General features: G+C 71.4%; 59 protein-coding genes and 1 tRNA gene (1 of these 60 running past the window's edge). 32 read left to right on the top strand and 28 right to left on the bottom strand.

The window, feature by feature from the left end; translation table 11 throughout:
* Positions 1-519 carry the 3' portion of a hypothetical protein gene (locus tag ACLF3M_RS24400; protein WP_430659592.1) on the top strand. It extends 57 nt beyond the left edge of the window, so 519 of the gene's 576 nt are visible here — the last part of the coding sequence; the start codon falls outside the window, past its left edge; the stop codon is at positions 517-519.
* 118 nt (positions 520-637) lie between these two features.
* Entirely contained in the window at positions 638-1,603 is a 966-nt protein-coding gene (locus tag ACLF3M_RS24395) for an acetamidase/formamidase family protein (RefSeq protein ID WP_430659591.1), read from the top strand.
* A gap of 53 nt (positions 1,604-1,656) precedes the next feature.
* Here the strand turns inward: ACLF3M_RS24395 and ACLF3M_RS24390 are convergent, their stop codons facing one another.
* Both ACLF3M_RS24390 and ACLF3M_RS24385 read right to left on the bottom strand, forming a co-directional pair.
* Positions 1,657-2,331: an IS1595 family transposase gene (locus tag ACLF3M_RS24390; RefSeq protein WP_430659590.1), complete on the bottom strand. Its 675-nt coding sequence runs from the start codon at positions 2,329-2,331 to the stop codon at positions 1,657-1,659.
* Between the two features lie 317 nt (positions 2,332-2,648).
* Positions 2,649-3,701, bottom strand: coding sequence for a helix-turn-helix transcriptional regulator (locus ACLF3M_RS24385; RefSeq protein ID WP_430659589.1), 1,053 nt, complete (start codon positions 3,699-3,701; stop codon positions 2,649-2,651).
* Positions 3,702-4,116: 415 nt separating this feature from the next.
* On the opposite strand from ACLF3M_RS24385, the gene ACLF3M_RS24380 reads away from it, so the two are divergent.
* The gene (locus tag ACLF3M_RS24380; RefSeq protein WP_430659588.1) at positions 4,117-4,728 is read left to right on the top strand and encodes a hypothetical protein; all 612 of its coding nucleotides are present in this window, start codon (positions 4,117-4,119) and stop codon (positions 4,726-4,728) included.
* Positions 4,729-5,440: 712 nt separating this feature from the next.
* On the opposite strand, the gene ACLF3M_RS24375 is transcribed toward ACLF3M_RS24380, so the two are convergent.
* Entirely contained in the window at positions 5,441-5,950 is a 510-nt protein-coding gene (locus ACLF3M_RS24375; protein WP_430659587.1) for a c-type cytochrome, read from the bottom strand.
* 38 nt (positions 5,951-5,988) lie between these two features.
* A complete protein-coding gene (locus ACLF3M_RS24370; RefSeq protein ID WP_430659586.1) occupies positions 5,989-6,417 on the bottom strand; it encodes a nuclear transport factor 2 family protein in 429 nt (142 codons plus the stop codon).
* Positions 6,418-6,456: 39 nt separating this feature from the next.
* Here ACLF3M_RS24370 and ACLF3M_RS24365 point away from each other — a divergent pair, with 39 nt between their 5' ends.
* The 5 genes from ACLF3M_RS24365 to ACLF3M_RS24345 all read left to right on the top strand — a co-directional run bounded on the left by ACLF3M_RS24365 (position 6,457) and on the right by ACLF3M_RS24345 (position 13,777).
* On the top strand, positions 6,457-7,176 hold the full coding sequence (locus ACLF3M_RS24365) for a TetR/AcrR family transcriptional regulator (protein WP_430659585.1): 720 nt from the start codon (positions 6,457-6,459) through the stop codon (positions 7,174-7,176).
* 348 nt (positions 7,177-7,524) lie between these two features.
* Positions 7,525-9,780: a polyribonucleotide nucleotidyltransferase gene (gene pnp, locus ACLF3M_RS24360; RefSeq protein ID WP_430659584.1), complete on the top strand. Its 2,256-nt coding sequence runs from the start codon at positions 7,525-7,527 to the stop codon at positions 9,778-9,780.
* Between the two features lie 159 nt (positions 9,781-9,939).
* On the top strand, positions 9,940-11,340 hold the full coding sequence (locus ACLF3M_RS24355) for an NAD(P)H-dependent flavin oxidoreductase (RefSeq protein WP_430659583.1): 1,401 nt from the start codon (positions 9,940-9,942) through the stop codon (positions 11,338-11,340).
* 171 nt (positions 11,341-11,511) lie between these two features.
* A complete protein-coding gene (locus tag ACLF3M_RS24350; protein ID WP_430659582.1) occupies positions 11,512-12,231 on the top strand; it encodes a winged helix-turn-helix domain-containing protein in 720 nt (239 codons plus the stop codon).
* 1 nt (position 12,232) lies between these two features.
* Entirely contained in the window at positions 12,233-13,777 is a 1,545-nt protein-coding gene (locus tag ACLF3M_RS24345; RefSeq protein WP_430659581.1) for an ATP-binding protein, read from the top strand.
* Here the strand turns inward: ACLF3M_RS24345 and ACLF3M_RS24340 are convergent.
* From ACLF3M_RS24340 to mutM, 8 genes are all read right to left on the bottom strand, one after another.
* Positions 13,722-14,675 (bottom strand): YeeE/YedE thiosulfate transporter family protein, encoded by a 954-nt coding sequence (locus ACLF3M_RS24340; protein WP_430659580.1) that lies wholly within the window; start codon positions 14,673-14,675, stop codon positions 13,722-13,724. The two genes, ACLF3M_RS24345 and ACLF3M_RS24340, sit on opposite strands and share 56 nt — an antisense overlap.
* A 10-nt stretch (positions 14,676-14,685) precedes the next feature.
* The gene (locus tag ACLF3M_RS24335) at positions 14,686-15,831 is read right to left on the bottom strand and encodes a patatin-like phospholipase family protein (protein WP_430659579.1); all 1,146 of its coding nucleotides are present in this window, start codon (positions 15,829-15,831) and stop codon (positions 14,686-14,688) included.
* Positions 15,832-15,859: 28 nt separating this feature from the next.
* Positions 15,860-16,306 (bottom strand): SDR family oxidoreductase, encoded by a 447-nt coding sequence (locus tag ACLF3M_RS24330; protein ID WP_430659578.1) that lies wholly within the window; start codon positions 16,304-16,306, stop codon positions 15,860-15,862.
* A 147-nt stretch (positions 16,307-16,453) separates the two neighbouring features.
* Complete coding sequence (locus ACLF3M_RS24325; protein WP_430659577.1) at positions 16,454-17,488, bottom strand: MBL fold metallo-hydrolase; 1,035 nt, start codon at positions 17,486-17,488, stop codon at positions 16,454-16,456.
* A gap of 70 nt (positions 17,489-17,558) precedes the next feature.
* Positions 17,559-19,043, bottom strand: coding sequence for a chromosomal replication initiator protein DnaA (gene dnaA, locus ACLF3M_RS24320; protein WP_430659576.1), 1,485 nt, complete (start codon positions 19,041-19,043; stop codon positions 17,559-17,561).
* A gap of 366 nt (positions 19,044-19,409) precedes the next feature.
* The gene (gene rpsT, locus ACLF3M_RS24315) at positions 19,410-19,685 is read right to left on the bottom strand and encodes a 30S ribosomal protein S20 (protein WP_430659575.1); all 276 of its coding nucleotides are present in this window, start codon (positions 19,683-19,685) and stop codon (positions 19,410-19,412) included.
* Between the two features lie 124 nt (positions 19,686-19,809).
* Positions 19,810-20,586: an enoyl-CoA hydratase gene (locus tag ACLF3M_RS24310; protein ID WP_430659574.1), complete on the bottom strand. Its 777-nt coding sequence runs from the start codon at positions 20,584-20,586 to the stop codon at positions 19,810-19,812.
* A gap of 66 nt (positions 20,587-20,652) precedes the next feature.
* Positions 20,653-21,546 carry a bifunctional DNA-formamidopyrimidine glycosylase/DNA-(apurinic or apyrimidinic site) lyase gene (gene mutM / locus ACLF3M_RS24305; protein ID WP_430659573.1) on the bottom strand — a complete coding sequence of 298 codons (894 nt, stop codon included), beginning with the start codon at positions 21,544-21,546 and terminating at the stop codon, positions 20,653-20,655.
* 56 nt (positions 21,547-21,602) lie between these two features.
* Here mutM and ACLF3M_RS24300 point away from each other — a divergent pair, with 56 nt between their 5' ends.
* From ACLF3M_RS24300 to dut, 4 genes are read left to right on the top strand one after another with little or no spacing between them, the layout of a single operon-like run.
* Positions 21,603-22,340: a class I SAM-dependent methyltransferase gene (locus ACLF3M_RS24300; RefSeq protein WP_430659572.1), complete on the top strand. Its 738-nt coding sequence runs from the start codon at positions 21,603-21,605 to the stop codon at positions 22,338-22,340.
* The gene (locus ACLF3M_RS24295; protein ID WP_430659571.1) at positions 22,340-22,768 is read left to right on the top strand and encodes a DUF805 domain-containing protein; all 429 of its coding nucleotides are present in this window, start codon (positions 22,340-22,342) and stop codon (positions 22,766-22,768) included. Before ACLF3M_RS24300 ends, ACLF3M_RS24295 begins: the two co-directional genes overlap by 1 nt.
* The gene (gene coaBC, locus ACLF3M_RS24290; protein ID WP_430659570.1) at positions 22,765-23,952 is read left to right on the top strand and encodes a bifunctional phosphopantothenoylcysteine decarboxylase/phosphopantothenate--cysteine ligase CoaBC; all 1,188 of its coding nucleotides are present in this window, start codon (positions 22,765-22,767) and stop codon (positions 23,950-23,952) included. Before ACLF3M_RS24295 ends, coaBC begins: the two co-directional genes overlap by 4 nt.
* Entirely contained in the window at positions 23,949-24,398 is a 450-nt protein-coding gene (gene dut, locus ACLF3M_RS24285; protein WP_430659569.1) for a dUTP diphosphatase, read from the top strand. Before coaBC ends, dut begins: the two co-directional genes overlap by 4 nt.
* Positions 24,399-24,600: 202 nt before the next feature.
* Here the strand turns inward: dut and ACLF3M_RS24280 are convergent, their stop codons facing one another.
* The 3 genes from ACLF3M_RS24280 to ACLF3M_RS24270 form a co-directional block, all read right to left on the bottom strand.
* Positions 24,601-24,957: a response regulator transcription factor gene (locus tag ACLF3M_RS24280; protein ID WP_430659568.1), complete on the bottom strand. Its 357-nt coding sequence runs from the start codon at positions 24,955-24,957 to the stop codon at positions 24,601-24,603.
* A complete protein-coding gene (locus tag ACLF3M_RS24275) occupies positions 24,954-25,817 on the bottom strand; it encodes a S1C family serine protease (protein ID WP_430659567.1) in 864 nt (287 codons plus the stop codon). The genes ACLF3M_RS24280 and ACLF3M_RS24275 overlap by 4 nt, the downstream gene beginning before the upstream one ends.
* Before the next feature lie 88 nt (positions 25,818-25,905).
* The gene (locus ACLF3M_RS24270; protein WP_430659566.1) at positions 25,906-26,529 is read right to left on the bottom strand and encodes a LolA family protein; all 624 of its coding nucleotides are present in this window, start codon (positions 26,527-26,529) and stop codon (positions 25,906-25,908) included.
* Between the two features lie 155 nt (positions 26,530-26,684).
* Between ACLF3M_RS24270 and ACLF3M_RS24265 the strand changes: the two genes are divergently transcribed.
* Complete coding sequence (locus tag ACLF3M_RS24265) at positions 26,685-26,969, top strand: hypothetical protein (RefSeq protein ID WP_430659565.1); 285 nt, start codon at positions 26,685-26,687, stop codon at positions 26,967-26,969.
* 96 nt (positions 26,970-27,065) lie between these two features.
* On the opposite strand, the gene ACLF3M_RS24260 is transcribed toward ACLF3M_RS24265, so the two are convergent.
* The 5 genes from ACLF3M_RS24260 to hemC form a co-directional block, all read right to left on the bottom strand.
* Positions 27,066-27,746 (bottom strand): hypothetical protein, encoded by a 681-nt coding sequence (locus tag ACLF3M_RS24260; protein ID WP_430659564.1) that lies wholly within the window; start codon positions 27,744-27,746, stop codon positions 27,066-27,068.
* Between the two features lie 77 nt (positions 27,747-27,823).
* The gene (locus ACLF3M_RS24255) at positions 27,824-29,095 is read right to left on the bottom strand and encodes a heme biosynthesis HemY N-terminal domain-containing protein (protein ID WP_430659563.1); all 1,272 of its coding nucleotides are present in this window, start codon (positions 29,093-29,095) and stop codon (positions 27,824-27,826) included.
* 10 nt (positions 29,096-29,105) lie between these two features.
* The gene (locus tag ACLF3M_RS24250) at positions 29,106-30,449 is read right to left on the bottom strand and encodes a hypothetical protein (protein ID WP_430659562.1); all 1,344 of its coding nucleotides are present in this window, start codon (positions 30,447-30,449) and stop codon (positions 29,106-29,108) included.
* A complete protein-coding gene (locus tag ACLF3M_RS24245; protein ID WP_430659645.1) occupies positions 30,446-31,252 on the bottom strand; it encodes a uroporphyrinogen-III synthase in 807 nt (268 codons plus the stop codon). Before ACLF3M_RS24245 ends, ACLF3M_RS24250 begins: the two co-directional genes overlap by 4 nt.
* Before the next feature lie 122 nt (positions 31,253-31,374).
* On the bottom strand, positions 31,375-32,460 hold the full coding sequence (hemC, locus tag ACLF3M_RS24240) for a hydroxymethylbilane synthase (RefSeq protein ID WP_430659561.1): 1,086 nt from the start codon (positions 32,458-32,460) through the stop codon (positions 31,375-31,377).
* 76 nt (positions 32,461-32,536) lie between these two features.
* Here hemC and tsaD point away from each other — a divergent pair, with 76 nt between their 5' ends.
* From tsaD to ACLF3M_RS24205, 7 genes are all read left to right on the top strand, one after another.
* Positions 32,537-33,619 (top strand): tRNA (adenosine(37)-N6)-threonylcarbamoyltransferase complex transferase subunit TsaD, encoded by a 1,083-nt coding sequence (gene tsaD / locus ACLF3M_RS24235; protein WP_430659560.1) that lies wholly within the window; start codon positions 32,537-32,539, stop codon positions 33,617-33,619.
* A 108-nt stretch (positions 33,620-33,727) separates the two neighbouring features.
* Positions 33,728-34,021 carry a hypothetical protein gene (locus ACLF3M_RS24230; protein ID WP_430659559.1) on the top strand — a complete coding sequence of 98 codons (294 nt, stop codon included), beginning with the start codon at positions 33,728-33,730 and terminating at the stop codon, positions 34,019-34,021.
* Positions 34,022-34,085: 64 nt separating this feature from the next.
* Positions 34,086-34,295, top strand: a complete 210-nt coding sequence (locus ACLF3M_RS24225; RefSeq protein WP_430659558.1) for a YMGG-like glycine zipper-containing protein — start codon at positions 34,086-34,088, stop codon at positions 34,293-34,295.
* A gap of 178 nt (positions 34,296-34,473) precedes the next feature.
* Positions 34,474-35,322 carry a 23S rRNA (adenine(2030)-N(6))-methyltransferase RlmJ gene (locus ACLF3M_RS24220; protein WP_430659557.1) on the top strand — a complete coding sequence of 283 codons (849 nt, stop codon included), beginning with the start codon at positions 34,474-34,476 and terminating at the stop codon, positions 35,320-35,322.
* A gap of 3 nt (positions 35,323-35,325) precedes the next feature.
* Entirely contained in the window at positions 35,326-36,318 is a 993-nt protein-coding gene (locus tag ACLF3M_RS24215) for an NAD(P)H-dependent glycerol-3-phosphate dehydrogenase (protein WP_430659556.1), read from the top strand.
* A gap of 129 nt (positions 36,319-36,447) precedes the next feature.
* Positions 36,448-36,990: a GNAT family N-acetyltransferase gene (locus ACLF3M_RS24210; protein WP_430659555.1), complete on the top strand. Its 543-nt coding sequence runs from the start codon at positions 36,448-36,450 to the stop codon at positions 36,988-36,990.
* Between the two features lie 160 nt (positions 36,991-37,150).
* Positions 37,151-37,408 carry a DUF1127 domain-containing protein gene (locus ACLF3M_RS24205; RefSeq protein ID WP_430659554.1) on the top strand — a complete coding sequence of 86 codons (258 nt, stop codon included), beginning with the start codon at positions 37,151-37,153 and terminating at the stop codon, positions 37,406-37,408.
* Positions 37,409-37,483: 75 nt separating this feature from the next.
* Here the strand turns inward: ACLF3M_RS24205 and ACLF3M_RS24200 are convergent, their stop codons facing one another.
* On the bottom strand, positions 37,484-37,732 hold the full coding sequence (locus ACLF3M_RS24200) for a hypothetical protein (protein WP_430659553.1): 249 nt from the start codon (positions 37,730-37,732) through the stop codon (positions 37,484-37,486).
* A 194-nt stretch (positions 37,733-37,926) separates the two neighbouring features.
* On the opposite strand from ACLF3M_RS24200, the gene ACLF3M_RS24195 reads away from it, so the two are divergent.
* Complete coding sequence (locus ACLF3M_RS24195) at positions 37,927-38,373, top strand: hypothetical protein (protein ID WP_430659552.1); 447 nt, start codon at positions 37,927-37,929, stop codon at positions 38,371-38,373.
* A 169-nt stretch (positions 38,374-38,542) separates the two neighbouring features.
* Here the strand turns inward: ACLF3M_RS24195 and ACLF3M_RS24190 are convergent, their stop codons facing one another.
* The 4 genes from ACLF3M_RS24190 to ACLF3M_RS24175 all read right to left on the bottom strand — a co-directional run bounded on the left by ACLF3M_RS24190 (position 38,543) and on the right by ACLF3M_RS24175 (position 40,839).
* Complete coding sequence (locus ACLF3M_RS24190; RefSeq protein WP_430659551.1) at positions 38,543-38,908, bottom strand: gamma-butyrobetaine hydroxylase-like domain-containing protein; 366 nt, start codon at positions 38,906-38,908, stop codon at positions 38,543-38,545.
* A 67-nt stretch (positions 38,909-38,975) separates the two neighbouring features.
* A complete protein-coding gene (locus ACLF3M_RS24185; RefSeq protein ID WP_430659550.1) occupies positions 38,976-39,164 on the bottom strand; it encodes a Trm112 family protein in 189 nt (62 codons plus the stop codon).
* 31 nt (positions 39,165-39,195) lie between these two features.
* Positions 39,196-39,855, bottom strand: a complete 660-nt coding sequence (locus tag ACLF3M_RS24180; protein WP_430659549.1) for an LON peptidase substrate-binding domain-containing protein — start codon at positions 39,853-39,855, stop codon at positions 39,196-39,198.
* A 33-nt stretch (positions 39,856-39,888) separates the two neighbouring features.
* Positions 39,889-40,839 carry a tetratricopeptide repeat protein gene (locus tag ACLF3M_RS24175; RefSeq protein ID WP_430659548.1) on the bottom strand — a complete coding sequence of 317 codons (951 nt, stop codon included), beginning with the start codon at positions 40,837-40,839 and terminating at the stop codon, positions 39,889-39,891.
* Positions 40,840-40,990: 151 nt separating this feature from the next.
* On the opposite strand from ACLF3M_RS24175, the gene ACLF3M_RS24170 reads away from it, so the two are divergent.
* The gene (locus tag ACLF3M_RS24170; protein WP_430659547.1) at positions 40,991-41,464 is read left to right on the top strand and encodes a DUF3597 domain-containing protein; all 474 of its coding nucleotides are present in this window, start codon (positions 40,991-40,993) and stop codon (positions 41,462-41,464) included.
* Positions 41,465-41,560: 96 nt separating this feature from the next.
* On the opposite strand, the gene ACLF3M_RS24165 is transcribed toward ACLF3M_RS24170, so the two are convergent.
* Positions 41,561-42,079, bottom strand: a complete 519-nt coding sequence (locus ACLF3M_RS24165; RefSeq protein ID WP_430659546.1) for a prolyl-tRNA synthetase associated domain-containing protein — start codon at positions 42,077-42,079, stop codon at positions 41,561-41,563.
* Between the two features lie 75 nt (positions 42,080-42,154).
* Here ACLF3M_RS24165 and ACLF3M_RS24160 point away from each other — a divergent pair.
* The 10 genes from ACLF3M_RS24160 (at position 42,155) to ACLF3M_RS24115 (ending at position 52,032) form a co-directional block, all read left to right on the top strand.
* Positions 42,155-42,229, top strand: a tRNA-Gly gene (locus ACLF3M_RS24160).
* A 329-nt stretch (positions 42,230-42,558) separates the two neighbouring features.
* Positions 42,559-43,116, top strand: coding sequence for a hypothetical protein (locus ACLF3M_RS24155; RefSeq protein ID WP_430659545.1), 558 nt, complete (start codon positions 42,559-42,561; stop codon positions 43,114-43,116).
* A 169-nt stretch (positions 43,117-43,285) separates the two neighbouring features.
* Entirely contained in the window at positions 43,286-44,041 is a 756-nt protein-coding gene (locus ACLF3M_RS24150; RefSeq protein ID WP_430659544.1) for a DUF5131 family protein, read from the top strand.
* Positions 44,038-44,940: a three-Cys-motif partner protein TcmP gene (gene tcmP / locus ACLF3M_RS24145; RefSeq protein WP_430659543.1), complete on the top strand. Its 903-nt coding sequence runs from the start codon at positions 44,038-44,040 to the stop codon at positions 44,938-44,940. The genes ACLF3M_RS24150 and tcmP overlap by 4 nt, the downstream gene beginning before the upstream one ends.
* A gap of 257 nt (positions 44,941-45,197) precedes the next feature.
* Positions 45,198-46,178: a LysR substrate-binding domain-containing protein gene (locus tag ACLF3M_RS24140; protein WP_430659542.1), complete on the top strand. Its 981-nt coding sequence runs from the start codon at positions 45,198-45,200 to the stop codon at positions 46,176-46,178.
* A gap of 94 nt (positions 46,179-46,272) precedes the next feature.
* Positions 46,273-47,022 carry an SDR family NAD(P)-dependent oxidoreductase gene (locus tag ACLF3M_RS24135; protein ID WP_430659541.1) on the top strand — a complete coding sequence of 250 codons (750 nt, stop codon included), beginning with the start codon at positions 46,273-46,275 and terminating at the stop codon, positions 47,020-47,022.
* Positions 47,023-47,086: 64 nt separating this feature from the next.
* Positions 47,087-47,938 carry a transketolase gene (locus ACLF3M_RS24130; RefSeq protein ID WP_430659540.1) on the top strand — a complete coding sequence of 284 codons (852 nt, stop codon included), beginning with the start codon at positions 47,087-47,089 and terminating at the stop codon, positions 47,936-47,938.
* A complete protein-coding gene (locus ACLF3M_RS24125; protein ID WP_430659539.1) occupies positions 47,935-48,975 on the top strand; it encodes a transketolase family protein in 1,041 nt (346 codons plus the stop codon). Before ACLF3M_RS24130 ends, ACLF3M_RS24125 begins: the two co-directional genes overlap by 4 nt.
* Before the next feature lie 142 nt (positions 48,976-49,117).
* Positions 49,118-50,146, top strand: a complete 1,029-nt coding sequence (locus ACLF3M_RS24120) for a TRAP transporter substrate-binding protein (RefSeq protein WP_430659538.1) — start codon at positions 49,118-49,120, stop codon at positions 50,144-50,146.
* Positions 50,147-50,244: 98 nt separating this feature from the next.
* Positions 50,245-52,032 carry a TRAP transporter large permease subunit gene (locus tag ACLF3M_RS24115; protein WP_430659537.1) on the top strand — a complete coding sequence of 596 codons (1,788 nt, stop codon included), beginning with the start codon at positions 50,245-50,247 and terminating at the stop codon, positions 52,030-52,032.
* 140 nt (positions 52,033-52,172) lie between these two features.
* Here ACLF3M_RS24115 and ACLF3M_RS24110 read toward each other — a convergent pair whose 3' ends face one another.
* Together ACLF3M_RS24110 and ACLF3M_RS24105 are read right to left on the bottom strand one after the other, a co-directional pair.
* The gene (locus ACLF3M_RS24110; protein ID WP_430659536.1) at positions 52,173-52,580 is read right to left on the bottom strand and encodes a hypothetical protein; all 408 of its coding nucleotides are present in this window, start codon (positions 52,578-52,580) and stop codon (positions 52,173-52,175) included.
* Positions 52,577-53,258: recombinase family protein (locus ACLF3M_RS24105; RefSeq protein WP_430659535.1), on the bottom strand; the 682-nt coding region annotated here is incomplete at its 5' end. The genes ACLF3M_RS24110 and ACLF3M_RS24105, both read right to left, overlap by 4 nt.

Genomic DNA, 53,258 nt, shown 5'->3' with positions numbered 1-53,258 from the left:
GCCGGCGGCGTGCCGGACGGCGCCTTCCCGCATCACCTCGGCCTCACCGTCAGCCGCGTCGAATCCCGCAGCGAGATCACGGTGCGCACCCAGGGGCCGGAAGGCGGGCCGGTCTGCGCCTTGCCGGCCGAGGTCAGGCTCTGGCTGACCCATGCCGAGCATTCGATCCGCCTGGCGCGCGAGCTGCCCGCCAATGGCTGCCTCGCCCAGGCGGTGCTGGCGCATGAGAAGCGGCATGCGGAGGTGAACCGCCGCACCCTGCGCGACGCCGCGCGGGAGCTCAGGGTCGTCGCGCGCGGCTGGGCCCTCCGGGCCGAGGCACGGGCCGACAGCGCGGGCGCGGCGGCGCTGGCGCTGCAGGACGAGCTCGGCCGGGCGATCGAGCCGGTGCTCGACCGGCTGCGCCAGGCCCGGGAGGACGGGCATGCCGCGATCGACACCTCGGGCGAGTACCGCCGGCTGAGCCAGCTCTGTCCCGGCGACCAGGCGAAGCTGCGCACGGCCCTCCGTCGGGGCTGACTGCACAAGGCGCGGGCAGTCGCGGCGCCGCGCGCCGCCGGAAGCCGGTCGCGCCCGGATTGACCCGACGATCCGCCCGCGCTTTCTCGGGCCCGCCACCCCGCCGAGAGGACGTCCCATGCCCGCCACGCACCGCATCGCCGCCACGCCGCAGACCGTGCGCTTCGGCGCCTTCGACGCGGCCTTCCCGCCCGTCGCCTCGGTCGCGTCCGGCGACCTCGTGGTGCTGGAATGCGTCTCCGGCGCGCCGGAGATCATGCCGAAGCCGGAGACCGGCATGAAGGTGCCGGCGGCACTCGCGGCGATCCACGCCGCCGACCCGCCGCGCATGGGCCCTCACATCATCACCGGCCCCGTCGAGGTGACGGGCGCCGAGCCCGGCGATGTGCTGCGCGTGGATGTCGAGAGGATCGAGCTCGGCAACGACTGGGGCTTCTGCGGCTTCCGCCCGCTCTTCGGCACGCTGCCCGAGGACTTCCCCTATGCCCGCATGCTGCACATCCCCGTGGACAAGGTGGCGATGACCTGCACGGTGCCGGTCGGTCCCGGCGTGACCATCCCGCTCTCTCCCTTCTTCGGCGTGATGGGCGTGGCGCCGCCGGCCGCCTGGGGCCGCATCTCGACCAAGGAGCCGCGGGCGCATGGCGGCAACCTCGACAACAAGGAGATCGGCGAGGGCGCGACGCTCTGGCTGCCGGTGCATGTCGCGGGCGCGATGTTCTCGGCCGGCGACGGGCATGGCGTGCAGGGCGATGGCGAGGTCTGCATCAATGCGCTCGAAATGTGCCTCAACGGCCATTTCCGCCTGAGCGTCGAGAAGGGCGGCGGCGCCAGCGACCCCGCGCTGAAGTTCCCCCGCGCCGAGACGAAGACCCACTACATCTCGATGGGCATGCACGAGGACCTGGATCTCGCGATGAAGCAGGCGCTGCGCGAGATGATCGGCTTCATCGTGGCGCGGATGAATGTGAGCGCGGCGGATGCCTACCAGCTCTGCTCGCTGGCGGTGGATTTCCACGTCACGCAGACCGTGAACGGCGAGAAGGGCGTGCACGGGATGCTGCGCAAGGGGCTGCTGTTCTGAGGCTGCCGCTCCCGGGTGGGCCACTTTTGGCTTTGGGGCTGACCGAGCTAAGGCTAGGACCGGGGGTCCGAAGCTTGTCCTAGGCCAGTCCAGTTGGCCAGGGTTTTGAGCAGACGGCGAGGCGGCGCGTAGTTGAAGCGCCACTCGCACTCCGCCAGGAACAGCGGGAAGCTTTGGCGGGGGATGCCGTTGTAGCGTCTCAAGTGGCGCTTGGCCTGGCTCCAGAAGTTCTCGATGCCGTTGATGTGGGCGCGGCCTTGCGCGTAGCTCCGCTTCTTGTCGACCCGGACGTGGCGGAATTCCGAGACGTCGAGCGCCGCGTAGCTGTGGTAGCCGTCGCTGTAGACGAGGGAGTCCGGCTGCACGCGCTGGCGGATGATCGGCATCAGCGTGCTGTGACGCAGGTCGGCGATCATCACCGCGTGCACCTGGCCGCGCCGCTTCAGCAGCCCGAACACCGGCACCTTGCCGGCCGCGCCGCGGCCGCGCACGCCCTTGCGGTGGCCGCCGAAGTAGCTCTCGTCGACCTCCACCTCGCCACCAAACGGGTGCCCCTCGCGGGTGCGCGCCCAGATCACCTCCCGGAGCTTGTGATAGAAGAGGATGGCGCTGTTGCGGTGGATGCCGAGCAGCTCGGCCGCTGTGCGCGCCGGCGTGCCGGCCACGAAGTATTCCAGCAGCCTTTCCTGTACCGAACGCGATAGCCGGCTCCGACGCCGCCTAACCATCTCGCCAACCTAGCCTTCTCAGCCTTAGCTAGGTCAGCCCCTTAGCGTTTTGGTCTTTTAGCGTTGAGGCGTCGCGCGCGCTTCGGACAAAGTCCCCACCCATCCCGGAAGGAGCGCCGGATCGTCGGATGCACTGTTCCAAAGAGCCGCGGCGAAGGGGGTCGCCGCGACGCCATCCTGCGCCGGCCCCCGGCCGTGCATCAATGCTTATTTTCCTAGATCAGGCAGCATTGGGGGTCTGCCGGTTGTCGGCCGATCCGCCCGCCCCCCGATCGCACTGACCCCGCCGTCACGCCGCGACAAGCGCCCCAAAGCCACTACGCGCGCAACGCGCGCCGCGCGACAGCCAGCGGTGTCTCGCCGAAACGGCGACGGTAGGCGACGACGAAGCGGGACCAGTTTGTAAAGCCGTAGAGGCGCGCGATCTCTCGGATCGCGGCGGCATCGCCGTCGGTCGCGCCGAAACTGAGCTCGGCATGCACCCGGTCCAGCCGCGTCGCGTGCAGCGCCGCCAGCGGCGTCCTGTCGCGAAAGCGGCGGAATACGTCGCCAAGGGTGCGCACGCTGCACCCCGCCGCGGCAGCGACATCGGCGATGCGAAGGGCGTCCGCGCAATGCGCGACCATGAACTCCTCGGCACGGCGGACATAGAAGGGCACCGCGGCGGACGAGCCCTTCCCGATCTCGCCGGAGTAGTTGTGCGGCGCCGCGCGCAACGCGAGCGCCACGATAAAATCGGTCATCGAGGCGAGCGCCACGGCATTGCTGGCCACGCCGTCCGGCCGCTCGAATTCGTTCATCAGGAAGGCAAGCTGCCATTTCAGGCTGGCCGCGAGCCCGAGCGTCCAGTCGAAATCCGACCCGAAGTCCAGCGGGCTGCGCAGCCGGGCGTCGAGCATGTGCTCCAGCGCGCCTTCCAACTCCGAGACGCGGATGAAGACATTCGTACGCACGCTCTCGTCGCTCGTCAGGATGCGGGTCTGGTCGCGGGGTCGGAACGCAAGGCCCCGTTCGGCCGTGGCAGTCGTGCGGACACCGCGCTCGACGAGGGTCATCTCGCCCTGCAGCACGGTCGTGAACCCGACGAAATTGCTGTCGTCGCCCGCGTGGAGGACTTCCGTCGCGAACCGGCTGCCGCCGTGACACGCCAGGATCGCGCCCGTGCTGCGGATTGCCAGGCTGAGGATCGGGTTGGCGAACCGCGTGCGCCAGAGACGGGAATCCAGCAGCCGATACTTGTAGGACCGGCTCGCATCCGGGAAGCGCTCGCTGACGCGCAGCCGATCCTCGAATCCCGCCGGATCGCTCGCGCTGACGACGTTGAACGCCATCAGCCGGGCCGGATCGGGTCCGAGTACATCGGATGACATGCGATCGACGGTGGTACCACGCCGGGCACACGAACGCGACCGCGGTGCCGGTCAACACGGCGGCAGACGCAGAATCGGCGGCGTGATGGACAGATCCGGCGGCTAAGCGCGGAGCCGCCGGCAGTATCGCCGCCCAACGGCCGCGCCGTGTGGAAGGTTGGCTGCACCTGCGGAGCGCGAGACCCGTGCGAGCGAACGTCCGGAGTCCGCGCCTGCAATCCGCGACAAGCGTGCCCGGCCCCGGCGTCACGCCCGCAGCACGCGGACCGGCGATGGTCGAAGCCGCGGGGCAATGGATCGATTGCGCGACCAGCCGTCACCGGCTCCGGGCTGACCCGGCAGGCGCCGGGCAGGACACCGCAACGGAAGTCGTTGAACCATTTCAGCGGAAATAAGGCGCACCACGATGCATGGCATGCGATTCGAGCATGACGACCCCAGGCCCGGCCTCGACACAGGGGCCGACCGGGAGGCAATCCGGATTGCCGTCCGAATGACACTGGCCATGACGGCCATGCTGGTCGTGTCGGTGCTTGCCTGGACTGGCGCGTTCCCGTCGCCAGCCAGTCGGGACGAGGTCGCGCCGGCGCCAGCGTTCCAGTTCATCGCGCACGGGCCGGCTGACCCTGGCCTCGGCGGCTCTTTGGCAGGCGGCGTCGCCGATGCGCGCGCAGGCCGACCGGAGCGTGACGTCGGTGAAGGGACGGCGTTCGCGCTCGCGGCCAGCACGGGCTCAGCAGCGGGCGCAGCCGAGGAGCACGAGCTGATCGCCTTCTGCCGTCCCCAGCCCTGGGCCGCCAAGCCATGCCTCTGCTCCATCGAGAGCGTGGAGGTGGCCGTCACGCCCGGCCAGTTCGTCCGCTACATGCAAGACCGTCGCGCGGCCGGGGCGACGAGCGCGGCCGAGCTGCGCACGGCGATGCGGCATGCGGGCGAGGTCTGCGGCGAGAGCGCGATCGCGGCGCCACCCGCCGGAGCCAGCGTCGGATGGGCCGTGGTGAGACCCGGCCCGAGCCGGGCGATGTGAACGAGCGGGGGACAGCACTAGGACCATTGGTCCAGCACTCATCGGTTCTCCGCCGCGATGACCGTACGCGGCGCCGCGCCGGGCTCGAAGCGCGGCGCAGCCGCGGGCCGCCATTCGTCGGCGAGCACCCGGGCGGCGGCACGCGGATCGTGCAGACCAGCCCCTCGGGCGCCCAGTCGCGGCCGACGGCGCCGCCGAGCTGTCCTGTCACCGGCGCCTCGATGACCCGCGAGCCGAAGCCGCGCCGAGCCGGCGGCTCGCCGAGCGCCGGCTCGCCCGACTCCCGCCAGGTCAGCAGCAACTCGTTGGCGCGGATCTCCGCATCCGGCATCCCCTGCAGCATGCGGTTGGTCAGGTCCGCCGCCAGACGATGGCCCTCAAGGATGCGCTGCGCGTATTCCGCTGCGGCTTCGGCGCCGCGGGCAAGTTCGCGCTCGGCGCCGCGCCAGGCGTCGCGCCAGGCGAAGAAGCCGATCACCAGCAACGGGACGAGCACGGCGACGACAAGCAGCGCGTCGGGGCGACCCAGCCTTCGGCGGCGCTCCGCGCCCTCAGCCGACCGCATGGGGATCCGGGCAGAGATGTCTTGCTTGGCCGGCGCGACGTTCATGCCTGGACCAGCAACCCGCGATTTTCGTCGAGCGCCGATGCCGGAGGCCCCGGCCTTATGGGTTCCCGTCGCCTGATCAACACTGCCGCCAGACCCGGGGCGTCAGCGGGCCGGCGGCATGACCACGCTGAGGTAGGGGGCCGGCGGCGTCTCGGACGCGCCGGTGATCGGCGGCGTCGCGTGGCGCACCGGCGGCAGCCCGCGGAGGTAGCGCACCAGCGCCCGCGCGTCGTCGTCGGTCAGGGCGGCGTAGTGGTGCCAGGGCATGACGGGGGCAAGGACGCGGCCATCGGGCCGTACGCCGGTCCGGATCGCGCGGATCATCTCCGCCTCGCTCCAGGCGCCGAGCCCCGTCTCGCGGTCGGGGGTGAGGTTCGGGGGATAGAAGACCCCGACACCGGGAATGCCGAAGCCGACGGCCGACCCCGCGAGATGCAGGCGCGGATCGGGCTGCCCTGGCAGCGCGCCGCCGGTGTGGCAGCCCGCGCATTCCATGATCGTGGCGAGGTATTCGCCGCGCGAACGCGGCGGGTTCGGGCTCTGCGCGACCGCGACTGCGGCGACGGCGCAGAGCGCGGCGGCGGCGAGGACCGCGGCACGGGGAAAGGACATCGGGTTCTCCTGCCTTGGATGCGTGTCGTCGGGGCGCGTCAACGCGGGGCGCAGCCGAGCTGGCGCTGGATCGCCGCCAGGTCGCACCAGACGCTCTCGCGGGCGATCTTCCCGCCGGCGAACTCGAAGATGTGGAGCAGGCGGAAGCTGGCGCGGCCGCTGCGGCCCTCGCAGAGGAAGGGCCGTCCGTCCACGATCTGGCCGTGCCAGATCGCCTCGTCCACGAGGAAGCCATCGCCGTAGAGGCGCCGGATCGGGGTGACGTCCTCCCCCTTCAGGTCGCGGAAGAGCGCCGCGTACATCCCGCGGATGCTGTCGCGGTCGCGCAGCGTGCCGTGCGGCGAGGGGATGATCTCGTGCTCGGCATCCTCCGCCATGCTGGCGACCACGCCGTCGACGTCGTCCGTCGCCTCATAGGTGAAGTGCTCATGGACCAGGCGGTCCATCTGCTCGGGGGTGACGCTCATGGCCTTGCTCCTGCGGCGGTGTTGGACTATTGTCTACTCATGAGACACAAGTATCATGAAGACACTGTAGTCCCGCGTCAACCGGAAAACCGCGGCACAGCTCCGGACCCGCGCGCCAACCAGAAGGAGCGGACGCGCGCCGCCCTCGTCACCGCCGCGGCGGAGCTGCTGCGCGGCGGCTCGGCGCCCACGGTTGCCGAGGCCGCCGAGGCGGCGAAGGTCTCGCGCGCGACCGCCTATCGGTACTTTCCGACGCAGGAGGCACTGCTCCTCGAGATTTCCGACCTCGCGACGATGGTGGCACCGGTGGAAGCGGCGCTCGCCGCGCTGCCGGCAGACGGCGACCCCGAGGCGCGGCTGCTGCAGCTTGTGGACGGGCTGAATGCCGTCCTGTTTGCCAACGAGGCGCCAATGCGCACGGCGCTGCGCGCCTATCTCGACGCCTGGCTCGAGGGACGGCGCGCCGGCGACGAGAGCCCCGCCGTGCGCGAGGGCCGCCGCAGGCGCTACCTCGACCGGGTGCTGGAGCCGGTGCGGCAGGAGCTGACGGAGCGCGAGTGGCACCGGCTGCGGGCTGCCCTGTCGCTCACGCTGGGGTCGGAGGCGATGGTGGTGATGAAGGACGTCTGCCGCCTTGGCGATGCCGAGGCGCTGGAGGTCCTCCGCTGGACTGCGGCGATGCTGCTGCGCGCCGCCCTGGCGACGGCGAGGGAAGGACGCGCAAGCGCGCCTCCGCAGGCCGGCCCGGCCCTCCCCTGATGCCCCTCCGCCTTTTCCGCTGGCCTTTCCCGCCGTCCCGCCGTAGAAGGCCCGGCCGGCCGGTCTCCCCTGGGGACCGGCCCAAGCTGCGATGGCAGCGGGTGCGACAGCTCCGCCGGTCCGACACGGCGATGGCGGCGTTTCCGGCCACATGGGGCATCCCGGTAACGGGCTCTGACCTCCCATGCCGCCCGAGACGCCGAGCATCTTCCCCGACAGGGGGCGGACAGCCCGGCGCTCGATCACCCCCATGCCACCGTGATCATGGCCGTTCGCGCGGAAGCATCCGCGCGCGCGGCCGCACGCACATGGCCGCGGCGGATGGCGCCGGGCCCAGAAGGACGACGCATGTTCGACAAGTACTTCCGCAAGGAAATCGCCTGGGGCGGACAACTCCTGGTCCTCGAGACCGGCAAGGTGGCCCGCCAGGCGGACGGCGCGGTGATGGCACGCCTCGGCGACACCATCGTGCTCTGCACCGCGGTCGGTGCCCGCTCCGTCAAACCGGGCCAGGACTTCTTCCCCCTCACCGTCAACTACCAGGAAAAGGCCTTCGCGGCCGGCAAGATCCCCGGCGGCTTCTTCAAGCGCGAAGGCCGCCCGTCGGAGAACGAGACTCTGGTCTCGCGCCTCATCGACCGGCCCATCCGCCCGCTGTTTCCCGATGGCTTCCGCAATGAGGTCCAGGTCGTCGCGACGGTGCTGTCGCATGACCTCGAGAACGATCCGGACATCGTGGCCCTCGTCGGCTGCTCCGCCGCGCTGACGCTGTCGGGCATCCCCTTCTTCGGCCCGATCGCCGGCGCGCGCGTTGGCTATGTCGATGGCGGCTACGTGCTCAACCCCACCCTCGCCCAGCGCAAGCAGAGCCAGCTCGACCTCGTCGTGGCCGGCACCGCCGAGGGCGTGCTGATGGTGGAATCCGAGGCGCAGGAGCTGTCGGAAGACGTGATGCTCGGCGCCGTGGAGTTCGGCCACAAGGCGTTCCAGCCCGTCATCCAGGGCATCATCGAGCTCGCCGAGGTCGCGGCGAAGGAGCCCTGGGCCGTTGCCGAGGAAACCGACGCGGCCAAGGCGCTCAAGGCCCGCATCGCCGAGATCGGCCGCGCTCCGATGGCCGAGGCCTACAAGATCATCCCGAAGCTCGAGCGCCAGAACGCCGTCGCGGCCGTGAAGAAGCAGGTCGTGGCGCAGCTGGAGTCCGAGGGGCTGGATGCCGGCGTGGCGAAGGGCCTGCTGAAGGAGCTCGAGGCCGACGTCGTGCGCAACAACATCCTGGATACCGGGATGCGCATCGACGGCCGCGACACCAGGACCGTGCGCCCGATCGTGGCCGAGGTGGGCGTGCTGCCGCGCGCCCACGGCAGCGCTCTCTTCACCCGCGGCGAGACGCAGGCCTTCTGCGTGGCGACGCTCGGCACCGGCCAGGATGAGCAGATCATCGACGCGCTGGTCGGCGAGTACCGCGAGAACTTCATGCTGCACTACAATTTCCCCCCCTACTCCGTGAACGAGACCGGCCGCATGGGCAGCCCGGGCCGCCGCGAGGTCGGGCACGGCAAGCTCGCCTGGCGCGCCATCCATCCGCTGCTGCCGGAGAAGGAGAAGTTCCCCTACACGCTGCGCGTCGTCAGCGAGATCACGGAGAGCAACGGCTCGTCCTCCATGGCGACGGTCTGCGGCACCTCGCTCGCGCTGATGGACGCCGGCGCGCCGCTGAAGCGCCCCTGCGCCGGCATCGCGATGGGCCTGATCAAGGAGGACCGCGGCTTCGCGGTGCTCTCCGACATCCTCGGCGACGAGGACCACCTCGGCGACATGGACTTCAAGGTCGCGGGGACCGAGGCCGGCGTGACCGCGCTGCAGATGGACATCAAGATCACCTCCATCACCTTCGAGATCATGAAGATCGCGCTGGGCCAGGCGCGCGACGGCCGGCTGCACATCCTGGGCGAGATGGCCAAGGGGATCAGCGGGGCCCGCGGCGACGTCGCCGCGACCGCGCCGCGGATCACGGTCATCAACATCAACAAGGACAAGATCCGCGACGTCATCGGCTCCGGCGGCAAGGTGATCCGCGAGATCACCGAGAACACCGGCACCAAGATCGACATCGACGACGACGGCACGATCAAGGTCGCCGCGACGACGTCGGAGGCCGCGCAGAAGGCCATCGACTGGATCCAGGGCATCGTGGCGGAGCCCGAGGTCGGCCGGATCTACACCGGCAAGGTCGTCAAGACCGCGGAGTTCGGCGCCTTCGTGAACTTCCTCGGCGCGAAGGACGGGCTGGTCCACATCTCCGAACTCGCGAACGAGCGCGTCCAGAAGACCACCGACGTCGTCAAGGAAGGCGATGCGGTGAAGGTCAAGGTCCTCGGCTTCGACGACCGCGGCAAGGTCAAGCTGTCGATGCGCGTCGTGGACCAGCAGACCGGCGCAGACATCACCGAGCAGGTCGGCGCCCGCCGTCCGCGACCGGAAGGCGAGGAACGGGGCGAGCGCAGCGACCGGGGTGATCGGGGCGACCGCCGCGACCGCGACCGCCGCGGCCCGCGCCGCGAGCATGCCGGCCACGGCGGCGAGCGCGACGTCGCGGAATAAGGGCACTGGCGGCCCGACGATCCACGGGCCGACCGGCCCGTGGCGGCGAAGCGGGTCGCAACAAACGGCATCCTCCGGCTTTCCGAAGCCGGAGGCCTCGCCATATAAGCCTCACCAGCGCCGCGAGGCGCGAAGGCTGCCAGGCACCGGAGTACCGAGTTGAAGGCGATCAACCCGATCCGCATGGGCGGCGTCGAGGTGCTGCCCCTGGTCGAGGGCGGCAAGGGCGTTGCGGTTTCGAACGGCATGACCTGCGGCGGCTGGGCCTCCGGCGGGGGCGTCGGCACCTTCTCTGGCGTCAACGCCGACAGCTACGACGCCGACGGCAACGTCATCCGCCAGATCTACCATGGCCGCACGCGGCGCGATCGGCACGAGGAGCTGGTTGCCTACGGCATCGCCGGCGGCATCGCCCAGGCCCGCATCGCGCATGAGATCGCGGGCGGCCAGGGCCGCATCCACATGAACGTGCTGTGGGAGATGGGTGGGGCGGAACGTGTCGCCCGCGGCGTGCTGGAAGGCGCGAAGGGGCTGGTCAACGGCATCACCTGCGGCGCCGGCATGCCCTATCGCCTGGGCGAGCTCGCGCGCGAATACGGCGTCCACTACTACCCCATCATCTCCTCGGCCCGCGCCTTCGCGGCCCTCTGGAAGCGGTCGTACAGCAAGACGCGCGAATGGCTCGGCGGCGTGGTCTACGAGGATCCCTGGCTCGCCGGCGGGCACAACGGCTTGTCGAATTCCGAGGACCCGAAGCGGCCGGAGGATCCCTTCCCCCGCGTGCTGAAGCTGCGCCAGCAGATGCGCGAATTCGGCCTGGACGACGTGCCGATCATCATGGCCGGCGGCGTCTGGTGGCTGGAGGAGTGGGAGGACTGGATCGACAACCCCGAGCTCGGCCCGGTGGCGTTCCAGTTCGGCACCCGTCCGCTGCTGACCCAGGAAAGCCCGATCTCGGAGGAGTGGAAGCAGCGGCTGCTGACGCTGAAGGACGGCGACGTGCTGCTGCAGCCCTTCTCGCCCACCGGTTTCTACAGCTCCGCCGTGCACAACGACTTCCTGCGCGAGCTCGAGGCGCGGAGCGAGCGCCAGGTCGCCTATACCATCGAGCCGATCGGCGACCACCTCGTGGAATACGGCGTCGGCCCGCGCAAGCGCCCGGTCTTCCTGACGTCGCACGACATGGCGCGCGTGGCGCATTGGGAAGCCGAGGGCTTCGTCGAGGCGATGCGCACGCCCGACAACACGCTGATCTTCGTGACACCGGAGAAGTCGCGGGAGATCGTGAAGGACCAGGTGGACTGCATGGGCTGCCTGTCGGCCTGCCGGTTCAGCAACTGGTCGCAGCACACCGAGGATTTCTCGACCGGCAAGAAGGCCGATCCCCGCAGCTTCTGCATCCAGAAGACGCTGCAGGACATCGCGCATGGCGGGAAGCTCGACGAGAACCTGATGTTCTCCGGCCACAACGCCTATCGCTTCGGCTCCGACCCCTTCTACTCCAACGGCTTCGTGCCGACGGCGAAGCAGTTGGTCGAGCGGATCGTGACTGGGCGCTGAGGCGCGGCGGGCCGACGCGGCCCGCCCGCGTAACCTGGCCGGGGGCTCGGCCGCCCGCCCGGCCACCAGCGAAACATTCGCCTCGGCGGCGAAACGCGAGATACCTTACTTCGCGTGACAAGCTCATGCCGCCACGCCATTGTCCCGCCCGGAGATCATTGGGCAGGGAGCATGAGCGGCACCCGAATCGCGGTGGTGGAGGACGAGGCCGACCTGCGTGAGGTCATGGTCGAGTATCTCCGCACCCAGGGCTTCGACCCCGAGCCCTGCCCGGACGGCGCCGCGCTGGATGCAGCGCTGGCGCGCGGGCCGGTGGAAGCCGTGCTGCTCGACCTCAACCTGCCCCGGGAAGGGGGCCTTTCCATCGCGCGGCGGCTGCGCGCGCTGTCGCCTGCGCCGGCGATCCTGATGGTCACCTCGCTCGGCGAATCCACCGACCGCGTCGTCGGGCTCGAGCTCGGCGCGGACGACTACATCGGCAAGCCCTTCGAGCTGCGCGAATTGCTGGCGCGGCTTCGCACCGTGCTGCGCGGCCACCGCGCCGCGGCCGCCGCTACGCCCGTGCAGGCCGCGCGGTCCGCCACGGAATACCGCTTCGACGGCTTCCGCCTGCTGCCGGACCAGCGCCGGCTGCTGGACGAGGCGGGCCGGGACGTCGCCCTGACGCCGAGCGAGTTCGATCTGCTGGACGTGCTGGCCAACGCCCCGAACCAGGTGCTGACGCGCGAGCAGCTGCTGCGCCTGCCCACGGGCCAGCCCGCCGATCCCTATGACCGCTCGATCGACATCCGCGTCACCCGGCTGCGCCGCAAGCTGGAACGCGACCCCGCCAACCCCCGCCTGATCCGCACCGTCCGCGGGCAAGGATACCAGTTCTGTCCGGATGGATGAGATGAGCGAGGACATGCAGGCCCTGCTCGCCCGGCTGATGGAAGCCGAGGCGCTGAAGCAGGGCGTCATCGACGCCGCGCTGGACGCGGTGATCACCGCCGACCGCGACTGCCGCGTCACGGGCTGGAACGCCGCGGCCGAGCGCATCTTCGGCCACCGCCGCGACGAGATCATGGGCAAGCCGATCGGCGACACCATCGTCCCCCCGCACCACCGCGCGGGGCACGAGGCCGGCCTCGCGCGCTATCACCGCACGGGCTGCCCGCATGTCCTGGGGCAGCGGCTGGAGATGGAGGCGATGCGCGCCGACGGCAGCCTGTTTCCCTGCGAGCTCTCGATCCACGAGGTGAAGGCGGCGGGCAAGCTGTTCTTCACGGCGTGGCTGCGCGACCTCACGCCGATGCACGAGGCGCAGGCCGAGCTGGCCCGCCAGCGCGAGCGCCTGCACCAGAGCGAGAAGATGAGCGCGCTCGGCAGCCTGCTCGCCGGCGTCGCGCATGAACTCAACAACCCGCTCGCCGTCGTCGTCGCCCAGACCACGATGCTGGAGGCGATGGCGACCGAGCCCGCCGTGCGCGAGCGCGCGCAGCGCATCCACGCCGCCGCCGCGCGCTGCGGGCGGATCGTGAAGACCTTCCTCGCGATGGTGCGCCAGCAGGCGCCGCGGCGCACGGCGGTGGAGGTCAACGCCACGCTGCGCGGCGCGCTGGAGCTCGCGGGCTATGGGCTGAAATCGGCTGGTATCGCGGTGGAGCAGGCGCTGGACCCGCTGCTCGGCACGATCGAAGCCGATCCCGACCAGCTCGGCCAGGTCGCGGTGAACCTGGTGGTGAACGCGCAAGCCGCGCTGTCCGACCGGCCGGAGCCGCGGATCCTGCGGATCGAGACCTGGCGCGAGGCGAACGGCATCGGCTTCGCCCTGGAGGACAACGGCCCCGGCGTGCCGGACGACCTGCGCGAGAAGATCTTCGAGCCCTATGTCACGACCAAGCCGCTCGGCGCCGGCACGGGGCTGGGACTCGCGGTCTGCCGCAACATCCTCGGCGCGCATGGCGGCACGATCGCGCTGGAGCCCGGCGCGCTGGGTGGCGCGCGCTTCGTTGTGCGGCTGCCGCTGGGTCATGCGAAGCCCGAGGACACGCAGCCCGGCGCGGCGGCGCCGCTTGAGAAGCACCGCGTGCTCGTGGTTGACGACGAGCCGGAGGTCGGCTCGGCGCTGGCCGAGCTGCTCGGCCTGCACGGCATCGAATCCGAGCTGGTGAACGACATCCCCGCCGCGATGGCGCGGCTGGACGCGCAGCGCTTCGACGCGGTGTTCTGCGACCTGCGCATGCCGGGTGGCGGCGGCGGGCAGCTCTATCGCCACGCGACGATGGCGCAGCCGCACCTGCGCGGCCGCTTCGCCTTCGTCACGGGCGATACGGTCGCCGGGCCGAGCGCGATCGCGGCGCTGGATCCCGACCGGCCGCCGCCGATCCTGGAGAAGCCCTTCACGCCGCAGGACGTCGCGGAGGTGCTGCAGAAGGTGCGGGAGGACGGCGCGTAGCAAGCTTCGCCGCCGCGATCGCCGCGCACATCGTGGCGAAGGCCGCCCAGGCATAGGGAAACAGCAGCGGCATTCCGACCAGGATCAGCCCGTCATTGGCACCCGGCACCAGCATGCCGCCCCACGCCATGATGGCGCCGCCGGCGAGGCAGCGCAGCGCCTGGCCCGGCGCCGGCCGGATCCAGCCCAGCAGGCCCGCGCTCCAGCCGCCCGCGACCGCGCCGGCCAGTAGCGCCACCAGCAGCAGCGCGCGCACGCCGTGCCCCGACGCCATGCCGGCGGCGATCGCCGCGAGCGCGTCGGTATAGGCCCAGGCGCCCACCGCCGGCAGCATCACGACGAAGGCGAGCGCGATCACCACCGTCGCGCGATGCGGCGTCCAGGCCCGGGCATCCACGCGGGCCGTGCGCGCCAGCCGCCAGGCCATCGCCCCAGCGACGGGCAGCGCGATCCAGCCCGGCGCGGCGAGCACCGGCGAGCCCTGCGGCAGCGGCGCCGGCATCACGGCGCCGAAGAGCGGCGCGAAGGCGAGACAGCCCAGGAAGAAGCCGGTCGGCGTCGCCGCGAAGGCCCATTCGCCGCGGCCGAGCCGCGCCACGGCGCCGAAGGTGCAGGCGCCGTTCAGCACAGCGCCAAGCCCGAGCAGCACGCCGCCCGCCAGCGTCTGCCAGCCCAGCGGATAGCCCGCCGGCATCGCCGGCAGCAGCCCCGCTTCCTGCGCGACGACGAGCCCGCCGGCGACCCAAAGCGACGCCTCGGCCATCGCGGCGAGCCGCCGCGCGCTGCGCTGCGCGATCACCTCCTCCACCGCGACGACGGCGCAGGTCGCGCCGCGCTGGATCGCGAAGCCCATCGCCGCCGCGCAGCAGGCCGCGAGCAGCAGGGCGGCGAGCGACATCGTCACGCGCTCACCCCTCGACTACGATGGTGCCGTGCTCGGTCTCGTGCAGGATGAAGCCCTCCAGAGGGTCGAAGGGATGGGTCCAGGGCTGCTGGTCCAGCACGCGCAGCGTGTCGCGATGGCCAGCCTCCCAGCGCCGGCGGATGCCGTCGGGGCTGAAGTCGATGTCCTTGGTGTGGCCCTCGCCGCGCAGCGCGGGCGCGAGCAGGCGGACCACATGCATGCGGGTCAGGCAGCCATAGGCGGCCATGGCGCGCAGCACGGGGTCGTTGCGCGCATCCTCAGGCAGACGCGCGGCGAGCTCGGCCACGATGTGCCGCAGGCGATGTAGCTGCTTCTGCCGGACCACCTGGGCCCGCGCGCGGCTGGCGTATTGCAGGTCCTTCTGACGGCTCATCACCGCGGCCATGTCCGCGGGCTCCGGCCCGTCGGGCTGCCAGATGTTGACGGTGAAGACGAGGCCGTCGCGGCGCGGCATGTCGTCGAAGACGCATTCCACCGGCGTGTTGGAGAGGATGCCGCCGTCCCAATAGAGCTCGCCGTCGATGCGCACCGCCGGGAAGGCCGGCGGCAGCGCGCCGGAGGCCATGACGTGGCGGATGGTCAGCGGCGTGTCGCGGCTGTCGAAGTAGCGCATCTCCGCGGTGCGCACGCTCGCCGCGCCGACGGTCAGCCGCGGCTTGCAGGTGCCGAGCACCTCGGGGTCGACGAGGTCCTTCAGCGTCGCCTCGAGCGGCGCGGTGTCGTAGTAGCCGGCGCTTTCCGGCGTCAGCCCGATGCCGACGAAGGCCCAGGGGTTGGGACGGAAGAAGGCGGGAAGCCCGCCGAACATCGTCATCGCGGCGGCCGCGGTTTGGCCGAAGACCGGAGCCTGCGCGAAGAGCTGCGTCAGCGGCGCATGCGTCATGCGCGCCCAGAACTCGCGCAGCCGCGGCAGGCGCTGGCCGGGCCGGTTGCCCGCGATGATCGCCGCGTTGATCGCGCCGATCGAGGCGCCGATCACCCAGTCCGGCTCGATCCCCGCCTCGTCGAGCGCCTGGTAGACGCCGGCCTGGTAGGCGCCGAGCGCGCCGCCGCCCTGCAGCACGAGCGAGATCTGCCCGAGGCTCGCATGGTCGAGCACCGGGTGCCTGGTCACGGCCTGCGTGTCCATCGGAACGCCCCTTCTCCCGCTGTGAGGATCAATGCACGGTCCAGCCGCGATCCACGGCGATCGAGGCGCCGGTGATGGAAGCGGCGGCGTTGCCGGCGAGGACGGCGACGAGCGCGCCGATCTCCTCGACCGAGGCGAAGCGCTTGTCCGGCTGCTGGGGCGGCAGCACCTCGCGCACCACCTTGTCGCGCGAGATGCCGTGCGCCGTCGTGCCGACCATGCGCTCGATCGCGGCGGCATTGGCAAGGTCGGCGGGCGAATGCGTCGTCATCGCGCCGAGGCGGCCGGCGATCGCCTCCTCGGCGGCGGCGATGTCCTCCGGCACGCCGAAGGCGTTCAGCACGATCGCCGTGCCGGCGGCCGCGAGCGCGCGGGCGATGCCGAGCCCGATGCCGCTGGTCGAGCCCGTGACGCGCGCGACGCGACCGGCAAGCCGACGATCCTCGACACGGCGGGCAAGCGGGTCGGCGAGCATGTGGTCTCTCCTTCCTCGGGGCGTGCCGGTCCGCGCGCCGCGCATCGTCCCGCTGCGCGGCTCGTGGCAGGCCGGTGCTGGAGGATGTTCGCGCGCGACGGCCGCGACGTTACGCCGCAACGGCGCGGCGCCGCCGGCCGACCCCGCTCAGGTGACCGGCGCGCCCGCCTTCTTCCAGGCGTCCATGCCGCCCGCGATATGCGCGGCATCCGCCAGTCCCGCATCCAGCGCCGCCTGCACGGCCATCGCGCTGCGCTCGCCGAAGGCGCAGAAGAAGACCAGGCGGCGGTCGGCCGCGGCCGCCAGGCTGTTCAGCAGCCCGCCCGGACGGATATTGGCCGCCAGCTCGGGATAGGGCGCGTGGATCGCACCGGGGATGCAGCCGTGGCGGTCGCGCTCCGACTTCTCCCGCAGATCGACCAGCAGCACCTCCGGCCGGCCCAGCATGCCGCGGGCCTGCGCGACGCTCAGCGCCCAGCCTTCCTTCTCGCCTTCCTCCTGGTGCAGGCCCTGGCGCATGTTCGCGGGCACCGCGACGTCCATCATCTTGGGATTGGCGAGCTTGAGGTTCGCCATGAGGTCCTCGTACTCCTCGACGGAGCGGACCTGCAGGCGCGGGTTGTGCGCGCGTTCCTCGCCGATGGTGCTGACGGTGTCGCCCTTGTAGTCGTGCGCGGGATAGACGAGCGTCTCCTCCGGCAGCTTCAGCAGGCGGTTGAAGATGCTCTCGTATTGCGCGCGCGCGCTGCCGTTCTGGAAATCGGTGCGGCCGGTGCCGCGGATCAGCAGCGTGTCGCCGGTGAAAACGCGGTCGGCCATGGTGAAGCAATACGAATCGTCGGTGTGGCCGGGCGTGTAGATCACGCCAAGGCTCAAGCCCTCGATCGTCAGGTGGTCGCCGTCGCCGACGCGCATGGACACCACGTCCACGCCGGACTGCTCGCCCATGACGGTGATGCATTTCGTGTGGTCGCGCAGCGCGCCAAGGCCGGTGATGTGATCGGCATGCAGATGCGTGTCCACCGCCTTCACCAGGCGAAGGTCGAGTTCCTCGATCAGCTTGAGGTAGCGGTCCACGCGCTCGAGCACGGGGTCAAGGATCAGCGCCTCTCCCCCGCGGCGGCTGGCCAGGAGGTAGGTGTAGGTGCTGGAGACCGGATCGAAGAGCTGGCGGAAGATCATGGCCCGTTCCTCACCCCTAAAGGGGTGATGCTGCTACGGGCCTGCCCTCACGGGCAAGGGTTTCGCGCAGTCAGGTCTCCAGCATGCGCCGGAGCAGCTCGACATCCTCGGCAAAGGCGGTGTCCTGCTGCATGAGCTCGGCGATGCGGCTGACCGCGTGCATCACGGTGGTGTGGTCGCGCCCCCCGAAGCGGCGGCCGATCTCAGGCAGCGACCGCGTCGTCAGCTGCTTCGCGAGGTACATCGCGACCTGACGCGGGCGGGCGACGTTGCGCGCCCGGCGCGGCGAGGACATGTCGGAGAGGCGGATGTTGTAGTGCTCGGCGACCTTCTTCTGGATCTCCTCGATCGTCACGCGGCGGTCGTGAGCGCGCAGCACGTCGTGCAGCACCTCCTGCGCGCCTTCCAGCGTGACGGGGCGGCCGAAGAGGTTGGCATGCGCGATCAGCCGGTTCAGCGCGCCTTCCAACTCCCGCACGTTGGAGACGATCTTATGCGCGAGGAACTCCAGCACCTTGGGCGGCACGGCGACGCCGGCCTGCTGGACCTTCGCCTGCAGGATGGAGATCCGGAGCTCATAGGTCGTGGCGTGCAGGTCGGCCACCATGCCCTGGCCGAGCCGTGTGCGCAGCCGGTCCTCGATCCCCGCGAGGTCCGACGGCGGCTTGTCGGAGGAGACGATGATCTGCTTGCCCGCATCCACCAGCGCGTTGAAGGTATGGAAGAACTCCTCCTGCGTGTTGTCCTTGCCGATCAGGAACTGCAGGTCGTCAATCAGCAGCACGTCCACGCTGCGGAGACTCTCCTTGAACTCCATCGTGGATTGCGACCGCAGCGCCGCGATGAAGCGGTACATGAACTTCTCGGCCGACATGTAGGCCACGCTCATCGGGCGGCGGCCGTTCGACCCGTGCTCGCGGATCGCCCAGGCGATGGCGTGCATCAGATGCGTCTTCCCGAGACCGACGCCGCCATACATGAAGAGCGGGTTGAAGCCCGGCGTCGCCGGGCGTTCGGCGACGCGCCGTGCGCAGGCATGCGCGAACTCGTTGGGCTTGCCGACGACGAAGGTGTCGAAGGTGAAGCGCGGATCGAGCGGCGCGGACCAGTCGCTGCGGTTCTCGACGCCGCGCGGCTCCGGGCGGCCCAGCGGCTCGGCCAGGCCGCCTTCCTGCGGCGCCTCCAGCCGTATGGGCCGCGGCGGGGAGGCGGGAGAGGAAGCGGCCGCGGGCGTCGCGGCACCGTCGGCGCGCGCTTCCGTCTTGGGCTCTGCCATCACGCGGAAGTCCACGCGGCGCACGGCCGGCATCTCGGACTGCCACAGCGCCTGCAGACGGTCGCCGTAATGGCCGCGCACCCAGTCCCGCAGGAAGCGCGTGGGGAGGACGACGACGACTTCCTCGCCGTTCTGCGCGGCGAGCGTCATCTGGCGCAGCCAGGAACGGTACTCGACCTCGCCAACCTCGTCGCGGAGGCGGCCGCGGATCCGCGCCCACACCTCGGCGAGCTGGCCCTGGGCGGGAGCAGAAGACGACGGACCGACCGCTTTCTCCATCTTCGCCCTGCCACCCCTCGCCGGCCCTCGCAGGGACCTGGTCTCGTTCGCTCGCGCTGCCGACGTCGTCGCGGACGAACGTCCAACCTGCCGATGGGGATGCACCCCGTTTCCCGATGTTACCGCGCCGCTGTGTCCGGCGGCAAACGGTTACTTCACGGATTCAGGATTCTGTTGCGCTTCCGCCGCAGTCGGCAAAACACGCCAAGACACGCCCATGCATTGCGCGGGTGCGCCCAACTATTCACCATTCGTTTGTCTGGGCAGGGACTTGCGGCAACCCGCGTGATCCCCACGGCCACGATGCACCGAAGCGCGGCCACCGGCAACGGGGACAGGGCGCGAACGCGCCCGTCCCGTCCCGTGTCAGGCCTGGGCTGAGGTCAGCGACTTGATGCGGGAGGACAGCCGCGACAGCTTCCGCGCCACGGTGTTGTCGTGCATCACGCCCTTGTCCGCGGCCTTCTGCAACTCGGGCTGCGCGGCCTTGAAGGCTTCCTGCGCGGCGCCCTTGTCGCCGGCGGCGATCGCCAGCTCGACCTTGCGGAGGAAGGTGCGCACGCGGGACTTGCGGGCGCGGTTGCGCGCGGTGCGCTTTTCGGTCTGGCGGATGCGCTTGCGCGCGGAGTCCGTGTTCGCCATCGGTGTGGTGTCTGGTCCGGGATGAATGTCGCCGCCGGCAGGGGCCCGCCGGCGAAGGCGCGGTTCTTATCCCCAGGGCATCGCGCGAGTCAATGCGCGCCGGCCCGCGGGCGGACATCCCGTGTCAGCGGTGCTGCCACCGGGCCGGCCGCTTCTCCGCGAAGGCGGCCATGCCTTCCTTCTGGTCCTCGGTAGAGAAGAGCGAGAGGAACAGACGCCGCTCGAAGCGCACGCCCTCGTGCAGGGTGGTCTCGTAGGCGACGTTCACGGCTTCCTTGGCCATCGCGACGGAGGGGCCCGACAGGCTCGCGATCTTATCACCGATCTTCAAGGCTTCGGCGAGCAGCTCGGCGGCCGGCACGACGCGGCAGACCAGGTTGGACCGCTCGGCCTCCGCCGCGTCCATCATGCGGCCGGTCAGGATCATCTCCATGGATTTGGACTTGCCGATGGCGCGCGTCATGCGCTGGGTCCCGCCCGCGCCGGGGATGACGCCGAGATTGATCTCGGGCTGGCCGAATTTCGCGGTATCGGCGGCGATGATGAGGTCGCACATCATGGCCAGCTCGCAGCCGCCGCCGAGCGCGAAGCCCGCGACGGCCGCCACGACCGGCTTCTTGATGGTCAGCACGGTCTCCCAGCGCTTGCCGATGAAGTCGTCGCGATAGACGGCGGGATAGGCGCGGTCCTTCATCTCCTTGATGTCGGCGCCGGCGGCGAAGGCCTTCTCGCTGCCGGTCAGCACGATGGCGCCGACCGCGTCGTCGTCGTCGAAGGCGCGCAGCGCGTCGCCGAGCTCGGTCATCAGCTGGTCGCAGAGGGCGTTCAGCGCCTTGGGCCGGTTGAGGGTGATGAGGCCGACGCGGCCGCGCGTCTCGACCAGGATCATCTCATAGGCCATGGCGCCCTCCGTGATGCGTTTCGGGGGCTAGCGGTCGCCCGGTTCGGCGTGGGAGTCAACGTGGCCTCAGCGTTGCGTCCTCGGGCAGTAGAAGGTGCTGCGGCCGGACTGCACGATGCGCCTGACGCCGGGGCAGGACCCGCCGGGGCAGAGCGGGCAAGGCTGGCCTTCCCGGTCATAGACGGCGAAGCGGTCCTGGAAGCGGCCGAGCTCGCCATCGGCGCGGACATAGTCGCGCAGGCTGGACCCGCCGGCGCCGATCGCTTCCTCCAGCACGGCCTTGATCGCGGGCACCAGCTTCTCCGCGCGTTTCCCGACGCAGGAATGGGCCAGGCGCCGCGGCGAGATGCCGGCCCGGAACAGCGCCTCCGCGACATAGATGTTGCCGAGACCCGCGACGACGCCCTGGTCCAGCAGCGCGGCCTTCATCGGCGTGCGCTTGCCCGCCAGCGCGGCGGACAGCACGGCGGGGGTGAAGGCGCCGTCCAGCGGCTCCGGCCCCAGGCCGCGCAGCAGCCTGTGCCGGTCCTCGTCGGCCGTCGGCATCAGGTCCACGCAGCCGAAGCGGCGGGGGTCCACGAAGCCGATGCGCGTGCCGTCCTCGGTCTCCATCGCGAGGTGCTCGTGAGCCTCGGGCGGGTTGTTGTGGCCGCGCGCGTCGGAGAAGCGGCCCGTCGGCCCCATCCAGGGCACGCGCGGGCCTGCCTTCGGCACCGCGACCAGGCGGCCCGACATGCCGAGATGGATCAGCAGGCTCTCGGCGGTGTCGAGCCGGGCCAGGATGTACTTGCCGCGCCGGCGCAGCCCCGTCACGCGCGCGCCGGTCAGCCGCCGCGCCAGGCCATCGGGGAAGGGCCAGCGCATGTCGGGGCGCGTCGTCTCGGCATGCGCGATGCGGCGGCCGTCCAGCACGGCGGCAAGGCCCCGCATCACGGTTTCCACCTCGGGAAGCTCGGGCATGGTTCCCCCTCGGAGCCTTCCTTGCCCGCTGCGGGGCGATCCGCCAAGTTGGCGCCATGTCAGACACCACCGATTTCGGCTTCAAGGAAGTGCCTCGCGCCCGGAAGGCGTCCTTGGTGCGGGAGGTCTTCGACAGCGTCGCGCCGAACTACGACGTGATGAACGACCTGATGTCGCTCGGCATCCACCGGATCTGGAAGCGCATCTTCGTCAATGCGATCGCGTGTTCCCCGCGGGAGACGCTGCTCGACCTCGCGGGCGGCACGGGCGACATCGCCTTCGGCGCGCTGGCCGGTGGCGCGGGGCGTGTCATCCTGACGGACGTGAATGCCGAGATGCTGGAGGTCGGCCGCAAGCGTGCCCTCGACCGGGGTTACGTGAAGAGCATCGAATTCGCCGTGGTGGACGCCGAGCGCATCCCGCTGCCCGACCGTAGCGTGGAGAAGGTCTCGATCGCCTTCGGCCTGCGCAATTGCACGGACAAGGACGCGGTGCTGCGCGAAGCGCGGCGCGTGCTGCGCCCCGGCGGGCGCTTCCACTGCCTGGAATTCTCGAAGCTGGAAGTGGCCGCGCTGTCGAAGCTCTACGAGACCTGGAACTTCCGGGTCCTGCCCGAGATCGGCGCACGGGTGGCCAAGGACAGGGCCAGCTACGAATACCTGGCCGAGAGCATCGCCAAGTTCCCGGACCAGGCGACCCTGGCGGGGATGATGGAGAAGGCTGGACTGGAACGCGTGGCGTACCGCAACCTGTCGGGCGGGATCGTCGCGATCCACACGGGCTGGCGGCTCTAGTGTTTGCCCGCCTGTTCGGCTTCCGCGGCCGGATCGGGCGGACGGAGTACGCGATCCTTAGCATCGGCGCCTTCGGCGTCGTCGCGCTGATGGTGCCGCTGCTGCTGGTGGCGTCGATGTCGGGGGGCGAATACGGATCGGGCGGGCTCACCGGGTCGGGGCTGCTGATCGTCCCGATCGCGCTGGCGGGGCTTTGGATCCAGGCGGCGCTCGCGGTGCGGCGGCTGCACGATATGGATCGTGCGGCCTGGCACCTGGCCTGGATGGTGCTGGTGCCGCTGCCTGCGGCGCTGCTGCCGACGCTGGCGCAGCTCGGCGTCTCGAGCATGCCATGGATCTGGCTCTGCGCAGCGCAGGGGACCGAGGGGCCGAACCGCTTCGGCGCCCCTCCCGGCCCGGTCGGCGACCGGCTAGGCTCGGTCCCATGAGCCTTTCCGGCCGCAAGATCCTGCTGATCGTCTCGGGCAGCGTCGCCGCCTACAAGGCGCTCGAGCTGATCCGCCTGCTGCGCAAGGACGGCGCCGAGGTCTGGCCGATCCTGACCTCCGGCGGCGCGCGCTTCGTGACGAAGGAAGCGCTGGCCGGGATTTCCGGCGCGCGGGTGCATGACGACCTCTGGGCCGCGGAGGCCGAGATCGGCCATATCCGCCTCGCGCGCTGGCCCGACCTGGTGGTCGCGGCACCCGCCAGCGCGAACCTGCTGGCGGGCATGGCGCAGGGCCTGGCCGGCGACCTCGCGACCACGGTGCTGCTGGCGACACGCGCGCCGGTGCTGGTCGCACCCGCGATGAACCCCGCGATGTGGGCGCATCCCGCGACGGTGACGAACGCCGCGCTGCTGCGCGCGCGGAACGTCGCCTTCGTCGGGCCCGAGGAAGGCCCGATGGCCGAGCCCGAGAGCGGCCTCGGCCGCTTCGCGGAGCCTGCGACCGTGCATGCCGCCATCCGCGCGGCGCTGGCCGACGGTCCGCTCGCGGGGAAGCACGCCATCGTCACGGCGGGGCCGACGCATGAGCCGATAGACCCGGTGCGCTACATCGCCAACCGCAGCAGCGGGAAGCAGGGCTATGCGATCGCGGCGGCGCTGGCCGCGCTGGGCGCACGGGTGACGCTGGTCAGCGGGCCCTCCGCGCTGCCCGACCTGCCGGGCGTGACGATGCAGCGTGTCGAAAGCGCGCGGGAAATGCTGGCCGCGGTCGAAGCCGCGCTGCCGGCCGACGCCGCGGTGTTCAACGCGGCGGTGGCGGATTTCCGCCCCGACGCCGCGCCGACGCAGAAGATCAAGAAGGAACCCGGCGCGCCGCCGCCCGAGATCCGCCTCGCGCTCAATCCCGACATCCTCGCGACCATCGCGCAGCGCACCACGCAGCGCCCGCGCCTGGTCGTCGGCTTCGCCGCCGAGACCGAGAAGGTGATCGAGCACGCGACGGCCAAGCGCGCGCGCAAGGGCTGCGACTGGATCGTCGCGAATGACGTCGCGGGCGACGTGATGGGCGGCGCGGAGAACGCCGTGCACCTCGTCACCGCCGGGGGCGTGGAGGATTGGCCGCGCATGGCGAAGGAAGAGGTCGCGCGCCGCCTGGCGCTGCGCATCGCGGAGGCTCTGTCGTGACCGTCGAGATCCAGGTTGTCCGCCTGCCGCATGCGGAAGGCCTGCCGCTGCCCTCCTACGCCACGCCGGGCGCCGCAGGGATGGACCTGCTGGCCGCAGTGACCGAGCCGCTGGTCATTCCGCCGGGCGGGCGCACGCTGGTCCCCACCGGCCTGCGCATCGCGCTTCCGCATGGGCACGAGCTGCAGGTCCGCCCGCGCTCCGGCCTCGCGCTGAAGCACGGCATCACCGTGCCGAACACGCCGGGCACGGTGGACGAGGACTACCGCGGCGAGCTGCAGGTCATCGTGATGAACGCCGGCACCGAGCCCTTCACGGTCGACCGCGGCATGCGCATCGCGCAGGCCGTCGTCGCGCCGGTGGTGCGTGGCAGCTGGAAGGAAGTGAGCGAGCTGCCGGACACGTCGCGCGGCGAAGGCGGGTTCGGCAGCACGGGGACGCGGTAGCCAGGCCCTCTCGCCCGCTTATGGGGGAGAGGGTTGGGTGAGGGGGACACGCCAGACCGTCGCAAGGCCGTCCTCTCGCAAGCCCCCCTCACCCTGCCCTCGGCCACGCATTGTCGGCTGAAGCCGACTGCTCCGGCGCCGACGCTGTGCGTCGGCCCCCCTGCGGCTGGAGAGGATTCTTCACGGTCGTCTGCAAGGCCCCCTACAGGCTCAGCACCCCCATCCGCACCGCCTGCGCCACCGCATCCGCGCGGCTCGCGGCGTCCAGCTTCTCCAGCACCGCGCCGACATGAAACTTCGCGGTGTGCACCGAGATGCCGAGACGCCGCGCGATCAGCTTGTTCGAGGCACCCTCCGCGACCAGCGCCAGCACCTCCGCCTCGCGCGCCGTCAGCGCCGCATCGGGATCCGGCGCGCCAGCGGCGACGAGCGCGGCATCGGCCGGCTCGCCGGGCACCGCGAGCCGCAGCCCCGGCACATCCGACAGCAGCGCGCCGAGGCGTTCGGCCAGCGCGGGATCGGCGATGCGCAGCGCGACGACGAGGGGCGGCTCGCTCACCCCGCAGGCCTTTCGGCCACGGTCACTTCCGCCTCGAGCGGCGCGCCGGCGCGTCGCAGGCCGAGCCGGAGCCGCGTGCCGACGCTCGCCGGGCCGAGCGCGCCCATCAGGCCGCGCATGCCCTCGATGGGCCGGCCGTCGATCGCCACGACCACGTCGCCCTGCACAATCGCCGACGCCGCGGGCCCGCCGGGCTCGACGGCCATGACCATGAGCCCGACGCCGGCGCCGCCCTCCAGCGGGACGGGCTGCAGGCTCAGGCCGAGCCAGCCGCGCGCGATGCGGCCATGCTCGGCCAGCGTCGCGGCGACGCGCGCGATGGTCGCCGCGGGGATCACCAGCGTGCGCCGGCGCGGACCGAACACCGCCATGCCGAAGGCGCGGCCCGCGGGATCGAGCGCGATGCCGCCCTCGGCCGAGCGGCGCAGCGACAGGCCGAGCTCCACCCGGGCATCCACCTGGCCACCGCGCAAGCTGCGCCAGGCGGGGCCGGAGCGCGCGACGGTGCCGAGCGCGACCAGCGTCTCGGCGTCGGCGCGCCCGACCACCTGCACCAGCGCCCCGGCCGGCGGCACCGCGCCATCCAGCGGAAGCGGCGCGACGCCGTCCACGCGCAGCAGCGCGACATCGGTGCTGGGGTCCCGCCCGGCGAAGCTCGCCGCGGCGCTGCTGCCGTCCGCGCGCGTGACGGTGACCTCGCCCTCGTCGGGCAGCGCCTCGTCGGCGGTGACGACCAGGCCGTCGCGCCAGCCGAAGCCGCTGGCGGCGTGGCGCCCAGCACGGATGGACACGACGGAGGCCGCGACGCCGGCGGCGTTGGCGGTCAGGGTGGCGGAAAGCTGTTCGAGGATGTTCGGCATGGCATGTACCTCCTGCCCCCGAAACTGGGCGCGGCAGGGCCGGCGCGCATCCTGGCCGGATGGGGAGGAAAGGCGCGCGGCGCCGGCGTCACCGCCGCCGCAGTTCCTCCTCCATGAAGCGCGGGTCGTTGAAGTCGAACATGCGGGTGTTGAGGCGGATGCCCGTCTCGATCTCATACAGCGTGACGCGGGTCTCGCGCGCCTGGGCGTCCACCACCGTCCATTGCCGCAGCTGCAGCGGCTGCTCCTCGAAGGAGAGCGTCAGCCGGCCCTCCGCCGGCGCGCTGGCGCGAAGCAGCGAGACATGCAGGAAGCCGCCGCGGCGCTCCACCGCGGTCACCGTGATGTCGCCGGACAGCCGGATCGGGTCGCGCAGCAGCAGCCCGAGCGGCGTGGCCGAGGCCGGGACCGTGGTGGGCTGCCGCAGCTCGCGGTCGATCATCATGACCTGCCCGCCGGAGGCGACCAGCAGCAGCGGCTCCGGCGGGTCGTAGTCGAAGCGCATCCGCCCCGGCCGCCAGATCCAGGCGGTGCCCTGCGCCGAGGCGCCGTTCTGCGCGACCTGGAGGAAGCGAGCCTTCAACGTGGTCAGTCCGTTGAGATAGGCCTCGACGCGGGCCAGCACAGCCGCGCGGTCGGGGGCCGGGGCCTGCGCGCCGGCGGCGGCGGACAAAATCAGAAGGGGGGCGCCGAGGAGGCTGCGTCGAAGCATGGCGCAGAGATGGCCCGTCCGGCCGCGCGGGGGAAGCCGGGGTTTCGTTGCGGCGCGATTCACGCCTGCTTTACGCCCTTCGCCCATCATCGTCCTGCGCCCGAGGAACGGGACGCCGCGCCCTAGGACGGGCAGATCCCGGACGGAGCGCCCCCATGCCCTTCGATCTCGTCCCCTCCCCGCGCAAGCCGGCAACGGATGGCGCGGATCTGCCCAAGGTCTTGCATGGCGTGCCGCGCGCGGCGCTGGTGCGGCACGCGCTGGACCAGCTCGCGCCCTCGCTGCGCGACGCGGTCGCGGCGATCGAGCTGGAAAGCGCCGGCAGCTTCGTCAACATGGGCATGAATTTCGACCGCGTGGCCTGGCGCGCGGTCTGGCGCCGGCCCGGCATGCCCGAGGCCGGCGGCACCATCCCGGTCTGGAAGGGCGAGATCGCGTGACCGCCTTCCGCAGCGGGCCGCCGCCCGCGCCCGGCCAGCCGCCGATGCCGAGACCAGCGCCCTTCCCGCTGCCGCTGCCCTGGGGCTGACCCGCGGTCAGCGCGGCGTCGCGCCGGGCCCTCGCGCGCCGGGCGGCGGGGCGCCAGGCGGCATCGCGCCGGGGCCCATGCCCGGCGGCATGCCCTGGGGCATCTGCATGGGCTGGTAGCCCTGCGGCCGCTGGAAGCGCGCGGGGTCCTGCGGGCCGTAGTTCACCGCCGTCGCCTCCATCCCGCCGGTGCGGCCCTCATTGGTGCCCTCGGCGCGCAGCATCACGCCGTCGGTGGTCACGCAGGCCCGGCCGGAGCGCGGACCATCCTGCATCGTCCAGATCGTGCAGGTCAGCCCCGCGACCGTCGCCGTGCCCTCGCGCCGGAAGGTCGCGTTGGGCGACATGCCGTGCTGCATCGCCGCCTGGCCGAAGGGGATGTCCATGATGGCGCGCATCGCCTCGATCACCATGAACGCCTTCCCCTGGCGCTGGTCGGCGACCATGTAGCCCATCCCCGCGACCTCGGTCCGCATCAGCCCGGTCGAGGCGCTCCAGGCGACGCTGAGGCCGTTCGCCGCCATCGGGCCCTGGCCCTGTATCGGCTTCAGGTCCTGGCCGAGCAGCTGGTAGGTCACCGAGACGTCGCGCGTCGGCTGCAGGGGCGGGCGATCCTGCGCCAGCGCCGGCGCGGCGGCCAGCAGCAGGGCGGCGGCCCAGGGGACGGCTAGGGGGGCGGAGCGGTTCATCGCGGAGTCTCCTCAACCGGCCCGTCACGCTGCGCGCCGGCGGGCCCGCCGGTCAAGGCGATGCTCCCGGCGCCCGCCTACCCCGCCGCGACCGGCAGGGTCTGCGGGCTGGTCCAGGCGATCGTGCCGGCCGCGCCGCATCGCGGGCAGGACGGCGCCCAGGCCTCCTGGTCCGTCCCGCAGGAGGCGCAGCGCCAACGCGGCTCCGGCGGCGCTGTCGCGGCCAGGCGCAGCCACTTCGCCTGCGCCGCGCGGCCCTCCGGGCTGTCGCCGTGCTCGGCCTCCTCCAGGTCGGACAGCGCGATGAAGGCACGCCGGTCCGCCTGGCCGGTCGCGACCAGCGCATCCAATTCCTGCCGCGCGCGGCCGGTCAGCGCGGCCGCGGTCGCCAGGCGCCCGACCAGCAGCAGGCTCTCCGGGTGCTTCGGGTTGACCTGCACCAGCTGCTCCGCGGCCCTCGCGCGGGCCAGCGGCTCGGATTCGCCCTCGAGATACGCTTCCGCGAGGTCGGGATGCGGGCTCGCCTTCCAGGCGTCGCGCAGCACCTCCCGCGCGCGCTTCGCACTCGCCACGCGGCGCAACCGGTTGGCGTAGGCGAGCGCGGCCGGGGCGAAGCCGCGATCGGCCTGGAAGGCCTGGCGCTCCAGGTCCTGGGCGCGGGACGGGTCGGTTTCCTGCGCCGCCGCGGCCAGCGCCAGCGGCGCCTGGCCGACGCCGGGTGCCGACAGCGCCAGCGCCTCGCGCCAGTCGCGGGTGCGCAGCGCCAGCGTCTCGCGTTCCTGGCGCAGCCAGGCCGCGCCGGGCTGCGCCTCCTCCGCCTCCCGCGCCAGGCGCTGGGCGGTCGGCCAGTCCTCGCGCTGGATCGCCTGGCGCAGCAGGCCGCGCAGGCCGAGGAACTTCGCGTCGTCGCGCTGCGAGAGCTTCAGGAAGGCCTCCGTCGCGGCGTCTTCGCGCCCGGCCAGCCGTTCGGCCTCGGCCAGCAGCACCAGCGTCTGGGGCGTCTCGCCGAGCCGGTCGCGCGCGCGCCTGACCTCGATCCGCGCCTTGTCCGCGGAGCCGGCGGCGAGCGCCAGCAGCGCGCGCGTCACCGCCGCGTCGCCTTCCGCCCGCCGCTTCGCATCGCGGCGGATGCGCAGGTGATGCGGCGCGCGGCGCAGCCTGCCGATGATCGAGAAGACCAGGTGCAGCGCGGCGAAGACGATCGCGAGGATCAGCAGCGCGATCGCGAAGTGCAGGGTGATCTCGTAGTCGGCGACGCGGATCTCCACGGATCCGCCGAGCTTCGACATGTAGAGCACGCCCGCGACGCCGAGCGCGAGGAGGGCGAGATAGACCAGGGCGCTGCGCATCGGCTGGCCCTCAGCCCGCGCTCAGCTGGCGCAGCGCGCTGCGCGCCGCGACCAGCGCCTCGGCCTGGGCGATCCAGCCGGCCATGGCCTGCCGCGCCGGCGGCGAGAGCTTCTGGAGGTGGCCCAGCGCGGCCTCGATGTCGCCGGCATCCACGGCGCGGCGCGCGCGCTCGATCTCGGCGGCGGCGGCATCGCCCCAGAGCACCTGCTCGCCGCGCCGCACCGTCACCAGGCCCTGCAGGCGGGCGATCGCGCCCTCGGCGACGCCGCCGGCCTGCGGCTCCGATGCCGCGCGGCCGGCGCGGGCCGCGTCTTCGAAGGCCAGGCGCAGCTGCGCCTCGGTCGGCGGAGGCGTGGCGGCGAAGCGCGCCAGCGCCTCCGGCGGGTTCGGCAACTGCCCGAGCGGGCCGCCGAGCGGGCGCCCGGCATCGAGCGCGCTGCGCAGCTGGTCGAGCGCGGCCATCCGCACCGCGCGGCCTTCCAGCGCCGCCAGGCGCTGGCGCTCGTTCTCCAGCGCGGCCAGGCGCTGCGCCTGCTGCTCGATTGCCTGGCCACGCTGCGACAGGGCCTGTTCGAGCGCGGCGGCGCGGGCGGTGGCCTGCTGCTCCACCGCGCCGATCCGCTGGCCGACCTGCTGCTCCAGCGCCCCGAGGCGCGTGGCGAGCGCGTCGCCGGCCTGGGCGCGGGCGGCGAGACCGCTCTCTGCCGCCGCGACCCGCCCGCCCTGCGCGCCGAGCGCCTGGTCGAGCGCGGCGAGGCGCTGTTGCGTCTGCTGCGCCAGCCCCTGCACGGCCTGGGCAAGCTGGTCCAGCGCGCCGCGGCGGGCGGCGTCTTGGTCGGTCACCGGCCGCGCGGCGAGGTCGCGCAGCGAGCCCTCCAGCGTGCCGAGCCGGGTGCCGAGCGCGGCGAGTTCCTGGCGCAGCGGCGCGAGGTCGGGACCCGTGCGGCTTTCGAGCGCCGAAAGGCGGCTCTCGAGCGGCGCCAGGTCCGGGCCGGTGCGGCCTTCCAGGCCGGCGAGGCGCCCGGCGATGGTGCCGAGCTGCTCGCGCAGCGGCGCGAGGTCGGGGCCGGTGCGGCCCTCCAGCGCGGCGATGCGGCGATCCAGCGCCTCGGCGCGCGTTGTGGCGCGCTGCTCGGCGGCGGCGAGGTCGGGGGCGGCGCGGCCTTCCAACGCGGCGATGCGCTGGCTGAGCTCCGCCAAGCGCGGATCGGGGGCGTTGGCCTGCGGCACGGGCCGGCCGACCAGCCACACCACCGCGCCCACCAGCACGACCGCGGCGACGATGATCGGCAGCACGGTGGGGTCGAATTTGCGCAGCCGGTCCAGGGGGCCGGGGGAGTTCGGGGAGGTCATGGCTCTCCTGACGTGATCTTGGCATCGGCGGCGGTGTCGTCCCGCCTGCCGAGCAGCCTCAGCAACGCTTCCTCCTCGGGCCGTTCGGCGACGCGGAGGCTTCGCCAGCCGAGGGGCGCAAGGGCGGTGGCCGCCGCCTCGGCCACGCGCCGGCTGATCGCCAGCACCTCGGTCCTGGCCGCCGCCTCCGCAAGGCCGGCGTTCCGGATGAGGTTGATGGCACACAGCGCGGAGCGTGGCGAGTGGAACAGGGTGGTTCCCACGCGTCCGTCACGCAGGGCCGCAAGGGCGTCCGGCGGCAGGCCGGCGGCCGGGGCGGCGGCATAGGCGATCCGGCGGATGACGCGGAATCCGCGCGCGCGCAGGTCGGCCGCAAGGTCGAGCGCATAGCCCTGGCCGACCGCGAGCAGCAGCGGCGGGCCACCGGGATCGAAGCGGGATGCCGCCAGTTCCGCGAGGTCCTCCGCGGTGCCGGCGGCCGCGGCGGTGTCGGTCCAGCCGGCGGCGCGGGCCTCGGCCGCCGAGGCCTCGCCAACGGCGAGCAGCGGCAGGCCGGAGGGCGGCGGCAGGGCGCGGGCGGCGGCGCGGCTGGTGATCAGCACCGCCTGGACCGGCGGCATCACGAAGCGGCGAGGAGCGAGGATGAGCGCGGGAGCCAGGACCGGCGTCCAGCCCAGGGCGCGGAGGCGGGCGGCGGTTTCGTCGCAGCCGGGCGGGGGGCGGGTGACGAGGACTCCGGGCGCCGCATGATGCGCTTCCCTCCCCCTCTCAGCGGCTCCCTCCCCCGCAAGCGGGGGAGGGATGGGGTGGGGGTGCGGAGAATTCGAACGGCGCGCCGACGAAGCACCCCCACCCTGACCCTCCCCCGCCAGCGGGGGAGGGAAGTTCTCGCACGGGGGAGGGCGGCGCTTGGCGATGGCGACGGCTACCCGAAGATATCCGCCGGGCTGTCCTTCCGCAGGCTCTCGCCCAGCTCCCGCCCCAGCCCCGCCGCCTCCTTCGGGTCGCCATGGACGGACCGCTTCAGCAGGAAGGATCCGTCGGCCCGCGCCACCAGCCCCGTCAGGTGCAGCCGGCGTTCCCCGCGATCGCCGGCCGACGCCGGCGGGGCCGGCAGCAGGCGCGCGTGGCCGCCGATCGGGGTGCGGCAGGACCCGTCCAGCGCGGCGAGCAGCGCGCGTTCCGCGGTCGAGACGGCGCGCGCCTCGGCATCCTCGATGCCGGAAAGCAGTTCCAGCAACTCGACGTCGTCGGCGCGGACGGTCACGCCGACGATGCCCTGACCGGCGGCCGGCACCATCGCCTCGGGGTCCAGCACCACCGCCGCCTCGTTCTCAAGGCCCAGGCGCCTGAGGCCGGCGAGCGCCAGCAGCGAGCCGGCCGGGCCGCCCTCGGTTCGCACCTTGGACAGGCGCGTCTGGACATTGCCGCGGATCATCTCGACCCGGAGGTCGGGGCGCGCATGCAGGATCTGGCTCTGCCGGCGGAGGGACGCGGTGCCAATCACGGCGCCCGCGGGCAGGCAGGCCCAGGGGTCGGCGGGGTCCACCTCGCCGGCCGAAGGTCCCAGAATGAGGGCGTCGCGGGCATCCTCCCTCGTCAGGGTGCAGGCCAGCACGATTCCAGGCGGCAGGTCGGTCTCGAGGTCCTTCAGGCTGTGGACGGCGAAATCCACCCGCCCATCGGCCAGCGCCTCGTGGATCTCCTTTGCGAAGAGGCCCTTGCCCCCGACATCGGCCAGGCGCCTGTCCTGGATCTGGTCGCCGGAGGTGGCGATGGCGTGCTCCTCGAAGGCCTTCACGTCCCGCAGCACGGGGCAGAACCGGGTGATCAGCCCGAGGAAATGGCGGGTCTGCCACAGCGCGAGGGGCGAGCCCCGCGTGCCCACCTTCAGCGGCAGGGAGCGGACATGCGGCTTCACATGGGGATGCGCCGCGGCGCGGGGTGCGCCGTGCTGCATGGGGGTATGGGCCCCGGGATGGGCTGGACCCTTGGGATGGGCTACCGACATGGCGGGGCGTCATAGAACCGAGGACAGGGTGGCGAAAGTGGCCGCAGGGCCGGAAACCGCGCGGGACGGGGCTGAGATGGGGCTCGTGCTGGGGCTTGAAAGCTCCTGCGACGAGACGGCGGCGGCCGTGCTGCGCGCCGACGGCACCATCTTGGCCGAGGCGGTGCTGAGCCAGTTGGCCGACCACGCCCCGTTCGGCGGCGTCGTGCCGGAGATCGCGGCGCGCGCCCACCTGCACCACCTGCCCGGCCTGGTGCGCCGGGTGCTGGACGAGGCGGGGACGACGCCCACGGGCCTGTCGGCGGTGGCCGCGACCGCGGGGCCGGGGCTGATCGGCGGGCTGATCGTGGGGGCGACGCTTGGCAAGGGCATCGCGATCGCGAACCGTATCCCCTATCTCGCGATCAACCACCTCGAGGCGCATGCGCTCTCGCCGCGCCTGCCCTCGATCAGCCCGGAGGGCGTCGCGCGGGACGCGCGCGGAAGCCTGGCCTTTCCCTACCTTCTCCTGCTGCTGTCGGGCGGGCATTGCCAATGCGTGGCGGTGGAGGGCGTGGCGCGGCACCGGCGCCTCGGCACCACGCTCGACGACGCGGTGGGCGAGGCCTTCGACAAATCGGCCAAGCTGCTCGGCCTGCCTTGGCCTGGTGGCCCGCATCTCGAGCGGCTTGCCGAGGGCGGGGACGCGACGCGCATCCCACTGCCGCGGCCGATGCTCGGGCGGGCGGGCTGCGACTTCTCCTTTTCGGGGCTGAAGACGGCCGTGGCGCAGCAGGTCGCGAAGGGGCTGGACGAGCAGGGTCGGCGGGACCTGGCCGCCAGCTTCCAGGCCTCGGTCGCCGCGGTGCTGGCGGACCGCGCGGCGCAGGCGCTGGCGATGGTGCCCGGCGCCACGGCGATCGTGGTGGCAGGCGGGGTCGCGGCAAATGGCGCGGTGCGCGCGGCGCTGGCGCGCGTCGCGGCGAGCGCCGGGCTGGCGCTGGTGGCGCCGCCCATCCGGCTCTGCACCGACAACGCCGTGATGGTGGCCTGGGCCGGGATCGAAAGGTTGCGCGCGGGCCTCACCGACACGCTGGACCACGCACCGCGGCCGCGCTGGCCGTTGAACGAACTCTCGGCGAAGCCCTCTCCCCCACTTATGGGGGAGAGGGTTGGGTGAGGGGGACGCGCAGGACGACAACGCCCTTTTTCACCTTGCACGCCCCCCTCACCCTGCCCTCTCCCCCCTGCGGGGGGAGAGGGTTCCGATTCGCCTGAGGAACCTTCGATGGCCTTCAAGCCCTCCGTGAAGACCGAGGACCTGCGGCAGACGCTGCAGGACATCACCGACCTGCTGATGACGATGCGCCGGCAGCAGATGGAGCAGGAGGCCTATGGCCTGGTCACGCGCATGGCACTCGGCGCGCTGCTGCGCGCCGCGACGCCGGAAGCGCGCGATGCCGTGCGCGCGCGGCTTACGGATGCCGCCTCCATGCTCGGCGACATCCCCGCGGAAAGCCCGCTCGGCCGCGCGGTGACGGAGGAAGCGGCGCGGCTCGCCGCGGCCATCCCAGCGGAGTGAGCGCGCGCATCCTTCCCGCCCGTTCATGCGTTGCACAGCCGTAGCAGGAAGAGGACATCGTTCCATGAAGAGCAGGATCGTTCTTGTCGTGTCCGCGCTGGTGCTGGTACTTGGCGCCGCGGCCTGCGGCAGCACGCCGACGTCGCGCGCGGTCAGCGGCGGGTTGCTCGGCGCGGGCGCCGGCGCCGCGGTGGGCTCGCTGTCCGGCAATGCCGGCACGGGCGCGCTGGTCGGCGGCGGGCTAGGCGCCGTGGGCGGGGCGGTGACGCGGTAGGGGTTCCCTCGAGGAGGACGGGCGCAGCCTGCGCCCGCCGCAGGCTGGCGAGCCGCCGAATGGCGGCCGCGCCCAGTGGAGCGCAAGCCAAGCGGCCGGAGGCCGCGCCGGCGCCTGAGGCTCCGATACGGAACGCGTCCCGCTTGCGCAGCCGCTCGCGGCGGAGCAAGCGGGACGCGTGAACTACAGACACGCCTTCCACGCCGGCAATTTCGCGGACGTCGTCAAGCATGCGCTGCTCGTCGCGCTGATGCGGGGCCTGCTGGCCAGGCAGAAGCCGTTCCGGGTGCTCGATACCCATGCCGGCACCGGCGCCTACGACCTCTCGGCGCCGGAGCCGCAGCGGACCGGCGAATGGCGCGCGGGCATCGGGCAGGTGATCGGCTCCCCCGATCCCGCGCTGGCTGATTACCTCGCGCTGATCCGCGCGGGCGGATACCCCGCCGCCTATCCCGGCTCCCCCGCCATCCTCCGCGTCATGCTGCGGCCCGACGATCGCCTGGTGCTCTGCGAGCTTCACCCCGAGGATCACGCGGCACTGCGCGAGCGCTTCCGCCGCGACGCGCAGGTCGCCGTCCACCGGCGCGACGCCTATGAGGCGATCACCGCGCTCACCCCCTTCCCCGAACGCCGCGGCCTGGTGCTGATCGACCCGCCCTTCGAGCAGGAGGGCGAGTTCGACCGCCTCGCCGCCGCGATCGCCGCGCTGCGCCACCGCTTCCGCGCGGGCATCGTGGCCGCCTGGTATCCCATCAAGCACCGCGCGCCGGTCCGCGCCTTCCACCAGGCGCTGCGCGATGCGCCCGTCGCCGGAGGCGGTAAAGGCGTGCCGGACTGCCTGGCCTGCGAGCTCACCCTGCGCGAGCCCACCGATCCCACACGGCTGAACGGCTGCGGGCTGCTCGTCGCCAACGCGCCCTTCGGCTTCGAGGATCGCGCGCGCGCCGTCCTGCAGGCCTTGCTCCCCCTGCTCGCGCCGGGCGAGGATGGCGCGGCCGGCGTCACGCGAGTCACCGAAGAGGCCTGATCCATGCCATCCCGCAAGAGGAGGATCGCGGTGCTCGGCGCCGGGGCCTGGGGCACGGCGCTCGCGGTGCAGGCGGCGCGCGCGGGCAACGCCGTCGGGCTCTGGGCCCGCAACCCCACCCGGGCCGCTGTCATCGCGGAGAAGCGCGAGAACACGGCCTACCTGCCGGACGTGCCGCTCTCTCCGGCGATCGAGGTCACCGACGATCCCGCCACGGCGCTGGCCGACGCACTCTTCGTGCTGGTCTGCGTGCCGATGCAGTTCCTGCGGCCGGTGCTGTCCACGCTGCCCGACACCGGCGCGCCGCTGATCGCCTGCGCAAAGGGGGTGGAGCGCGGCACGCTCCGCTTCCCGCTGGAGGTGATCGCGCAGGTCCGCCCCGGCGCGCGCAGCGCCGTGCTGTCCGGCCCGAACTTCGCGCATGAGGTCGCAAAGGGGCTGCCCGCAGCGGCGGTGCTCGCCAGCGTCGACGCGCCGCTGCGCCAGGTCGCCGGCGACCTGCTGGGCACGGCGGGGTTCCGCATCTATGGCGGCGACGATCCCATGGGGGTGCAGGTCGGCGGCGCGGCGAAGAACGTGATTTCGATCGCGGCCGGCGCGGTGATCGGCGGGGGGCTCGGCGAGAACGCGCGCGCCGCGCTGGTCACGCGTGGCCTGGCGGAGCTCGCGCGGCTGACGCTGGCGCTCGGCGGTCGGATGGAGACGGCGTCGGGCCTGTCGGGGCTCGGCGACCTGCTGCTGACCACGACCGGGCCTGGAAGCCGCAACACCTCGCTCGGCGTGGAGCTCGCCCGCGGGACGAGCCTCGAGGTCGCGATGGCCACGCGCATCGGCGTGGCGGAAGGCGTGGAGACCGCGCCGGCGATCGTCGCCCGCGCGGCGGAGGCCGGGGTCGAGTTGCCGATCTGCGCCGCGGTGGCGGAGCTGCTGGCCGGGCGGATCACCGTCGGCGACGCCATGGGAAGGCTGCTGGCGCGCCCGCGCCGCGACGAATAGGACCGCCCGCGCAACGCGCGAAACACGATCTTCGCGCCGCGGCGTCGCGCACGACATACGCACGACACCTGATCCCGGCAGCTTCCGGCCTGCCACGCAGGAGGCGTGGCGAGTGCTCGGAGGATTGCCATGAACGCACCCATCGCCATCCGGACCGCGACCCCCGCCGATGTCGGCGCGTTGCGCGCGCTGCATGCGGCGTCGCTGCGACGCCTGGCCACGCCCTTCTACGGCGCCCCGGTCGTCGAGGCCTTCATCGCCACCGGCACCGTGCCGGAGGAGCTGATCGCCGACGGCACGCTCTTCGTCGCGACGCAGGGCGATACGCTGCTGGGCTGCGCCGGCTGGACCACGCGCTTGCCAGGCTATGCCGCGCTCGGCGGCAAGGTCGCGCCCGGCGCGACGGTGCGCAGCGTCTATGTGCATCCCGGCCATGCGCGACAGGGCCTCGGGCGGCGGCTGATGGATTGGGTGGAGGGCGAGATGCTCTGCGCCGGCCATCGCCAGGCGACCCTGCTCGCCATGCTGTCGGGCGTGCCGCTCTATCGCCGGCTGGGCTGGCACGACGGCGAAGCCGTGACGGTGCGCCTGCCCGGCGGCCTGCCCGTGGGCGCGCTGCACATGGCCAAGATCCTGGCCGCCGGCCAGGCGCCGCTGGCCATCGCGGCGTAGCGGACGACACCGACGACACGCGGCGGCGGCACCGCGCGACATGCGCGGAACGCGATTCCAACCGCCGCGACACGTTGCCGGAACATGGCTGCGTCACACTCCATCCCATCGCCTCGGCCGGCATCGGGCCGGCCGCAGGCTTCATGACGGAGACATCACCATGCGTATCCCGGCCTTCATCCACCTGCCGATCGACCTGCCCGCGCCGGCGGCCCCGGCCATCCCGCGCCGTGCGCTGCGCGCCCTGATCGCCTGGACGCGCGGCTGGCTGGAGGAGCGGCGGACCCTCGCCCTGGTCGCGCAGATGGACCAGGCGACACTCCGCGACCTCGGGCTGAACCGCTACGAGCTGGAGGCGCACCTGCGCAGTGGCCAGGTGCGGACCGAAGCGTTCCTGCGGGGCTGGCGCGGCCTCTGATGCCGGCGGCCTTCTCGCCGGCGCGACAAGGCACCTCGCGCGCCGGCGGGCCGTCTGACCCGCCGTTCCGGCGTCCTACCAGGCCTCGCGGCGCGGCCGCGGGCGCATGGTGGGCGGCGGCTTCGGGCCCATCACGGCGTCGATCATCGCCTTGGCCTGCATCACCTGCTCGTTCAGCGTCACCGGCTGTTCCGGCGTCAGTCTGTGCGGCGAGCCCCGCCCCCCCGGTGGGTGGATGGTCACGCTCGACCCGTCGGGACCGTCCCTCAGCTCGAGCTGGTAGCCCCGGTAGGGCTTGAAGGAGACGGCAGTCAGTCGGCCCATGTCACCTCTCTGGCGCCCGCGAATGGGGCGGGCTTGCTCATTCCAGGCTAGACAGCGCTTTGCTGCGGTGCAACATGAGTTATGGCCGCTGGCCCCGGGCGGCTCAAGCGTTCGTGCGCGGCAGTGACCCAAAAGCGCTCGCATGACGTGCTGCAATGCACCAAATGGCGCCGGAACGCATCAATGAGGACGGCATGAGCAACGATCTTACCTTTCCGGCGAACCCTTTCCTGGCGCCCTGGCTGCGCGCGGCGCAGGCCGCTGGTGGCTTGCCTGCGGAGATGATGCGCCGGCAGGTGGAATTCGTGACGGCGTGGAACCGCCAGGCGCTGGCGCTGATGACGGGCGCCTGGGCGAAGCCGGCCGCCATGCAGGCCATTGCGCCCAAGCCCGTGCCGGCCTTCTTCGACACTGCGCCGCTGTCCGTGCGGGCGCCGGTGCGCGCCCCGGTGGAAGCCCCGGTGGAAGCGGCGGCCGAGGTCGTGGAAACGGTTGCGGAGACGACCGTGGACGCGGCCGTCGCCGCGGTCGCGAAGCCCGCGCGCAAGCCGAAGGCGGCGCAGCTCCGCGCCGCGCCGCAGCGCCGCAAGGCCACGAAGAAAGCGCCGGCGAAGAAGCCGTCGCGGGTAACGCGGCACTGATACCAACGGCCGCTTTCAGCGGCTCGTTGGTATTGCTTCTGGAGCCCTCAGGCGCCGGTTCCGCCGGCTTGGCTGCGCGGCACCTGCCGCGGGCCGCCTTCGCGGCCTCGGCCGGCTTAGCTGGCCGCAGGTCGCTTAATGCTGCCGTCCGTATGAACAAAGCTCAGGATCAAGCCCGACGCGGCGGATCCCGGCTGAGCGCCTTGCTGGCCAGCGCGCGCTCGTACTCCGCCCAGCGCGCGTCCCGCTCGCGGCCGAGCTCCAGCAGGTGGGCCCAGCTGTAGATGCCGCTGTCGTGCAGGTCGTCGAACACTATGCGCACGGCATAGTGGCCGACAGGCTCGAGCCGCAGGATGCCGACATGGCGGCGCCCGGCCACGATCACCTTCTGGCCGGGCCCGTGGCCCTGCACCTCGGCCGACGGGCTTTCCACCCGCAGGTATTCCGCAGGCAGGGCGAAGGCCTCGCCGTTGTCGAAGGTGACGTGCAGGACCTGCTCGGCGCGGCTGAGCCGAAGCTCTGTCGGCGTGGGCATCACCAGGTCACTCCCCGCCCGCAACGCGGGCCGAGGCCGCGGAGCGGCCACCGGGCGTCTCGGGGCATCAATCGAGCTTCCGCGCCTCGTCCGGCAACATGATCGGGATGCCATCGCGGATCGGATACGCCAGCCCCGCCTTGTCGCTGACCAGCTCCTGCCTCTCGCGGTCGTAGCGCAGCGGGCCCTTGGTCACCGGGCAAACCAGGATCTCCAGCAGCCGCGGATCCACCTGCGCCGTGCTCGTCTCCGCCATCGCGTCACCTCATCCAGCTTCGGGCGGCGGTTTAGCTTGGCCGGCCCTCGGGCGCCATGCCATGCGCGTCCATCTGCAGCAGCGCAACCAGCATCGCGGCCCGCTCCGCCGCGCCCCTTGCCTCCAGCAGGGCCTGCTTCTCCCGGATGTCGAAGGGACAGACCATGCAGAGCGTGGTGACCAGCAACGCGTCGCCGGTCTGCTCGATCGCGTCCCAGTTCGCCTCGATCCCGCGCGCGCGGAAATAGGGGCGCAGCGCCGCCAGCAGCGCCGCGCGGTCGAGCTGCGGCGCGGGCCGGTCGAGATCGAGGTCGGAGGCGAACTCCGCATACTCCGCGCGCACGCGGCGGTAGCCGTGATTGCCCGCGATCTCCTCCGCGATGCGGTAGCGGATCACGCCCGTCAGGGTGATCAGCAGCCGCCCGTCATCGGTCTCCGCAAAGGACGAGACGCGGCCGAGGCAACCCACCCTGTAGACCTGCGAATCGCCGCCGATCCGCGGCAGCCTGGGGTCGCCCTGCACCATGCCGAACATCCGTCCCGCGCCGAGGCTGTCCTGCACCATCGCGAGGTAGCGCGGCTCGAAGATGTTCAGCGGCAGCCGGCCTTCAGGCAGAAGCAGCGCGCCGGAAAGCGGAAAGATCGCGATCTCCCGCGGGAGCTCCGCGAGAGCGGGGTGGAAGGGGATCATGCTCTCCTACCAGGCCGCCCACGCGGCCCGAGGTCACCGGAACAGTAGGGTGGAGAGCTTCCGTCGTCCCGCAAGGGTCGCGGGGTCATCGAATCCCCAGGCTTCGAAGAACTTCAGCAGCTGCTTGCGCGCGGCTTCATCGTTCCAGGCCTTGTCGCGCCTGATGGCTTCCATCAATGCATCCACCGCCTTCGCGCGATCGCCCATCGCGTTCAGCGCGACGGCGAGGTCGATGCGCGCGGCGTGGTCGTCCGCGTCGGCCGCCAGCCGCTTCTCGAACTCGCCGAGCTTCTCTTGCGCCTTGCGCCCCTCGATCGCGAGCTGCAGCGCGGAGCGGACGGAGGCGATCTCCGCGTGGTCCTTGATCTTCGGCTCGACGCCGTCGATGACCTGCTGCGCCTGCTCCTCCTCGCCGAGGTTCATCAGCGCGCGGGCGAGGCCCGCGAAGGCCTCCGCGTTCTCGGGTTCCGACTGCGCGAGCGCGGCGTAGAGCTCGAGCGCGGTGCGGTGGTCGCCCTGCTCGGCGGCCTGCTTCGCCTCGGCCAGCAGATCGGCGCCGGGCAGCGTGCCGCCGCCCATCTTGAGCAGGTTCTCGATGAACTTCTTCACCTCGCCCTCGGGCAGCGCGCCCTGGAAGAGGTCGGCGATCTGGCCCTGCACGAAGCCGACCACGGTCGGCACCGACTGCAGCGGCAGGCCCATCTGCGCGAGCTGCTGGACGAGCTGCTTGTTCTTGTCGATGTCGATTTTGACCAGGCGCACGCGGCCCTGCGCGGCCTTGACGACCTTCTCCAGCGTCGGCGTCAGCGTCTTGCAGGGGCCGCACCAGGTCGCCCAGAAGTCCACCAGGACCGGGACCTCGCGCGAGGCCTCCACGACGTCCTTCATGAAGGTCTTCTGGTCGCCGTCCTTGATGAGGTCGCCGCCCGCGGGCGCGGCGCCGCCGGGCGCGGTCTGGCGGGTCGGGTCGAAAATCGTGTCCATGGCAGGCATCCCGTAGCTCTTCGGGGGATAGATGCGCGGCCCGGGGGCGGAGGACAAGGCGGGGACGGACGGAAGGCGGGCTGCCATGGGGAAGGCGGAACGAGAGCCCGCGGCGGCCGTTGCACCTGACACGAGTCAGGGAACCCCGGCGATGAGCGTCTTCCGCAGCATCCTCTCCCGCGTCTTCGGCCATGGCGCCGAGGCTGCCGCACCTGCGGCGTCGGCCGCGCAGCCGCCGGCGCAGGAGGGCGGCCGGTCAGGCGGGCAGGCCGTGCCCCAGGGGGCGCCGTCGGCCACCCAGGGCGCCGCCCCGCCACCCATGGCGACCCAATCCGGCGCGCCTTCGGCGTCGCCCGCAGCGCCGGTGGAGGTGGATGTCGCGGTGGTGCTGGAGGCGCTCGCCGCGCGCAACCCGCAGCGGCTGGACTGGCGGCATTCCATCGTGGATCTAATGAAGCTGCTCGACCTCGACAGCAGCCTGAACGCCAGGAAGGAGCTGGCCGAGGAGCTGGGCTACACGGGCCCGCGCGACGGCAGTGCGGAGATGAACCTCTGGCTGCACCGCGCGGTGATGCGGCGGCTGGCCGAGAATGGCGGGCGGGTGCCGGACGACCTCAAGGGCTAGCCCACGATCGCTCGGCGTGTGCACGCCGCAGGCGGGCATTCTCGGCGCGTGAATCGCCGAGCCAGCGAAAGCTTAACCGCCTCGCCCCGACCATGGTCAGGGCAAGGCGGGGCCAGCTGGCGGATCCACGAGCTCCGGCTCATGGCCGAGCCCGCGGAGGAAGCGCAGCAGGTCCTTGGGCCGGATCGCGGTGGTCATGGCGTTGGTCAGGGGGTGGAAGTTCACCCATTCGAAATCCTGCACCAGGTGCCGGTCGAAGACCGCCCGCACCGAGCCCGGTGCCGCGTTCACCAGGCCGAAGGGGGTGACGGAGCCCGGCTCCACGCCGAGCGTCGCCACCAGTTCCCCGGCGCTGCCGAAGGTCACGCGCGGCACGCCGAGCGCCCGGGCGAGCGCGTTGACCGACACACGCCGATCCTCCTCCAGCACGGCCAGCAGGAAGGGGCCCGGCGCCTTCTGCGGCTTCAGGAACAGGTTCTTGGAGTGCCCTCCCGGCAGGTCGGGCCGCAGCGCCTTGCTTTCCTCCACGGTGAAGACAGGGGCGTGGGTCACGGTGCGGTGCTCGATCCCGAGCGCGTCGAGGCGGGCGAGAAGACCCTGCGGCGTTTCCGGCATGAGGTGCACTTGCCGCGCGACGGGGTGGCTTGCAATCCCGATCCGGCGTGCTAGAAGCCCGCCTCCGCACGGAGCGCGGGCGTAGCTCAGGGGTAGAGCACGACCTTGCCAAGGTCGGGGTCGAGGGTTCGAATCCCTTCGCCCGCTCCAATCGGCCTTCTCACAACCCGTCTCTCCTCGACGGCGCACCGCGCTGAAGCCCAGGTTTGGCCTAGGTTTCCGTACAGAACTTGATGGTTCGAAGGCGGAATCACCGTTAAATTCGGGCCGGAGAGAGCGGAGAGTCTCCGAACCTTGAGGGTTGGCCGATTTTGCCCTCAAGCTTAAGTCGTTGATCGCGGATCGTTTTTGGCGGACCCTAGTCGCGAAATTCAGGCTTGCGATTGCTCAGGCGATCCGCCGCACTAACTCTCTCACGCGCCCTCAAGCCTCGGCAGCGATCAGCTCCGGTACGCGGGCCGCTAATCTTCTGGAAACGCATGTCCGAGATCGACCGCGTCTTCGCGCGCTTCCGCGACGACAAGGCTCCCACCGCCGAGCGCCACGAGCAACGTAGCATCCCCAGGCGCGGCGCCCACGGCACTCAAGGCAGCAGGACCGTCGAGGTCGTGCATGTCCGATCCGGCGCCCCCAGCCGCGCCCCTGAACAGGCTAGGCCGTCCTCCTTCGGGGTTCGCGCGGCGTCCTGGGACGATGGCTTCCCCGCGCGCGACGCGCCGCCCACGTTCCCCGACGCGCCGAAGCCCGCCGTCGCCGCGCCGGTCGCGCCGACCTTCCACGCGATGCCGCCGAGATCGCCATCGATGCCGGCCGCTGAAGCCGCGCCTGCCGTTCCTAACCCGGCGCCCGTCGCGCCAGCCCGCCGCGGTCGTGGGCGGCCGCGCAGGCGGACGGCCGCCGCGCCGGCCCGGCGCGTCGCTGATCCGTTTGATGCGAACGACGACGGCGCCAACTGCCTGCGCTGCGGCTATCTCATCGAGCCGTCGCGTGAGCGCCGCGGGCTGATGATGTGCGCGGAATGCGGCCGCGGTTGTTGAGCAGCGGCTCGCCCGGATGGTGCCACGGTCCGGTAGCTATTCCAGCCGAACTGCGCCCCATATTCGCGGCTCACGACCGTCAGAGGGACTGCTGCCGCGCCCCGCTCCCTTCCGAGTTGCGGAACAAAGGGCCCTGTGAGACGATTCCGCCTATGTTCTGGGGGCTGGAATGGCCGATTCGTCAGACATCGAGTGGACCGACGCGACCTGGAACCCGGTAACGGGCTGCACGAAGATCAGCCCTGGCTGCGGCAATTGCTATGCGGCCCGATTCTCGGAGCGCTTTCGGGGCACGCCAGGCCACCCTTTCGAAACCGGGTTCGATTTAACCCTGCGGCCTGAGCGTTTGCAGCAGCCATTGCTCTGGAAGCGGTCGCGCCGGATCTTCGTCAACTCCATGTCGGACCTGTTTCACAAGGGCGTCCCGACACCGTTCATCGAGCAGATTTTCGACACGATGGAGCAGGCCCATTGGCATCAGTTCCAACTCCTGACCAAGCGTAGCAGCCTAATGCGCGACTTCCTGAGGCGCCGCTATGCCACGCGGCCCGCGCAGGAGCACATCTGGTTCGGCGTGTCGGTCGAGGACCGCGTTCGACTATCGCGCGTCCGCCACCTCCAGCAGGCACCTGCCGCCGTGCGTTTCCTCTCTATCGAGCCGCTCATCGGGCCGGTAGGCACGCTGGACCTAGGCGGGATCCATTGGGTCATCGTCGGCGGTGAAAGCGGGCCGAGCGCGCGCCTCATGGACCCGGCCTGGGTGCGCGAGATTCGCGATCAATGCATCGGCGCCGGCGTGCCGTTCTTCTTTAAGCAGTGGGGCGGGTTCCGCCCGGCGCAGCACGGCCGGATGCTGGACGGCCGTCTCTGGGATGAGTTTCCGCAACCCCGGCAACCTTGGACCGCCTTGGCCGCCGCCGAATGAGTGAAGTGGATACCACCCCGACGGTCGGCCCGTGGGCGCGCGAGAAGCTAGATGCGCTGGCCGCGTATCTCGACTTCTACACTAAGGTCCTGAAGAACCAGGGCCACTGGGTCAAGAGCACGACCTTCGTCGATGCCTTCGCCGGCGCGGGCCGCGCTAGGCTGCGGCGCCGCTTGAGCGAGGGGGCGGCCGAGAGCCTTATTGCTGAGCTCGATCCTCTGCCGATTGACGCTGACGCGGAGGAGTACATTCACGGCTCGCCGCGCGTCGCGTTGGGCATCGCCAACCCCTTCTCCCGCTATGTCTTCATCGAGCGCGACCCGGCTCGCGTCGCCGAGCAGGAACACGGCGAACGCTACCGAATCGAGCTCCGACCGGGCCAGTGCGACGAAGAGCTGGACGCCCTGCTACAGGGCGATCTGGGCCGCTCGGGTCATCTTGCCGTGGTGTTTCTCGACCCGTTCGGCATGCAGCTGTCCTGGTCGATGATCGAGCGACTGGCGGCGACGAAGCGCATCGAGGTGATGATCAACTTCACCCTCGGCATGGGCATCCAGCGCGTCCTGCCGCGCTCGGCTGAGCTGCGGCCCGGCTGGCGCGAGACGTTGGACCGGTTCTTCGGATCGCCGGACTGGTATGGTCAGGTCTACGAGGAAAAGGCTGACCTGCTCGGGGCAAAGACGGAGAAGCGCCGGGATTCAGGCCAGCGCCTACTGGAGTGGTACCGGAGTCGGCTGAAGGCGGCGTTCGGGCATGTCTCGCCCGCGCGGCTGATCAAGAACACGAAGGGCGGGCACCTCTATTACCTGATCTGGGCCGGTCCCCATCCGAAGGGTCTCGATGGGGCGCGGTACATTCTCAGCAAGGGCGACAAGGTGGACCGGGCCAGCGCGGCCTGAGTGGACGTGCCTTGCTGCTCGGCGGCCGGCGCCACGCTATCTTCTCGGACCCGTCGGCGTTGTGGCGCCGGAGTGTCACCCGTTCCCGCCAGCCGCCTCGATCGACCAAGCGGGTTGAACCGCCGAGTCCGACCCGCAATCGACACCCAGCTGGGCGCGTCGTGATGGCGTGTTCCGGTTACGCGCTGTGGTTTGGCCCGCCTATCAGCCCTACGGCAGTCTTGCCGCGCCTGACAAGCCAGGCTCATGCTTGTCGGATGCTCCGGCATCTACCGCTCGGCGCATTGCGCGCCTTCGAGGCTGTCACGCGCACCGGCTCGTTCCGCGCCGCTGCCGAAGACCTCAGCTTGACGCCGAGCGCTGTCAGCCATGCGATACGTGGCCTCGAACAGGATCTCGGCACGATGCTGTTCGAGCGCGAGGGCCGGACCGTCCGGCTGACGCCAGAAGGCGAAACCCTCATGCGCCATGTGGAGCGCGGCTTTGGTGAACTGCAGCTCGGCGTCGGCAGCGTCGCCGCACGCGGGCCGCAATTGCTCAAGCTGCACGCGGCACCGAGCTTCGCAGCGCAGTGGCTGATGCCTCGCCTGCGCCGGCTGCTGCAGGAATGCCCGGGGCTCGAACTGCGTATTGCCGCGGGGACCGACTACACGCACTTCATCGCCGACGAGTTTGATGCCGATATCGTGTATGGCGCACTGCCGCCCGACTTCTACGGCGCCGCATCGCGCCAGGCCGTGATCGTCCTGCCGCTCGGCACCGAGACCGTGACGCCGCTCTGCGCGCCCGACCTGGCGCCGCGGATAACCAGCGCGCGCGACCTGCTGTCGCAGACCTTGATTGAGAGCGAGACGAAGAAGGTGCGCTGGCCCGCATGGTTCGCCGCCAACGGCATGGCCGCACCCGCTCCGAAAGGCCCCCGCTTTGACCGGAGCTTCCTGTCGCTGAGTGCGGCGGCGGACGGGCTCGGCGTCGCACTGGAGTCCACGCTGCTGGCCGAACGCGAACTTGCGTCGGGCCGCCTGGTGCGCCCGCTTCAGGGCGTGTGCGAAGATGTCGTCTACACCGGCCACTGGCTGGTCTTCCCGCGTTCGCGGCGCTACGCACGGGCCATGGTCCTGTTCGTCGAGTGGCTGAAGCGGGAGCTGAGCCTGGACATCGACCTCGGCGAGCTGGACGCGGGCTCGACCGACTTCGCGGCCGCGCCGGTCATGCGGGCGCCCGCCACGGGCGATTGATGAATCCAACTCTCCGGTCGGCGCGATTTTCTCGTTTGTCGATGAGGCGCCAGATGCGGCACAGCTTCCTCAGGCAAGACCGAGGAAGACGTCCATGCTTCTCACCGACAAGACCGCTGTTATTTCGGGCGCCGCGAGCGCACGCGGCATCGGCCGCGCTACCGCGAAGCTCTTTGCAGACCACGGCGCGCGCGTCGCGATCCTCGACCTCGATGCGGCGGGCGCGCGGCGCGCGGCGGAGGAACTCGGCGCCGGGCATGTCGGCGTGGGCTGCGACGTCGCGGACCTCGCGAGCTGCCGCCAAGCCGCGGAGCAGGTGATCGGCGCCTTCGGCAAGGTGGACATCCTCATCAATAACGCCGGCATCTCGCAGCCCGTGAAGACGATGGAGATCACGCCGCAGGACTGGCAGCGCATCGTCGACGTCAACATGACCGGCGTGCTCTATCTCAGCCAGGCCTTCATCCCGCACATGCGGGCGCGCAGGCAGGGCTCGATCGCCTGCATGTCGTCGGTCTCCGCGCAGCGCGGCGGCGGCATCTTCGGCGGCCCGCACTACTCCGCGGCGAAGGCCGGCGTGCTGGGCCTCGCCAAGGCGATGGCGCGCGAGCTCGGGCCGGACGGCATCCGCGTCAACAGCGTCACCCCCGGCCTGATCCAGACCGACATCACCGGCGGCAAGCTGACGCCGGAGATGCGGGCCGAGATCCTGAAGGGCATTCCGCTCAACCGGCTCGGCGACGCCGAGGATGTGGCGAAAATCTACCTGTTCCTCGCCTCCGATCTCTCGTCCTACGTCACGGGCGCGACGATCGACGTCAACGGCGGCATGCTGATCCACTGACCACCCCGCCACGGCGACGTGGCGGACCGGCTTCCACCAACAACGCACAGAGAGGAGACGCGCCATGGAAGCGCGAAGCACGGCGCTTGCCAACGCGCCGAGCCTGCAGGAGCGCGCGTACAACATCCGCCGCAACGCGCTGCGGATGGGAGAGGTGCAGGGACAGGGCTACATCGCCCAGGCGCTCGGCGTCGCCGACGTGCTCGCGGTGTCCTACTTCCACGCGCTGCGCTACCGGCCGGAGGACCCGGCCTGGGAGGATCGGGACCGCTTCCTGCTCTCGATCGGCCACTACGCGATCGCGCTCTACGCCGCGCTGATCGAGGCCGGGATCGTGCCGGCCGAGGAGCTCGAGACCTACGGCACCGATGATAGCCGCCTGCCGATGTCGGGCATGGCGAGCTACACGCCGGGGATGGAGATCAGCGGCGGGTCGCTCGGCATCGGGCTCGGCATCGCCGTCGGGATCGCGCTCGGCCTGAAGCGCAAGAAGTCCGACCGGTTCGTCTTCAACCTGATGTCGGATGGCGAGCTGGACGAGGGCCCGGTATGGGAAGCCGCGATGTCGGCGGGCCATCACAAGCTCGACAACCTCATCTGCATCGTGGACGTGAACCGCATGCAGGCCGACGGCCCTTCGACCGGCGTGCTGAACTTCGAGCCGCTGGCTCCGAAGTGGGAGGCCTTCAACTGGCACGTCCAGCGCGTGGACGGCAACGACATCGCCGCCCTCGTGCAGGCCTTCGACGCCGCGCGCACGGTCAGCGAGCCAAAGCCGCGCGTCATCATCTGCGACACGAAGATGGCCAAGGGCGTGCCGTTCCTCGAGACCCGTGACAAGTCGCACTTCCTGCGGGTGGAGCAGCACGAATGGAAGCTTGCGATCGAGGCACTGGGTGCGGGGAGGCAGTCATGACCAGGACCAAGCGGGCCCCCTGGCGGGGCGTGGCGCAGCAGGCGCAGGATCCGAGCAAGCCGCGCCTGACGACCTCGGCAATGATCGCCTCGCTCGCCGGCGAAGGCCAACGCACCAGCCCCGCGCCCTTCGGCCGCGCACTGGTCGAGCTGGGCAAGACCCGGCCGGAGATCGTCGGCATGACCGCCGACCTCGCGAAGTACACCGACCTGCACGTCTTCGCGAAGGAATACCCGGACCGCTTCTACCAGATGGGCATGGCGGAGCAGCTGCTGATGCTTTCGGCCGCCGGCCTGGCCCATGAAGGCTTCGTGCCCTTCGTGACGACCTACGCTGCCTTCGCCTCGCGCCGGACCTTCGACTTCATCAGCCAGGGCATCGCGGAGGAAGGCTTGTCCGTGAAGATCTGCTGCGCGCTGCCCGGCCTGACCACGGGCTACGGCCCGAGCCACCAGGCGACGGAGGACATCGCGATCTTCCGCGGTATGCCTGACCTCACGATCGTCGATCCCTGCGACGCGCTCGACATCGAACAGGCGGTCCCCGCGATCGCCGCGCATGACGGGCCGGTCTATATGCGCCTGCTGCGCGGCAACGTGCCGCTGGTGCTCGACGAGTACGATTACAGCTTCGAGCTCGGCAAGGCGAAGCTGCTGCGCGACGGCGCGGAGGTGCTGGTCATCTCCTCGGGCTTCATGACGATGCGCGCGCTGGAGACGGCGAAGCTGCTCGAGGCCGACCGGGTCGGTGTCGCCGTGCTGCACGTGCCCACGATCAAGCCGCTCGACGAGGCGACGATCCTGAAGGAGGTCGGGCGCAGCGGGCGGGTCGTCGTGGTGGCGGAGAATCACACGGTGATTGGCGGCCTCGGCGAGGCGGTGGCCGGCACCCTGCTCCGCTCCGACGTGCGTCCAACACGCTTCCGCCAGGTGGCGCTGCCCGACGCTTTCCTCGATGCAGGCGCGCTGCCGACGCTGCACGACCGCTACGGCATCTCGGCCGAGGCGATGGCGCGCAGCATCAAGGGCTGGCTCTGAGCTGAGCGCTGCCGCGGCGGCCCAGCCCCGAGCCGCCGCGGCGACACGAAGGGGCACATCACGCCGTGCAACTCAGCGCGCGTGCCGGGGCGAAGCATGCCCGGGCGCGAACGGCGGCGCGCATCCACACCAGGAGGAAGACATGAGCTCGACGTCCAGGACTGCCACTTTCAGCCGCCGCACCCTTCTCGGGGCCGGCGCCGCCTTGCCGCTGTTTGGTCTGCTGAGCCGCCCCGCTTCGGCGGCTGAGTTCAACTTCAAGCTCGCGACCGGACAGGACCCAACGCACCCCGTCAATGTCCGCGCGCAGGAAGCGATCAGCCGCATCAGGGAGGCGACTGACGGCAGGCTCGAGATCCGTCTGTTCCCGGCGAACCAGCTGGGCTCGGACACCGACCTGCTGTCCCAGGTGCGCAGCGGCGGGGTGGAGCTGTTCAACCTCTCCTCCTCCGTGCTCGCGACCCTTGTGCCGACGGCCGGTATTGTGAACACCGGCTTTGCGTTTGCCGACTACGACGCGGTCTGGCGCGCGATGGACGGCGCTCTCGGCGCCTATGTCCGCGCGCAGATCGCCCGCGCCGGCCTGCTGACGGCCTCCCGCGCCTGGGACAACGGCTTCCGTCAGATCACCTCCTCCACGCGGCCGATCCGCACGCCCGAGGACCTGCGCGGCTTCAAAATCCGCGTCCCACCCGCGCCCGCGCTGACCTCCCTGTTCCGAGCGCTGGACGCGGGCCCGGCGCCGATCAACTTCAACGAGCTCTACTCCGCCCTGCAGACCCGCGTCGTGGAGGGCCAGGAGAACCCGCTGCCGATCATCGCCACGACCAAGCTGTATGAGGTGCAGCGCTACTGCAGCATGACGAGCCATGTCTGGGACGGCTATTGGATCCTCGCGAACCGCCGCGCCTGGACCCGCCTGCCCGACCCGGTGCGCGCGGTGGCCGAGCGCGAGTTCGACCGCTCGGCCGGCGACGAGCGTGCGGACATCGCGCGGCTCAGCACCTCGCTGCGGCAGGAGCTGACCGACAAGGGCCTGCAGTTCAACGACGTGGACCAGGCCGCCTTCCGTGACGCGCTCCGTCGGACGACCTTCTACACGGAGTGGAAGGGCCGCTACGGCGAGGAAGCCTGGAGCACGCTCGAGGGCGTCGTGGGCAAGCTGGTGTGACCGCCATGCATCCCGAGAACATCCCGGTGGCGGAGGGCGAAAGCCTTCCGCTGCGGAAGCCAGGATGGGTGGGGTCGGCCGACACCATCCTCCGCTCCATGATCGAGGTCCCGGCGGCGATCCTCGTCGTCGTCGAGATCGCCGTCCTGCTCGCCGGCGTGGTGGCGCGCTATGCACTCCACAAGCCGCTGATCTGGTCGGACGAGCTGGCCTCGATCCTGTTCCTGTGGCTCGCGATGCTGGGCGCGGTCGTCGCCTTCCAGCGCGGCGAGCACATGCGGATGACGGCGCTGGTCGGCAAGGTCGCGCCGCCCGTCCGCGCCTTCCTCGACGTCGTCGCCATCGCCGCGGCACTGGCCTTCCTGCTGCTCGTCGTCGAGCCCGCCTTCGAGTTCGCGGCCGAGGAGGCCTTCATCACCACGCCGGCGCTTGAGATCCCGAACAGCTGGCGCGCTGCGGCGATCCCGGTGGGGCTTGGCTTCATGATCCTCTCGGCCCTGCTACGGCTGGTCGAGGCGGGCAACTGGCGCCTGGTGCTCGGCGCGGTTGGCGTGGTCGCGCTGCTCGTCGCCGGCATGGCGCTCCTGCAGCCCGTGCTAGAGGGGCTCGGCAACCTGAACCTGCTGATCTTCTTCGTGGTGATCGTCGCGGCGTCCGTCTTCGCGGGCGTGCCCATCGCCTTCGCCTTCGGCCTGGCGACGGCGGGCTACATCGCACTGACGACCGACACGCCGATGCTGGTCGTGGTCGGCCGGATGGACGAGGGCATGTCGCACCTCATCCTGCTCTCGGTGCCGCTCTTCGTCTTCCTCGGCCAACTTATCGAGATGACGGGCATGGCGCGCGCCATGGTCGGCTTCCTGGCGAGCCTGCTCGGCCATGTCCGCGGCGGCCTGTCCTACGTGCTGGTCGGCGCAATGTACCTTGTCTCTGGTATCTCGGGCTCGAAGGCCGCCGACATGGCCGCCGTTGCGCCGGTGCTGTTCCCCGAGATGAAGGCGCGCGGCGCGAAGGAGGGCGACCTGGTCGCCCTGCTGTCGGCCACGGGCGCGCAGACCGAGACGATCCCGCCGAGCCTCGTGCTCATCACCATCGGCGCGGTCACGGGCGTGTCCATCTCTGCGCTCTTCACCGGCGGGATGCTGCCGGGCGTGGTGCTCGGTGCGGCGCTCTGCTTCGTGGTGTGGAGTCGGTATCGGGGTGAGGACTTGTCGCATGTCCGGCGCGCGAGCGGCGGCGAGGTTGGGCGGGCCTTCCTGATCTCCATTCCCGCGATCGCGCTGCCCTTCCTCATCCGGGCAGCCGTTATTGAGGGCGTGGCGACGGCGACGGAGGTCTCGACGCTCGGCATTGCCTATGCCGTGCTGGTCGGGCTGCTGGTGTACCGCAAGTTCGATTGGCGGCGCCTCCGGCCCATGCTGGTGGACACGGCGGCGCTGTCGGGTGCGATCCTGCTCATCATCGGGGCGGCGACAGGTATGGCCTGGGCCCTGACGCAGTCCGGCTTCTCGGGCGACCTGGCGCGGGTGATGGCGGGCCTGCCCGGCGGGGCGATCGGGTTCATGGCGGTCTCTATCGTCGCCTTCGTGATCCTCGGCAGCGTGCTGGAGGGGATCCCAGCGATCGTGCTGTTCGGGCCGCTGCTGTTCCCGATCGCACGGCAGGTCGGGATCCACGAGGTCCACTATTCGATGGTGGTGATCCTCGCCATGGGCATCGGCCTCTTCGCCCCGCCCTTCGGCGTCGGATACTACGCGGCTTGTGCGATCAGCCGCATCCACCCGGACCAGGGGATGCGTCCGATCCTGGGCTACGTCATGGCCCTGATGATTGGGCTGCTGGTGGTTGCCGCCGTGCCTTGGATCTCGATCGGCTTCCTGGGCTGAGGCGACGCCGGCCGGGCGATGCTGCAATGAGCGGCATCGCCCGTCTGGCGGCGTTTCTGACCGCCTTCGCGATGCTTTCGTCGCCTGTCCTGTGGCCGCAATGTATGTCCTGTTTCCGCCCTTCTCGGTCAGTCGCGGCGTCAGCCGTGTGCTGCAGCGCAAGCTCTGAAGGCTTGTCGCTGTCCGCTCCAACAAAGCGGAATCCGTTTCAGAAGCTGCGGCAGCGTCAGGTCGACCGGATGGCGACCGTTGATCGCCGTTTCCACGATGTCCGGCGCCAGCAACGTCAGCCGCAGCAGCGTTCCCAAGTAGCCCCGCTCGATCTTCTCCGCGGCCGCCAGCTCGCTGATCGAGGCGTATCGCCCTTCGTCCAGTAGCCGCTGGTACCGGAACGCCCGAGCCAGTGCCTTCAGAAGTGCCGGGTCCGCGCGCGTCGCAATCGCGGCGTCGCTGCCGTCTTGCACCCGCATCACCACCGTCTTGCGACCAGGCCTGCACCGGATAGCGAGCGGCACGCGGACGCAGATATGCGTTGTAGCGGCGGTCATGCAGCGGCCTCCAACGCGGTCGGCGCAGGCGCCAGGTCACGGACCAATCCAGCGAGACCCTCGACCCGAAGCCGAATGTCGGCGCCCTCAGGCCCGACGACGACGCGATCGACCAGCGCGCGCACGATCCGTGCCTGTTCGGCCGGGAATAGCTCGTGCCACAACGGATCAAGCCGTTGCAGCGCGTCGTAGACCTCACGCTCGGTCAGGTCCGGTGCATCGCCCCGCACCGCGAGCCAGGTGCCGGCGACGATCTCAGGTTGGCGCAACAGCGCGCGAACCTGGTCGACCACCGCGCGCTCGATCTCGGCCGCCGACAAGCGCCGGACGAGATTGGTGTCATCCCCGGTGTCGCCCTTCAGCACGCGCTGCGCGACGTAGTACCGGTAGAGCCTACCCTTCTTGCGCGCGTGCGTCGGCGACATCGCGCGCCCGTCGACGCCAAAGATCAGCCCCTTCAGCAGCGCCGGCGCGTGCTGCCGGTTCTGCGCCGCCCTGGCCCGCGGGCTGACCTGCAAGATGGCGTGCGCCTTGTCCCAGAGCTCCCGCGGCACGATCGCCTCGTGCTCGCCGGGATAGACGTTCCCCTTGTGCGTGACCTCGCCGATGTACGTCCGCAGGTTCAGGATCTTGTAGACGTCACCCTTGTCTAGCGGCCGGCCGGACTTCGCCGCTACA

This window comes from Falsiroseomonas sp. HW251 (assembly GCF_050563545.1).
GTDB lineage: Bacteria > Pseudomonadota > Alphaproteobacteria > Acetobacterales > Acetobacteraceae > Falsiroseomonas.
This window is presented reverse-complemented; position numbering and strand designations above follow the sequence as displayed.

Excerpts from the sequence above, each read along its gene's own strand:
- ACLF3M_RS24130 (WP_430659540.1), top strand. The coding sequence starts at position 47,087 with ATGGAAGCGCGAAGCACGGCGCTTGCCAACGCGCCGAGCCTGCAGGAG.
- ACLF3M_RS24205 (WP_430659554.1), top strand. The coding sequence starts at position 37,151 with ATGCGTATCCCGGCCTTCATCCACCTGCCGATCGACCTGCCCGCGCCG.
- ACLF3M_RS24225 (WP_430659558.1), top strand. The coding sequence starts at position 34,086 with ATGAAGAGCAGGATCGTTCTTGTCGTGTCCGCGCTGGTGCTGGTACTT.
- ACLF3M_RS24200 (WP_430659553.1), bottom strand. The coding sequence starts at position 37,732 with ATGGGCCGACTGACTGCCGTCTCCTTCAAGCCCTACCGGGGCTACCAG.
- ACLF3M_RS24340 (WP_430659580.1), bottom strand. The coding sequence starts at position 14,675 with ATGTCGCTCGCCGCCCTGCTGCTCGCGGCCTGCTGCGCGGCGGCGATG.
- rpsT (WP_430659575.1), bottom strand. The coding sequence starts at position 19,685 with ATGGCGAACACGGACTCCGCGCGCAAGCGCATCCGCCAGACCGAAAAG.
- pnp (WP_430659584.1), top strand. The coding sequence starts at position 7,525 with ATGTTCGACAAGTACTTCCGCAAGGAAATCGCCTGGGGCGGACAACTC.
- ACLF3M_RS24390 (WP_430659590.1), bottom strand. The coding sequence starts at position 2,331 with ATGGTTAGGCGGCGTCGGAGCCGGCTATCGCGTTCGGTACAGGAAAGG.
- ACLF3M_RS24140 (WP_430659542.1), top strand. The coding sequence starts at position 45,198 with ATGCTCCGGCATCTACCGCTCGGCGCATTGCGCGCCTTCGAGGCTGTC.
- ACLF3M_RS24125 (WP_430659539.1), top strand. The coding sequence starts at position 47,935 with ATGACCAGGACCAAGCGGGCCCCCTGGCGGGGCGTGGCGCAGCAGGCG.
- ACLF3M_RS24135 (WP_430659541.1), top strand. The coding sequence starts at position 46,273 with ATGCTTCTCACCGACAAGACCGCTGTTATTTCGGGCGCCGCGAGCGCA.
- ACLF3M_RS24365 (WP_430659585.1), top strand. The coding sequence starts at position 6,457 with ATGAGACACAAGTATCATGAAGACACTGTAGTCCCGCGTCAACCGGAA.
- ACLF3M_RS24185 (WP_430659550.1), bottom strand. The coding sequence starts at position 39,164 with ATGGCGGAGACGAGCACGGCGCAGGTGGATCCGCGGCTGCTGGAGATC.
- ACLF3M_RS24120 (WP_430659538.1), top strand. The coding sequence starts at position 49,118 with ATGAGCTCGACGTCCAGGACTGCCACTTTCAGCCGCCGCACCCTTCTC.
- ACLF3M_RS24335 (WP_430659579.1), bottom strand. The coding sequence starts at position 15,831 with ATGGACACGCAGGCCGTGACCAGGCACCCGGTGCTCGACCATGCGAGC.
- ACLF3M_RS24310 (WP_430659574.1), bottom strand. The coding sequence starts at position 20,586 with ATGGCCTATGAGATGATCCTGGTCGAGACGCGCGGCCGCGTCGGCCTC.
- ACLF3M_RS24370 (WP_430659586.1), bottom strand. The coding sequence starts at position 6,417 with ATGAGCGTCACCCCCGAGCAGATGGACCGCCTGGTCCATGAGCACTTC.
- ACLF3M_RS24170 (WP_430659547.1), top strand. The coding sequence starts at position 40,991 with ATGAGCGTCTTCCGCAGCATCCTCTCCCGCGTCTTCGGCCATGGCGCC.
- ACLF3M_RS24165 (WP_430659546.1), bottom strand. The coding sequence starts at position 42,079 with ATGCCGGAAACGCCGCAGGGTCTTCTCGCCCGCCTCGACGCGCTCGGG.
- ACLF3M_RS24350 (WP_430659582.1), top strand. The coding sequence starts at position 11,512 with ATGAGCGGCACCCGAATCGCGGTGGTGGAGGACGAGGCCGACCTGCGT.
- ACLF3M_RS24155 (WP_430659545.1), top strand. The coding sequence starts at position 42,559 with ATGTCCGAGATCGACCGCGTCTTCGCGCGCTTCCGCGACGACAAGGCT.
- ACLF3M_RS24175 (WP_430659548.1), bottom strand. The coding sequence starts at position 40,839 with ATGGACACGATTTTCGACCCGACCCGCCAGACCGCGCCCGGCGGCGCC.
- ACLF3M_RS24190 (WP_430659551.1), bottom strand. The coding sequence starts at position 38,908 with ATGCCCACGCCGACAGAGCTTCGGCTCAGCCGCGCCGAGCAGGTCCTG.
- ACLF3M_RS24265 (WP_430659565.1), top strand. The coding sequence starts at position 26,685 with ATGCCCTTCGATCTCGTCCCCTCCCCGCGCAAGCCGGCAACGGATGGC.
- tsaD (WP_430659560.1), top strand. The coding sequence starts at position 32,537 with ATGGGGCTCGTGCTGGGGCTTGAAAGCTCCTGCGACGAGACGGCGGCG.
- ACLF3M_RS24180 (WP_430659549.1), bottom strand. The coding sequence starts at position 39,855 with ATGATCCCCTTCCACCCCGCTCTCGCGGAGCTCCCGCGGGAGATCGCG.
- ACLF3M_RS24385 (WP_430659589.1), bottom strand. The coding sequence starts at position 3,701 with ATGTCATCCGATGTACTCGGACCCGATCCGGCCCGGCTGATGGCGTTC.
- ACLF3M_RS24250 (WP_430659562.1), bottom strand. The coding sequence starts at position 30,449 with ATGACCTCCCCGAACTCCCCCGGCCCCCTGGACCGGCTGCGCAAATTC.
- ACLF3M_RS24270 (WP_430659566.1), bottom strand. The coding sequence starts at position 26,529 with ATGCTTCGACGCAGCCTCCTCGGCGCCCCCCTTCTGATTTTGTCCGCC.
- ACLF3M_RS24260 (WP_430659564.1), bottom strand. The coding sequence starts at position 27,746 with ATGAACCGCTCCGCCCCCCTAGCCGTCCCCTGGGCCGCCGCCCTGCTG.
- coaBC (WP_430659570.1), top strand. The coding sequence starts at position 22,765 with ATGAGCCTTTCCGGCCGCAAGATCCTGCTGATCGTCTCGGGCAGCGTC.
- ACLF3M_RS24325 (WP_430659577.1), bottom strand. The coding sequence starts at position 17,488 with ATGATCTTCCGCCAGCTCTTCGATCCGGTCTCCAGCACCTACACCTAC.
- ACLF3M_RS24230 (WP_430659559.1), top strand. The coding sequence starts at position 33,728 with ATGGCCTTCAAGCCCTCCGTGAAGACCGAGGACCTGCGGCAGACGCTG.
- dnaA (WP_430659576.1), bottom strand. The coding sequence starts at position 19,043 with ATGGAGAAAGCGGTCGGTCCGTCGTCTTCTGCTCCCGCCCAGGGCCAG.
- ACLF3M_RS24115 (WP_430659537.1), top strand. The coding sequence starts at position 50,245 with ATGATCGAGGTCCCGGCGGCGATCCTCGTCGTCGTCGAGATCGCCGTC.
- ACLF3M_RS24195 (WP_430659552.1), top strand. The coding sequence starts at position 37,927 with ATGAGCAACGATCTTACCTTTCCGGCGAACCCTTTCCTGGCGCCCTGG.
- ACLF3M_RS24395 (WP_430659591.1), top strand. The coding sequence starts at position 638 with ATGCCCGCCACGCACCGCATCGCCGCCACGCCGCAGACCGTGCGCTTC.
- ACLF3M_RS24300 (WP_430659572.1), top strand. The coding sequence starts at position 21,603 with ATGTCAGACACCACCGATTTCGGCTTCAAGGAAGTGCCTCGCGCCCGG.
- ACLF3M_RS24150 (WP_430659544.1), top strand. The coding sequence starts at position 43,286 with ATGGCCGATTCGTCAGACATCGAGTGGACCGACGCGACCTGGAACCCG.
- ACLF3M_RS24275 (WP_430659567.1), bottom strand. The coding sequence starts at position 25,817 with ATGCCGAACATCCTCGAACAGCTTTCCGCCACCCTGACCGCCAACGCC.
- ACLF3M_RS24255 (WP_430659563.1), bottom strand. The coding sequence starts at position 29,095 with ATGCGCAGCGCCCTGGTCTATCTCGCCCTCCTCGCGCTCGGCGTCGCG.
- ACLF3M_RS24215 (WP_430659556.1), top strand. The coding sequence starts at position 35,326 with ATGCCATCCCGCAAGAGGAGGATCGCGGTGCTCGGCGCCGGGGCCTGG.
- ACLF3M_RS24330 (WP_430659578.1), bottom strand. The coding sequence starts at position 16,306 with ATGCTCGCCGACCCGCTTGCCCGCCGTGTCGAGGATCGTCGGCTTGCC.
- tcmP (WP_430659543.1), top strand. The coding sequence starts at position 44,038 with ATGAGTGAAGTGGATACCACCCCGACGGTCGGCCCGTGGGCGCGCGAG.
- ACLF3M_RS24375 (WP_430659587.1), bottom strand. The coding sequence starts at position 5,950 with ATGTCCTTTCCCCGTGCCGCGGTCCTCGCCGCCGCCGCGCTCTGCGCC.
- ACLF3M_RS24110 (WP_430659536.1), bottom strand. The coding sequence starts at position 52,580 with ATGACCGCCGCTACAACGCATATCTGCGTCCGCGTGCCGCTCGCTATC.
- ACLF3M_RS24380 (WP_430659588.1), top strand. The coding sequence starts at position 4,117 with ATGCGATTCGAGCATGACGACCCCAGGCCCGGCCTCGACACAGGGGCC.
- ACLF3M_RS24210 (WP_430659555.1), top strand. The coding sequence starts at position 36,448 with ATGAACGCACCCATCGCCATCCGGACCGCGACCCCCGCCGATGTCGGC.
- ACLF3M_RS24345 (WP_430659581.1), top strand. The coding sequence starts at position 12,233 with ATGAGCGAGGACATGCAGGCCCTGCTCGCCCGGCTGATGGAAGCCGAG.
- mutM (WP_430659573.1), bottom strand. The coding sequence starts at position 21,546 with ATGCCCGAGCTTCCCGAGGTGGAAACCGTGATGCGGGGCCTTGCCGCC.
- hemC (WP_430659561.1), bottom strand. The coding sequence starts at position 32,460 with ATGTCGGTAGCCCATCCCAAGGGTCCAGCCCATCCCGGGGCCCATACC.